Source organism: Halorubrum sp. SD690R, from assembly GCF_005435035.1.
GTDB lineage: Archaea > Halobacteriota > Halobacteria > Halobacteriales > Haloferacaceae > Halorubrum > Halorubrum ezzemoulense.
On record NZ_SGTV01000008.1, the window covers coordinates 57,048 to 112,949 of the forward strand.

Sequence of the window (55,902 nt, forward strand, 5' to 3'; positions counted from 1 at the left end):
TGGTCGAACAGCCGCTCCGAGATGTTCTTCAACTCGTCGTCCCAGACTGCCTCCAGGACCGAGTCGAACGTGTTGTTCACGCGAACGCGGGAGGTGTCGCTCTCCGCGACGACGCCGCCGAGGCAGTCGACCTCGCCGTCGACCTCGGCGTTGCGGTCCGCGACGAGGTCTTCGAGCAGGTCGACGTCCTCGGCGCGGGTGTAGACGGCGACGGCCTCGTCGTCGTCGAACTCCGCGAGGCTCGCGTCGAGTAAGGCCTCGGTGAGCTCGCGGCGATCGTCGCCGTCGAGGGCGGCGATGGCCGCTTCGACGTCGTCGTGGACGTCCTCCAAGACGTCACGTCGAGCGCCGAGCCGCTCCTGTTTGGCCTCGAGCTTCGCCGAGGAGAGCGTCTGTTCGCGCTCCTGGTCGATCTGGTCTTCGACCTCGGCGAGCCGCTCCTCGCGGATGCGCTCCGCGTCGGCCTCCGCCTCGGCGACGATCTCGTCGGCCTCCGCCTCGGCCTGTTCGCGGATCTCCTCCGCACGCGCGCGGGCCTCATCTTCGACGTCCTCAACGACGGTTTCCAAACTCATTGGTGTGGAAGGAAGTACCGCTTAGACGATGAAGACGACGACGAGTGCGAGGATGACGATCGTCTCGGGAAGGACGGTCAGGATGAGCCCGTTGACGAAGAGGTCGTCGTCCTCGGCCATCGCCCCGACGGCGGCCGACCCGATACCGCGCTCCGCGTAGCCCGCGCCCAGCGCCGCGAGCCCGACGGCCAGCGCCGCCGCGGCGTTGGGGTCAGTCAGCGTTCCACCAGTCGACAGTACGAGGTTCCCGAGTTCGTTGGTAGCTTCAAGCATTGGTAGTAGTTGCGGTTGCTCGTCTCCGAACGGTTGCTATTTGCCCCCAGAGGAGTCATAAAGCTTCCCAAAACGACCGGACAGAAGACGGAAGAACGGAGGCGAGAGCGGACGCTATCGCGTCGAAACCCGACGGAACCGTCGCGTTTCAACCGGCTGCGAAGCGGCGAGACCGGCGGACGACGGACGGTCGGGTCGACCGTCAGTCGTCGCGGGTGTACTTCCGGTCGCGGCCGAACGGGAGGTACGCCCGCCCGCCGCCCTCGTAGAAGTTCCCGAAGAACTCCACGTACTCGAGGCGGACCGCCTGGATGCCGGCGGACGTGACGCCGAGCAGCAGGACGACGAGGTGGCCGACGAGCGCCACGACGATGCCGCCCACGAGGGCGACGATGCCCACGAGACCGATCGAGGCGGGGTCAAACGCGGTGGTGATCCCCGCGAAGACCAGCTCCTCGCTCGGCGTCTCCTGGACGTGATGGAGGTGCTCCGCGGAGAAGATGAAGTGGAAGCTCCCCTCGCCCCCCTTGTCGATGTACGCACCGAACGCGAGCAGGTTGACCGCGAGCGCCATCCCGCCCTTCGCGAGCAGGACGGCCATGATCCGGGCGTACGAGATGACGTTGACGATGGGCGAGAGGAACTCCGCGAGCTCCGGCGGCTCGCCGATCCCGAGCAGGACGAGCCCAAGACCCGCGGCGACGGCGCCGGCGATACCGACGACGACCGGGAAGCCGCTGAACGAGACCGTGCCGAACGTGAGGAGCGACACCGACTCGAACAGGAAGTCGGGCTTCGGGCCGGGGACGTGCTGGCTGAAGATCCAGATCCACGCGCCGTTGAGGATCAGGAGCCACGAGCCGGCCTCGTAGAGCGCGTGCTTCACGTCGTGCTGCTGGAGCGTGCTCACGAACGAGAGCACGTGGCCGATGTTGAGGTGAACGATACCGAACACCACGCTGACGACAAGGAACGAGAGCCCCCAGTCGAGGTCGGCCGGCGAGAGCCCCTTCCCGGCGACGGGCCAGTGGACATCGCCCGGCAGCAGCTGGTAGGCGTGGTAGCCGAACAGGTCGATGCCGAAGTAGATCCCGAACAGTATCGTGAAGCCGCCCGCCCACATCGCGACGGAGCCGAGTTCGCGGAACGCGCCGTCGAACCGGGAGTACATGAAGAACCCGATGGCGGCGTACAGGACGCCGTACCCCACGTCGCCGATCATGAACCCGAACATCGCCGGGAACGTGAGGAACACGAGCAGCGTCGGGTCGAACTCGGAGTACTTCGGCCGCCCGAACGCCTGGACGAGCAGTTCGAAGGGGCCGGCCGCGCTCCCGTTGTCCTGGACGACCGGCGGGTCGTCGGTGCCGTGCGCCGCGTGGCCGCCGTCGGTAGCGACCGCCGCTTCTGTTTCGGCGGACGCACTGCCGTCGTCGGCCGACGGCGACTCGGTGCCGCCACTCCTGTCGACCGGCTCGGAGTGGTGGTCGCCGTCGGGGGTGAACGAGGCGCGTTCGAGCTCCTCGACCTCGACGTGGTCGCCGACCGCGTCGACGACCGCCGCCTCGAAGTCGGGGTACGACTCGGTCGGCACCCACCCCTCCGCGACGAACGCGTTCTCGGTGGTCGCGAACGAGAGCGGCGCCTCCTTCTTTTCGGCCTCGATCGTGAGCTTCTCCTCGGCGCGCAGCAGGAAGCCCGCGGCCTCCTCCTTCACCGAGTCGAGCTCGGCTTTGACGCCGTCGAGCTCGTCGCGGAGGTCGGCCTGCTCGGCCTCCAGCTCCGCGACGTACTCCTCCGGGCTCGCGTCGGCGTCCGGCACGTCGAGCAGCGCGATGTCGACGCCGACGAGCGCGTCCTGAACGACGCCCTCCGCGTCGCCGTCGGTCGGCCTCGCGACGATGGCGAGCACGTCGCCGCCGACGAACACGTCGAAGGCGTCGACCGTCTCGGCGTCCCCGAGCGCCGCCTCGACGGCGGCGGGTTTCGCCTCGCCGACGACGACCTCGACCGAGTCGTAGCCGCGCAGGTAGTCCAGGTCGATCCCGAGCTCCGCGAACGGCTCCATCCGGTCGATCTCCTCCTGTCGGTCGCGGATCGCGCCCTGTAGCTCGTCGCGCCGGTCGTTGAGCTCGTTGACGCGGTCGCGGACGCGGTCGAGCTCGGCTTCGAGCTCGTCGTCGTCAAGCGACCGCGCGACCTCGGCGTCGTCCTCGTCGACGTCGAGGATGCTCTCCAGCGACCGAACCGTCACGAGCCGCTCGTTGACGGTCTCGGCCCCGTCGAGCGACGTTCCGGGGTCGAACCCCTCGTACCGGTCGTCGTAGTCGGTGACGTGCAGGGAGTGGTGGGCGTACGCCGCCTCGATGACGTCGTCGATGACGCGCTTCGAGCCCGTCACCGACACCCGGCTCATCTGCTCAGGCCTGAGCATCCACCGCCTCCTCGGCCTGCTCGTGAACCGCCGCCTCGAACCGCTCGACGGCGTAGTCGACGGCCGATTCCACGCGGTCGCGGGCCTCGCGTTCGAGCTCGTCGCGGTCGGCACGCCCCGACTCGAGGATCTCCTCGCGCCGCTCCTCGATCTCCGCTCGGGCCGTGTCGAGCCGCTCTTGGGCCTCGGACTCCGCCTCCTCCTCGGCCTCGGCGCGGATCTCGTCCGCGCGCTCTCGAGCCTCGGCGAGGCGCTCTTCGGCGTCGGACTCCGCTTCCGCGACGATCTCGTCCGCCTCCCGTTCGGCCTGCTTGATGGATTCGAGCACCTCTGGTCTCGCCATGCTACTAATCGCCTGAAACTCTAGAAGCGACGTATAAGGTGTTTGCGAAAGCCCGCGGGGGTGCGACCGGATTCTGAGGCGATTCGGCGGTACTTCGAGCCGAACGCGTCGGCCGCAGTCGCGCGCCGCCGCCTACATTTAAGTAGCAGTCGCCGGACCGTCACCGTATGGCAACGGTGTATGCGGTCGCGTCGGCGAAGGGTGGCGTCGGGAAGACCACCACGACCGCCGCGCTGGCGACGGTGCTGGCGGACTCGGGCGCCGACGTCGTCGCGATCGACGCCGACCTCGGCATGGCGAACCTCGCGGACGCTGTCGAGGTGACGCCCGGCGAGATCACGATTCACGATGTACTCGCCGGCGACGCGGACCCGGCGGCGGCGGTCCGGGAGGGACCGTCCGGGCTGCGGGTCGTGCCGGGGGCGGCCGACCTCGACGCGTACGCGGCCGCGGACCCCTCCAGGCTCCGCGGGGTCGTCGAGGCGTTCGACGGCGCCGACTACGTGTTCGTCGATGCGGGCGCGGGACTGTCGCACGACTCCACGCTCCCGCTCGCGATCGCCGACGAGACGCTGCTCGTCTCGACGCCGGAGCGGAGCGCCCTCGGCGACACCGAGAAGACGCGGCAGTTGACGGAGCGACTCGGCGGGACGGTCGCGGGCGCCGCGATCACCCGCGTGACGGCCGACGCCGACGAGGTCGTCACGGCGCTGCTCGACGCTTCCGTCCTCGGACGGATCCCCGAAGACGAGGCCGTGGCCCGGGCCGCGGCGGCGGGCCGGTCCCTGCCGGAGGCCGCGCCCGACGCGCCGGCGACGCGGGCCTACCGCGACCTGACCCGAGCGCTGACCGGCGCCGAGGTGGAGGGGGCGGGACTCGACGGGTCCGCGGCCGACGCCGCGAGCGGAGCCGGGGCGGACGACCCGGAGGGCGACGGCGAGCCGACCGCGACGGACGACGACGCCGTGATCGTCGACGACGGACCGGCGGCGGACGACGCGGACGACGGCGGCCCGAGCGAGGTGAGCGAGCGGGACGCTGCCGGGGAAACGGATGAGGACGCGGCCGCCGAGGCCGAGGCGGACCAAGACGAGGGCACGGAGCCCGAGTCGGACGAAGACATCATCGTCGCGGACCCCGACGCGAGCGGCGTGGCCGAGCCGGGCGACGGCGACGACATCATCGTCGCGAGCGAGAGCGAACCGCCGGACGGCGACGCGGACGAAAAGGTGAGCGACGACGCGGAGGGAGACGTGGGCGACGATACGGAGGAAGGCGGTGACGACGGCGCGGACGGAGACGTGAGCGACGATACCGACGGGGAAACACGCGACGCCCGCGGCGACCCGAAAGAGCGCGTCGAGAACGACGAGCCGACTCGCGAGGCCGTCGGCGATGCGGCGAGCGACGACGAGGCCGGCGGAACCGACGCCGGTGACGAGTCCATGGCTGGAGGGAGGGCGGCCGCCGAGCTCGAGGCCACCGGCCCCGAGGCCGAGACGGAGGAGGAGCCGGACGCGATCCCCGACGCGGACGAGACGGCACGCGAGGCGGCCACCGAGCGCGGAGAGGCGGACGGCGAGGGGACCACGAGCGCCGACCCAGCGGCGGACGACATCGACGATGAACTCGCGGGGAGCATCCCGTTCCGCGACGACGACACCGGGACGATGAACACCGTGCTATCGGACGAGGACGAGCCGGACGGCGACGCCGGCAGAGAGGCGACAGACGACGCCGACGCGTCGTCCGCTGACGAGGAGGAGGAAGAGGGCGACGGCGGATTTTTCAGTCGGCTACTCGGTCGCTGAGCGGAGCGCGGCGGCTCGTCAGGCCTCCGAGGGAGCGCGGGCCCGGTCGCGGATCAGCTCGCGGATCTGCTCGGGGTCGGTGACGTCGGCGAGTTCCTCGCAGGAGACCAAGGCGGTGCCGTCGACCGATTCGCGCTTCTCCTTCTCCTCGGTGAAGTACACCGATCGGGTCCGGGCGACCTCGCCGATGGAGGACATGATCCGGGCGCGCTTCTCGGCCGCGGCCGTGAACGCGGAGTGGCCGGTGAGCACGCGCGTCTCGGGGCTGTCCTCGTCCTCGGAGACGGCCTTGAACGGGGCGCGGGCGGTCGGGTGGACCGTGAACCCGGCGCTCGTCAGCACGTGGAGGACGTGCTCGTCGTCCGGGTCGGCCTCGGGGGCCGACGGCGTCGGCTCCGAGTCGCGGACCTCGTCCGCGCCGTCGAGCACGTCGACCGGGCTGGAGAACGGCTGGTCGAACAGCTCCTCCAGCTGGATCGCCACCTCGATGGAGGCGTTCATCCCGTCCTCGTACTTCGAGACGGTGCGCCGGGAGACGCCCAGCTCGTTCGCGAGCCGGCCGAGCGACCAGCCGCGCTCCTCGCGCTCGTCGGCGAGGAGGTCGCCGTCGAGGCTGACGTACAGCCCGCCCGGGGCGGCGTAGATGAGCGGCGGCATCCCCTCGACGAAGAGGTCGTAGGCGGTGTCCGGGTTGATCACCGGGACGCCGTGTCGGAAGTAGACGACGCCGGGCTTCAGTTCCTCGTCGCGGGTCCGGATCCCGATCACCATCGGCGTCCCCCTGAGGTACTCGCCGAGCCGGCGCATCTCCGCGCCGGTCTCCGCGTCGAGCGCGTCGACGTTGCCGAGGATCTTCAGGAGGAGGAGGTCCTCGTTACGGCGGGCCGCCACGTCGAAGCTCTTGGGCCGGACCGCACACCGGTCGCTGACGAGGAACCCTGCGTCCTCCAGCATCGCGGTGACGTTCCCGATGAGCGCAGTCCGGGACATAGCCGGAACAAGCGTCTCGCCGTATATATGCGTTGTGTCGCCCGTTCGCCGGCGAACCCACCGCCCGCGGGCGATTTCTTCCTCCCGCGGCGGGAAACGGTTATATACCCGAGCGGTCGCTGGATCGCCTCAGCCGGCCCGGAGCAGCCTCGACCGGCCTCGAAAGGGGCTTGCCTCGGCGACGCGAACGTCGCGACATGCCGATCGTCGCCGTCGACGACACCGACTCCCGCGAGCGCGGGATGTGTACGACCTACGTGGCGACGCGGATCGCGGAGCGCCTCGCTGACGCCGGGGCTCGGGTCCGGCGCCGGCTGCTCGTCCGCCTCAATCCGGCCGTGAAACACAAGACACGCGGGAACGCCGCGGTCGCGCTCCACGTCACCGGGACGGACGCGGAGTCGGCCGCGTCGGTCGCGGCGGAGGCGGTCGAAGCGTTCGCCGCGGCCGCGGACCCGCGTACCTCGCCCGGCGTAGTGGTCGCGGACCTCGACGTCGCCGGCGACCCCTTCGATCCGACCGGAACGCCGATCCCCGGCGCGGTGGCCGCGTTCGCGCGGCGCGCGCTCCGCGAGCGGCTCTCGGTCGCCGAGGCCGTCGGGCTGGCCGACGAACACGGGTTCCGACACGTCGCGGTCGGGTCGGCGGGCGGCGCGGGCGAATCGGACGCGGTCGCTGGCCGGGGGCGGATCGGCGCGCTCGCCGCGGTCGGCGCGCCGGCCGCGTTCGACGACTGGACGTTCGAGCGCATCACCTACCGCGAACTCGACCGCTGCGGGACGCCCCGCGAGGTCGACGCCGAGAGCGTCTTCGCCGCCGCCGACGAGGGGTATCCGGCGGTGTGGGACACGGTCGACCGCGGCACGGGGAAGACCGTCTGCGTGCCGAACGCGCCCGGCCCGATCCTCTACGGGATCCGGGGGGACGACGCGGCCGCGTGTCGAGCGGTGGCGGCCGCCGTCGACGGCGAGCCGACCGAGCGGGCCGCGACGTTCCTGACGAACCAGGGCACCGACGCCCACCTCGCACCCAGCCGGATCGGCGACCTCCGCGACGGCGCGGGCTATCGGGTCGCCGGCGCGGTGGCGAGCGCGCCGGAGACGAAGCGGGGTGGCCACGTCCACGTCGACGTCGCGAGCGACGCCGCCGGAGTGGGGTCGGACGGTGAGACCGACGCCGACCGCCTCCGCGCCGTCGCGTTCGCCCCGACGGGCCGGTTCCGCGACCGCGTCCGGGCGCTCCGCCCCGGCGACCGGGTCACGCTCTGCGGCGAGCACGAGGTCCGGGACAACGCGGACGAGCCGGCGAGCACCCTGAAGCTGGAGAAGTTCGCCGTCCGCGACCTCGTCCGGACCGCGCCCGCGGTGCCGACCTGCCCGGACTGCGGTCGCTCGATGTCGTCGGCCGGGAGCGATCAGGGGTACCGGTGCCGCGACTGCGGGACTGAGGCGCCGGGGAAGGTCGCGGAGCCGATCGAGCGCGACCTCGAGGCCGGCTGGTACGAGGTCCCGCCGAGCGCGCGCCGACACGTCGCGAAGCCACTCGTCCGGGGCGGGTTCGACGCGCCGACCCACCCGGAGCGATAAAGTGCTCGCCGCGCGAGCGGGCCGACGTGACCGGAATCGTCTTCCACGCGACGGAGCGGCGCGAGGCGGTCGTCGAGTTCTACCGCGAGCGACTGGGCGCGACGGTGCGGGTCGAACAGCCCGACTGTACGATCCTGGCGTTCGGCGGCTTCCTGTTCGGGTTCTGCGAGCGCGACGAGGTCGACGACTGCGGCATCCTCACGTTCGTCTACCCGGACCGTGACGCGGTCGACGCCGCGAGCGAGCGGCTCGGCGACGCGGTCGTGACGCCGCCGCGTGAGAACGAGACGTACGACATCTACCAGTGTTTCGCCGAGGACCCCGAAGGCCGGACCGTCGAGTGTCAGGTGTTTCTCGACGAGGAAGTCGACATCGAGTAAGTTGGAGAGCAGGCGAACCGCGCTCGGTTGTCGGAGCGGCCAGCGTCAGTCGTCGAGGTCGCGGGCGTCGCGCCACGCCACCGCGCGCTCCTCGGCGGCATCGCGGTCGTCGAACCGCTCCCGCTCGTAGGCGGAGTCGTCGGCCGCCTGCTCCATCACGTCGAGGCGGACGACGAACTCCCCGTCGGTTCGTTCCCGGAGCCTGACGGTCGCGTACCCGTCCGATCGCTCCCACTCGGTGACCGTGCCGTCGTCGCGCTCCAGCGACCAGCCCATATCGGACCCGACGCGCCCCGCGGCTAAAGCGGTGCGGTTCCGAGGCGGTCGCGCGGGTGCCTCCCGACTTCGAGGCCTGTGTCCCCGCGAGTCAGTCGCCCGCGCTCGGCGAGCGGTCCGCGCTCGACGACCGCTCCGGCGTGGCCGCGTAGCCGCACACCGGGCAGACGACGTAGCCGAGCGAGTCGTACGGGACCGACGTCGAGGGCGCGCTCACGTCGCACTCGGGGCAGTCGAACGTCGCCGCGTTCTCGGTCGACATGGTATTACGTAACAACCACTCACCAGTAGTTATGCGCCGCTTGCTGCCCCGTCAACGCCACCCTACTTATATACCGAGTCCGAACGTCGGCGCGTGACCGACGACGCACACGCGGGCGGGGCGGGAGCGGAGGGGTCGACCCGCCCGCACGAGCGACGACGCGGGCGGACCGCGCGCCGGTTGGACGCGGTCGACGCGGCCGGACTGGTCGCGTTCCCGAGCCGCAACCTCGAATACCTCACCGGCTTCGCCGAGGAGCCGGGCGAGCGACACTTCTTCCTCGTCGTGCCGGCGGCGGGCGCCGCCGACCCGGAGCCGGCGCTGCTCGTGCCGGCGCTGTACGAGACGCAGGTCCGCGAGGCGACGACCGTCAGTGAGGTCCGGACGTGGGCCGACGGCGAGGACCCGGTCGCGGCGACGCGCGAACTGCTCGCGGACCGGGGGATCGACGGCGGGCGGCTCCTCGTCGACGACACCATGTGGGCGCAGTTCTCGCAGGACCTCCGGGCGGCGGCCCCCGACGCGACGTGGGGGCTCGCGAGCGAGGCGCTCGCCGACCTCCGGGTCCGGAAGGGCGAGGCCGAGGTGGCGGCGCTGCGGAAGGCCGCGGGGGTCGCGGACGCGGTCGTCGGCGACCTCCGGGAACTGGGCCCGGACGCGGTGGGCATGACGGAGGCCGCGCTCGCCGAGTGGATCGCGGACCGACTCGGCGAGCGCGGGGGCCGCGGCGTCAGCTTCGAGACGGTCGTCGCGGCGGGCGAGAACGGCGCGAAACCCCACCACGGCCACGGCGACCGGGAGATAGGCGCTGGCGAGCCGGTCGTCCTCGACTTCGGGACGCGCGTCGACGGCTACCCGTCCGACCAAACGCGGACCCTCGTCTTCGGCGAGGAGCCAGACGAGGCGTACGCCGAGGTCCACGAGGTCGTGCGCGAGGCGCAGGCGGCCGCGGTCGAGGCGGTCGTGCCCGGCGTCCCTGCGTCCGCCGTCGACCGCGCGGCGCGGGAGGTCATCGAGGCGGCCGGGTACGGCGACGCGTTCGTCCACCGGACGGGCCACGGTGTGGGCTTGGACGTCCACGAGGAGCCGTATCTCGTCGCCGGAAACGACCGCCAGTTGGAGCCGGGAATGGTGTGTTCCGTCGAGCCCGGGATCTATCTCGACGGACGGTTCGGCTGCCGGATCGAGGACCTCGTGGTCGTCACCGAGGACGGCTGCGAGCGGCTGAACCGGACCGACCGCGGGTGGGCGTGACCGGCGGCGAGGCGAGCCGCGGGACCGGTGACTCGTGGCCGTGGCCGTCGCCGGGGGCGACGCGCCGCTCGGCGTCGGTGTCGCAAAACGGAAGAGGCGGAGACCGGCGTGCCGACGTCCGACACGCGAGTACGGGAGTCGTGTGCCGTGCCCCCAACCGGTAAGTGCCGCCGGATGATATAACAGTATTACCGAATTATTCCGGGTGTATTCCCCCAGTCGGACCGAGCGGGCGGGGATCGCCCCGCGGGCGACCGGACGGCATCGAAACCATTAGTGTCGCCCGAGCGGAACCGCGGGGCATGAGCGACACCGATGCGGACGAGGACGAGGAGGCGGAAGCGGCGCCGGCCGTCGAACTCGGCGACGGGCCGGACGTGGCCGGCGAGCCGGTCGCCCGCGTCGCGTCGCGGCTCACGTGGCCCGCGACGCGCAGCGACGTCCGCGAACAGGAGGGCGACGCCGAGATCCGGACGCCCGACGGCCCGCAGACGCTCGACGACGTACTCGCGGACTCGGAGGTGCCCCTCTTCGAGAGCCGGAGCGACTTCCTCCAAGCGGTCGAGGACGTCGTCGGCCGCGGCCCGGTCGCGACCGAGTAGGCGACGAGCGCGGCGACGCTGTTTATAAATGACCGGCGGGACGGCGAGAGACATTTATAAATCGGCGGTCGGCGCGCCCCGGTGAGCGGCCCGAAGGGCCGCGAACCGCCGGTGCGAGGGAGTCAGTCGCCGGAGCGAAGCGACGGCGACTGACGAGGCTGGGGAGGCGTGAGGTGCGGTGCTGTGCGGGGCGGGACTCAAAGGGGCAGCCGGGAGGACGGCGCAGGGGACGTAAGCACCGTAGGAGCGAGTAAAACGAGCGACGAGGAGCGCAGCGAGCGTGCGCCGTCCTCCCGGCTGGGGCTTTGGCGGCGTTCGCCGTCGATCCGTTGATGACTATTTATAAACGAGCGCCTGGGGCGTTGGCGGTGTTCACCGTCGATCCGCGGTCGATCATTTATACGTACACTGCGGCGACGCCGAAACGCTACCCGTTTACACCGCCGCCGTCCGCTCCGCCGCGATCCAACCACGAGGTCGCGATCGACTCGAACGGCGCGGAGTAGCTCATCAGCGTCGTGCCCAGCACCGCCATCACGAGGACGTAGCCGACCGCGAACGCGTTGATCGTCCCCGCGAGTGCCGGGTCAAACGTCCCCGCGTTCGCGCCGGTGACCGCGACCGTCGCGATGATCAGCGAGAACTCGCCGCGGGTGGTCATCCCGAGTCCCACCCGCGTCGACCGGCGGACGTCGAGGTCGAACGCGCGCCCCGCGAGGTAGCCGGTGACGAGCTTCGACGGCGCGGTCACGACGACGGCGAGCGCGACGAGCGCCGCGACATCGGCGAACAGGGCGGGGTCCGTGACGAGCCCGATCCAGAAGAAGAACACCGCGGCGAACACGTCCCGGACCGGTTCGAGGACCGTCTCGACCGTGTGGACCCGCTCCGTCGCGGAGAACGCCATCCCGACGAAGAACGCCGCGACCGCTTCGCTGACGCCGAGCGCGAGCGCCGCGCCGGCGACGAACACGACCGCGGCCACGGCGCGCAGCGCCACGAACTCCCGGTTGTCGGTCGCGACCAGCCGCTCGAACAGCGGACCGCCGAACCGGACAACCCCGAGCAGCCCGGCGATGAACGCGAGCGCGATCCCCACGTCGACCGCGGCGGTCGCGACATCGCCGCCGCCGAGAACCAAGGCGGACGCGACCGAGAGGTACACCGCGATGAACAGGTCCTCGTACACCAGGGTGCCGAGCAGCGGCTCCGCCTCGTCGTTGGCGATCCAGCCGAGGTCGATGAGCGACTTCGTGATCACCGCCGACGAGGAGATGTAGACGATGCCCGCGACCAGGAACGCCGGGAGGAACGCGCCGAAGACGAGCCAGCCGAGGACGAGCCCGACCCCGAAGTTCGCTAGGTCGATCGTGCCCGCGGTCCCGATCTGACGCCCCCGAGCGAACAGCCGGTCGAGGTTGAACTCCAGCCCGAGAAAGAACAGCAGGAAGACGATCCCCAGCTCCGCGCCGAGTGAGATGAACTCCGTCTCGGGGACGTGGACGGTTCCGACGGCGGGGAGCGAGAGCCGGCCGAGGACGAACTCGCCGAGCAGCATCCCGACGAGGATATAGGCGGGGATCACGGACTGTCCGAGGCGGTTCGCGAGCGCGCCGGCGACCGCGACCGCGACGAACATGACGCCGACGTCGAGCAGCGCCACTACCGACCACCGCCGGCGACAACGACCGCGGTGCCGGACGCGACCGCGGCCGACACGGCATCCGGGGCGTCGAGATCCGACGCGCCGAATCGACCGCTCATCCCGTGAGGATCTCTTCGAACGCCGCGCAGTTCTCGGGCGTGCCGACCCCGATCAGGGTGTCGCCCTCGCCGAGGGTGGTCCCGGCGTCCGGGCTGTCGATCACCTCGTCGTCGCGCTGGATCGCGACGACCGCGAGCCCGGTCCGGTTACCGATGTCGGCGCTCTCCAGCGTCTCGCCGACGAGCGGCGATCCGGGGGGAAGCTCGTACCACTCCAAGAGGATGCCGCCCGGCAGGGTCGTCTCCTGCGTCTCCGGTTCGACCGGCTGGAAGTACGCCCCCTCGATGATCGAGCCGATCGTCCGCGCGAGGTCGTCGGAGAACTCAAACGCCTTCTCGGAGTCGGCGTCGGGGTCGCTCCGCCGGAACACCTCGCGTTTCCCGGTGTTGTGGATGACGACGATCATCTCCTCGCCGCCGCCTAACTCGATCTCGAACTTCTTCCCGACCCCCGGGAGGTCGGACTCGGTGATCGTCATACAAGGGCCAGCGCGCCCACGGTAATATGTGTACACCTCTCGTCGCCGCGGCCGGGCGTGGACACCGCTCGTTGCGGTCGGGTCCGTCGGACCGACCCGAAACCCCGCCCGACGACTGGCCCGAAATCACGTCGAACGCGCGTCGGCCGCGCACCAAACGCTAAGTGGGGCGGGAACGAGATGCGCGGTATGTGGGGCTCCCGGGGAAGTCGGGACCGGCGAACGGTCGTCTGTATCGCGTGCGGGGACTCGGTGCTGCGGGAGGACGCCCGCGAGTACGACAAGGAGGGCGACCGCTGGAGCCGGCGCGACAAGGAGTTCGAGTACCTCTGTGCCGACTGCGACGACGAAATCTGTCACCAGCCTCGCGACGGGCTCGAATCGCTACTACGCTCCATCGAGGCGGACGGACTCACCGACGAGGAGTTCCTCGACCGCTACGTCGAGGCGGTGGCGGGCGGCGACGTTGACCGCACCGACGAGGACAGATCGGGTGCGCGCTCGGACCGCGGCCAGTCGGATAGGCGGCGCTCCGACCGCGACCGCGACCGAGACCGGTAGCCCCGTCGCCGGATCGAGTCCCCGTCAGCCCGCCCGACAGGCCTTTCTAACGGACCCGCGTTGGTGGAGGTATGTCAGACGACGAGCCGAAGCCCGGGTCCGCCGAGGACCAGGGCCCCGTGACGATCACGCCGGAGCTCGCGGACCGACTCGCGGAGAAGCGCGAGGAGCTGTTCGAGGAGTTCGAGATCCGCGACGAGTTCCCGAGCGAGGTCCTCCGCGAGGCGGAGGCGCGGACCGAGGGCGTCTACGAGGAAATCGAGGCCGAGATCGACGAGCGCGAGGACCTCCGCGACCTCACCACGTGGACCACGGACCCGGTCGACGCGCAGGACTTCGACGACGCGATTTCGATTAAACGCGAGGAGGGCGCCTACCGGTTGTGGGTCCACATCGCCGACGTCACCCACTACGTCACCCCGGACACCGCGATGTGGGAGGAGGCGGTCGAGCGCGCCAACACCGTCTACATGCCCGACTACACGATCCACATGCTTCCGCCGGTGCTGGCCGAGACGGTCTGCTCGCTCGTCCCGAACGAGGACCGACTCGCGCACACCGTCGAGATGGAGATCGACGACGAGACGCTATCCTTCGAGGACATCGACATCTACAAGTCCGTCATTAACTCCGACGAGCGACTCACCTACAAGGAGTGCGAGAACCGGCTGGAGGACCCCTCGCTCCCCCTCGGCGAGGAGAACGCGCTCGCCTTCGAGCTCGCCGACCGCATGCACGAGCAGCGCAAGGCGGACGGCTCGCTCGTCTTAAATCCCCGGCGCGACCGCGCGCACACCATCATCGAGGAGTCGATGCTGAAGGCGAACAAGGCGGTGACGCACACGCTGATGTGGGACCGCGGCGTCGAGGCGATGTACCGCGTCCACCCGCAGCCGACCCCCGACCAGTGGAACGAGGCGCTCAAAGAGATCCAGGAGCTCGACGGCGTCTCCATCCCGGGCGAGGCGTGGGGCGACGACCCCCGGAAGGCGGTCAACGCCGCCTTGGAGGAGTCGCCCGAGCGCCAGCTCAACAAGATCCAGCGCGCCGTGCTGAAGGTGATGCCGCGCGCGAAGTACATGAACGACCCGTTCGGTGGCCACCACGCGCTCAACTTCGACATCTACGGCCACTTCACCTCGCCGATCCGCCGCCTGTCGGACACGATCAACCACTGGATCGTCCACGAGAACGACGTGCCCGAGACCCTCGTCGAACTCTGCGACCACGCCAGCGACAAGCAAAAGGACGGCGAGACCGCAGAGCGGCTGTACAAGCAGTTCCTCCAAGAACAGGGGCTCGACCCCTACGCGGTCAACAACCGCGGCGTCGAGATCGTCGAGGATTCAGAGGAAGCGAAACACACCGCCTGAGCGGCGAGAGATATAGACCTGTGCGGCCGCAAAGCGTGGTATGGGCGCACACGACCACGACAGCGCGGACCGGCACGAAGGGGACCCGCTCGAACCGACCGGCGATCCCGAGCGCGACGCGGAGCGCGCGGCGACGGTCGGCGGCTTCACCGGGGCGGTCCTCGGCGCTCGGGGTGGCCCCGTCGGCGCCGGCATCGGCGCGCTGCTGGGCGGGTCGACGGGCTACGCCGTCGGCTACGCACTGAGCGAGATGGAGTCGGCGGAGGACGAGCCGTTCGAGCACGACGAAGCCGGACGCGAGACGACGGAGGCCGATCCGGACGCGACCGAGACCGACAGCGGGCCCGTCACGATCGACGTCCAGTCGGAGGGAGAGCGCGACGGAGATGCGGACGACGGAGGGGAAAGAGGCGATCACGAGGAGTACGAGGCGGACGACGAAGCGGCAGAAGCGGGCGACCACGGGGAGGGCGAGGCGGACGACGGGGGAGGAGAAGCGAACGGCCACGGGGCGGACGATCACGACGATTCCGGCGAACGAGCGGGCGACGACGACTCAGCCGAGGACGAAGGCGACCGCGACGGGGGCGCGGACTGACCAGCGGCGCCCCGGATCAGTCCCGTCGCGTCGCAAAGCGTGACACCGCCGTCGCTGACACCGCGCCGAGCGCCGCGATGATCGCCAGCACGACGAACAGCTCCGACGGGCCGGCCCGGGTGAGTATCGTTCCGGCCAGCGTCGACCCGAGCGCGCCGATCCCGAAGATCCCGACGTACGTGTAGCCGAACGAGAGGCCGCGCGCCTCGCTGGGCGAGTATGCCGCCACCGTCGCCTGCGAGAGCGGCTGGACGGTGAACAGCGCGACGCCGAGCGCGAGCGACACCGCGACGAACGTGGCGACCGCCCCCGTCGCGGGGATGAAGAGCAGCGCGAGCGCGGACAGAACACCCATCAGCGCCATCAGCCCGCGCTCCGGCGGCACGCGGTCAGCGATCCGACCGCCGAGGAACTGGCCGAACACGCCGACCGTGAGGACCGCCACGTAGAGGTACCGTCCCGCGTCGAACTGATCGGCGTACGGGCTCTCCGGGTCGACCAACTGGAGGTCGACGAGCCCGCCGAGCACGTCGCCGAGGAGGTCCGGCAGGAACGTGAGGAACGTCCGGTAGTAGAGCCCGCTGAACGTGACGAACGCGAACACGAGCAGGAACCCCCCGGCGATCAGGATCCGAGTGTCCGTCGCGACCGACGACAGCGAGACATCGCCGCTCGCGCCGCCGGTCGAGTCCCCGTTCGGACCCCCGTCGGCGGCCGACGCTCCCGGCTCGGGGTCCGCGGACGAGAGCGCCGCGTCCACGTCGACGGTGACGCCGTACGCGGCGACGGCGACCGCGGGGAGCGCGAGCGCGGCCGTGACGAGCCGCCAGTCGAACGCCAAGAGCAGCAGCGCGGTCGCCAGCGGACCGAGCGCGATCCCGAGGTTCCCGCCGATCCCGTGGTAGCCGAGCGCGGTCCCGCGCTGGTCGACCGAGGTCGAGAGCAGCGACAGCCCCGCGGGGTGATAGACGCTCGCGGTGAGTCCCCATATCGCGACGGCCACGGCGAGGACGGGGAGCGTCGGCGCGAGGCTCACGGCGAGGAACGAGCCCGCCATCCCGGCGAGGCAGGCGAGGATGAGCGGCTTCGACCCGAAACAGTCGACCAGGATACCGCCCGGCAGCGCACCGACCCCGAACAGCCCGTAGCCGAGCGTGACGACGACGCCGAGCGCGGCCGCCGTCGTCGAGAACTCACCCACCCACACCGTCAACAGGATGGGGATCGACAGCTCGTATGTGTGGACGAGCCCGTGCGATCCCGCGGTGAATCCGACTATCCGTCGCTCGGCGGCGTCCATGTGAGTCGCGGGTTCGGCGGGTCCGTTCATAACCTCGGGGGTACCCGCCGCGGTTGCCGAGAGTGCGGGGCGTCGGCGGCGTCCCGAGGCGGACGACGACGACGAACGCTGTTCCGAGAGGTCTGACGGGACGCAGAAAGCGCCTCGCACTCGGGCCGCGCCCGCCGGACCGGTCGGGAAGCCGGTTATAGCGTCGACGTGTACAGGAGCAGACCGACGGCGATCACCGAGACCAACAGGATCCACCCGACCATGATTACCCCCATCTGACGGTGCGTGAGGTTGGTTCCCTCGAGTATCTCAGAGACGCTCATACGCCGACGGATTCGCCGAGGGTATTTAATCGCTTCCAACGGGAGAGATCCGGCGTGCGAACCGGGTCGGAACGACCGAAACGGGAGTCGAGTGGGCTCACAGGGGTCTCGTGAGGATCAACGAACGGGACCGCGCGAGCTGCGCGGGTTGCGCCGCTCACGACCTTGCTCGCGGCGGAAAACATGGACTCGCGGGGATTTGAACCCCGGGCCTCTTCCTTGCGAAGGAAGCGATCTGCCACTGATCTACGAGCCCTCACGACGAACCAATCGCCGTTCGTATTTGTACCTTACCTTTCGACGACCCGTGCGGGAGTCGCTCGCATCCGGCGGCCGAATCGGTTCGGTCGAGGAACCGAAACATCGCGAAGCCGGCCGGCACCGACGGGGTTACATGTCCAGCGGGCGAACTGTTTGATCCTGCGGTTCTTGGTCGGCTCTACGACCACATAACGTTTTTGAGATGCGTACCACATTCGTTACTCTTTTGCCCGCGGACGACCGACTGTAAGGTATGTCAGACGCGACGGCGACCGACGCGGACACCGACGTGGACTCGGCCGCGCTCGCGGCCCTCAAGCACGTCGGGCTGGTCGGCGGGCTCTCCGAGACGAAGGTGTCGTGTGCGGCGCTCGGTGACCGGCTCGACGCCTCAACGCAGACCGCCTCTCGGCGCCTCCAGACCCTCGAATCCGCGGGTTACGTCGAGCGCGACGTGGTCAGTGACGGGCAGTGGGTCCGCGTGACGGACGCGGGCGAAGCCGCGCTCCGCGCGGAGTACGCCGACTACCGCCGGCTGTTCGAGTCGGACGTCGGACTCTCGCTCCGTGGGTCGGTCACCGGCGGGATGGGCGAGGGGCGCCACTACATCACGCTCTCGGGCTACGCCGAGCAGTTCCGCGAGCGCCTCGGCTACGACCCGTTCCCGGGCACGCTCAACGTCGACCTCACCGAGGAGAGCGTCCGCCGACGCGGCGAGATGGCCGGTATCGACGCCGTGCCCATCGACGCGTGGGAGAGCGAGGAGCGCACCTACGGCGCGGCCACCTGCTACGGGGTCACCCTCGTCGCGGGCGACGAGCGCTACGAGGAGGTCCACGCCATCGTCCCCGATCGGACCCACCACGACGACGACCAGCTCGAACTGATCGCGCCGGACCGGCTGCGCGACGCGCTCGACCTCGCCGACGGCGACGCGGTGGAGGTCCGCGTCGAGCCGACGAGCCGGGCCGACGAGCCCGGATCGGTCGCGGCCGAGACGGAGGTCGCCTGATGCGCGCCGACGTCGACGCCGACCCGGAGGCGAGCGCGGGCGGAGCGGAATCGGCCGACGCCACCGAGGGGACCGAGCCCGCGGACGACGCCGACGCGGTCGAGCGCGCGCTTGACGCCTTCCGCGCCGGCGACCCCGTCTGCGTCCACGACTTCGCGGACCGCGAGGGGGAGACAGACATCGTCTACCCCGCGGGCGCGGTCGACGAGGCCGCGGTCGCGCACATGCGCAACGACGCGGGCGGCCTGATCTGCGTGGCCGTGAGCGACGCGGTGGGCGACGCGTTCGACCTGCCGTTCCTCGCTGACGCGCTCGACCACCCCGCGGTCGACGACGACCCGGACTACGACGACCGCTCCTCGTTCTCGCTGCCCGTGAACCACCGCGAGACGTTCACCGGGATCACCGACGCGGACCGCGCGAAGACCATCGCCGAGGTGGCGAACGCGGCCGGCCGCGTCCGCGGCGACCCGGGCGGGTACGGCCCGGAGGACTTCGCCGCGGAGTTCCGCGCGCCGGGTCACGTTCACCTCCTGCGCGGCGACCGCGACGGGCTCTCGGGGCGCACCGGTCACACCGAACTCGGCCTCGCGATGGCCGAGGCGGTGGGCGCCGCGCCCGCCGCCGTGGTCTGCGAGATGCTCGACGACGAGACGGGCGACGCGCTCTCGCCCGCGGACGCCGCCGCCTACGCGGCCCGCCGCGACATCCCGTACGTCGAGGGCGCGGCCCTCGTCGAGGCGCTGAAATAATCGACCGCCGCTACTGTCGGCGCGCGCCTGCGAGCGGTCGCCCTCGGCGACCGCGAGTCAGCGCGTGCGAGGGAGTCAGTCGCCGGAGCGAAGCGGGGGCGACTGACGAGGCTGGGGAGGTGAGAGGTGCTGTACGGAGCGGTGCGGGGTGGGACTCAAAGGGGCAGCCGTGAGGGCGACGTAGGCGACGCAAGCACTGGAACGAAGGAGTGAACGCAGTGAGCGACCGAGTGAAGCGCGCAGCGAGCGTACGTCGCCCTCACGGCTGGGGCTCTGGCGGTGTTCGTGTCGGGATCGTCTCTGTTTCGCCGAGCGGCTGGGGCTTTGTAAGTGGTTGTCGTTGTCCCGTCAGAGGAATCGAAACTCGGTCCGTCCCGACAACCCCGACCGGTTGTCACAGTTTTAAGCCCGCCGGCCGCAACTACCGAGTATGGGATTCGACGAGATGGACGTCGACACGATCTGGAAGAACGGGGAGTTCCTCGACTGGGAGGACGCGACGACCCACGTTCTGACCCACGCGCTCCACTACGGGAGCGGCGTGTTCGAGGGCGTCCGCTGTTACGACACCGAGCAGGGGCCGGCGATCTTCCGGTGGGAGGAACACCTCGACCGGCTGTTCGACTCGGCGAAGATGTACGACATGGACATCGAGCACTCGCGCGAGGAGATCACCGAGGCGACCCTCGAACTCCTCGATCGGCAGGACCTCGACTCCGCGTACGTCCGACCGATCGCCTACTACGGGTACGATTCGCTCGGCGTCTCGCCGAAGGGCTGTCCGACCGACCTCGTCCTCGCCGCGTGGCCGTGGGGGGCGTACCTCGGCGAGGAGGCCCTCGAGGAGGGGGTCGACGTGATGGTCTCCTCGTGGCGGAAGCACGCCTCCTCGCAGGTGCCGACGAACGTGAAGACGACCGGGCTCTACGTCAACTCCATGCTGGCGGGCGAGGAGGCGCGCCGGAACGGCTACGTCGAGGCCATCGTCCTGAATAAGGAGGGGAACGTCGCGGAGGGACCGGGCGAGAACATCTTCATGGTCAACGACGGCGAGATATACACCACCGGCCCCGCGCAGTCGATCCTCGAGGGGATCACCCGCGACACCGTGATCGCCCTCGCCGAGGAGCGCGGCTACGAGGTCCACGACGAGGCGGTCATCTCCCGCGGACAGCTGTACACCGCCGACGAGCTGTTCTTCACCGGCTCCGCGGCCGAGGTCACCCCGATCCGCTCGGTCGACGACACGGAGATCGGCTCGGGAAGCCGCGGCCCGGTGACCGAGGAGCTTCAGGACGCGTTCTTCGACCTGGTCGAGCGGCGGACCGACGACCACGACGAGTGGTTCACCTACCTGTAGCTCGCCTCGCCTGCTTTCTCTAGATCTTTTTAAATCGCCGCGCGCGAAGAGCCGCTAGTCACTCGAACTGCCGGCCGCTCGAGCCGCTACTCGCTCGAACCGCTCCCGTCGGTCGCCGACCCCTCGCCGTCGCTCGGGGTCCCGTCCGTCCGGACGCGTCCGAAGCCGCCCGGGGTCCCGTCGCCGTCGCCCTCCGTGGGCGCCTCCTCGTGGACGGGGACCTGATGAGCGGACTCGGCGAATCCGGCGGAGAGGACCCGCGTCATCCCCTCCTCGACCGTCTCGCCGGTCTCCTCGACCCGGTCCGGTTCGACCTCGATAACGAAGCCGGTGGTGATGTTCGGGGCGGTCGGCATGAACAGGACGATCTTTCCGTCTCGGGTCTTCTTCCCCGTCCGGAACGCGGTCATCCGGATCCCGGGCCACGTCTCGATGTACACCGGGCTCTGTAGCTCGTCGGTGCCGGAGATCGCCGTCTCGATCGCGAGCTTCGAGGCGTTGTACACGACTCGGAGTGCTGGGATCCGGTTGATCGCGTCGTCCACCGCCGACTCCGCCAGCCGACCCAGCGTCGTCCGCATGAAGTACCCCACCGCGAGCACCACGGTCGCGAACACTGCGAACGCGATGACGACGCGGGAGACGGGCTCTAGCGGCGCCGGGATGACCTCGGGCTGGAGCCCCTCGATGAGCGGGATCGAGGCGATGTACTGGTAGATCCAGCGGAGGACTAACAGGAGGACGAGGAGCGGCGCCAGCACGATGAGCCCGCTGGCGAAGTCGCGTTTCCACGTGGACATCTATCGGATCGGTATGTGTCGGCAATCCTTAAGAGGGCTTCCACGCGCCGGCGGCGCGGGCGAGGTCGCGAGGCGTCGCGTCGACTACTGCCCCAGCACCGCCCGCGCCGCGAACGTCAGGTTCTCCTTGCGCTCGCGGACGCGGCGGTAGAAGTACGAGAGCCACTTGTCGCCGTAGGGCGCGTACCGGTGGACGTCGACCCCCTGCGCGGCGAGGTCGCGCTGGGCGTCCTCGCGGACCCCCATGAGCATCTGGACCTCGTAGTCGGCGCCGCGGTCGCGGGCGAGCCGGTCGGCGAGCGAGATCATCTCGGGGTCGTGACTGCCGACCGCGATCCCCCGGTCGCGCCGCTCGAACAGCGTCGTCAGGTCGTCGCGGTACGCCTCGTCGACGCGAGCCTTGTCGGTGTACGCGATCGAGGACGGCTCGTCGTAGGCCCCCTTCACGAGCCGGAGCTTCCCCGGAACGTCGATCAGGCGGTCGAGGTCGTCCGCGGTGCGCCTGAGGTTCGACTGGACGCACTGCCCGACGCTCCACGGGTAGTCGGCGGCGATCGACTCGAAGGCGTCGAGGGTGGCGTCGGTGGTGTCTGCGTCCTCCATGTCGCACCAGACGAACGCGTCGACCTCGTGGGCACGAGCGACGATCTCTCGGTAGTGCTCCTCAAACAGGTCGGTCGAGACGTCCATCCCGATCTGCGAGGGCTTCACCGAGACGCAGGCGTCGAGGCCGCTATCGGCGATGTCGTCGAGCAGCCCGAGGTAGGCGTCGGTGTCCGCGCGGGCGTCCGCGGGGTCGTCGTAGTGTTCGCCGAGCAGGTTCAGAATGACCGCGACGCCGTCCTCGTTCGCGGCGCGGACGTGGTCGAGGGCCGCCGGGACGCTCTCGCCGGCGACGAACCGGCTAGCGACTGGGGGGATCATACTGAGCGTTCCGGCCGGCGCGAACTTTACCTTTGTCGAGTCGGCGGCGACGACCGCAATCGCGTGTGCGGTGCGGCGACCGGCGGCGACGGATCCGGGGTTTATAACACGCTGCGCGCCGCCCGTGGGGACATGATCGGTACGCTCGTCGCGACCGCGTTCTGGGCGATGCTCCCGGCGTACGTCCCGAACAACGCCGCGGTGTTGGCCGGCGGCGGACGCCCCATCGACGGCGGCCGCGAGTGGCGCGGGGCGCGGCTGCTCGGCGACGGGAAGACATGGCGCGGCACCGCGGTCGGCACTCTCGTCGGCGTCCTGCTCGCGCTCGCGCTCAACGCGCTCGCCGCCCCAGCGAGCGCGGCGCTCGGGAGCGACCTGCCGACGTTCGCGCTCCCGGCGGCGTTCGCGCTCGCCTTCGGCGCGATGTGCGGCGACATCGGCGCCTCGTTCCTCAAGCGTCGCTCGGGCCGCGAGCGCGGCGCCGCGTTCCCCGGTCTGGACCAGTTGGACTTCGTCGTCGGCGCGCTGGGGCTCGTCTTCCTCGTCGACACCGACTGGGCGCTCGCTGCGTTCACACCGGGCGTCCTCGCCGTCATCCTCGTGATGACTCCGGTCCTCCACGTCGTCACGAACGTCGGCGCGTACGCGCTCGGAGTCAAAAACGAGCCGTGGTGAGCGACGCTACGCTTCCGCCCGCGGCGTTCGGTCTGCCCTGATGTTTGGTTTCGACTCTTTTTGTATCTCTTGTTGATCGATTGTCCGCGTAATTCGCAGCGACGAGAACGGCAGAAAGACATATATATTGGTGTGGCATACGATGACACGCATGTCTAGTAGTGCACCCAGCTCGGACGACGACGTGTTCGACGAGTTCCTCTCCGACCGCGGCCACGAGACGGAGATCGTAGGCTGGGAGCGATCCTATAACAAGCTCCAGTGTCCCGAGTGCGGTGCGCTCCACGAGGAAGGAACCGCGACGTGTTCGGTCTGCGACTGGCGGCCGAACTGACGCGCGCCGCGTTCCGCGAATTTTCTTTCCGTCATACCCCCCGGTAGTATTATGTGGAATTACTCGATAGTGACTATCATGCCGACCTGTCAGAACTGCGGTTCCTTCGTCACGACAGATTACGTTCGGGTGTTCACCCCGAACGAGGTCGATCGGCCCCGCGTCTGTCCGGCCTGCGAGGACCTGGTCCGCGACGGCGCCGACGTGCGGGAAGCGCGCGCGACGCGGAGCGGCTGACGGACCGACCGGACGATGACGCGACGCTCTGCCGCCGCGGTCCGGCGCGCGCATCGAGGGCAACCGAGCCACGGCGTTTAAGGAGAACCGGAATCTGGAGGTAATAATGACTGATACCACGGTGACGCGGCTGTTCGGGGGGCCCGGGAGCGGGAAGACGACCGCGCTCCTCGACCGCGTCGAGGAGATCCTCGACGAGGAGGGCGCCGACGTGCGCGACGTGCTCGTCGTCTCGTACACGCGCGCGGCCGCCGCCGAGATCCGCGAACGGCTCGCCGAGCGGCTCGACATCTCCCCGCGCAGCCTCCAAGGGAACGTGAGCACGATGCACGCGAAGGCGTACGAGCTGCTCGACCTCTCGCGAGGCGACGTGGTGGGCGAGGACGACAAGGAGGCGTTCTGCGAGGAGTACGGCATCGAGTTCGAGGACCAGCACGGCGGCGCCGGTCGCCGGACCGCGCGGTCGACGACCATCGGCAACAAGATCATCGCCACCTCGCAGTGGCTCCAGCGCACCGAGCGCGACGTGGCCGACTGGTACGACGTGCCCTTCCAGTGGAATGTCGAGGAGGTCCGGCTCCCGCCCGAGGAGGACCCCAACGCCCAGCAGGGGAACAAGTACACGCCGACGTGGCCCTCCGACGACGACCGGATCGACATCCCCGAGACGATCCGGGCGTGGCGGACGTACAAGGGGGAAAACGACCTCGTCGGCTTCGCGGACATGCTCGAACGGGTCGCGCAGCGCTCGCTCGTCCCCAGCGTCGACTACCTGATCATCGACGAGTTCCAAGACATCACGACGCTCCAGTACAACGTCTTCGAGGAGTGGCGCCCGCACATGGAGAAGGTGCTCATTGCCGGCGACGACGACCAGGTCGTCTACGCGTGGCAGGGGGCCGACCCCGACCTCCTCCTCGACACCGACGTCGACGAGGACGTGGTCCTCCCGAACTCCTACCGGCTCCCCTCGGAGATCCTCAACGTCGTCAACGCCGAGATCCGCCACATCGACAAGCGGCAGGAGAAGGACCTCCACCCGCGCACGGAGGGCGGTTCCGTCGAGGCGATCGAGTCGCCGTCGATGATCGAGCTCGTCCGGAACGTCCGGTACACCGTCGAGGACGACGAGGGCGACGTGATGTGCCTGTTCCGCGCCCGGTACCAGATGTTCGACTTCATCGACGAGTTCATCGACCACGGCATCCCGTTCACGATGCTCACCGACGGGCGGATGTGGACCGACCGCGTCCAGGACTACGTCAGCGCGATCGAGAAGGCCGAGGCCGGCGACCCGGTCACCGGGCTGGAGGCACGGCGGCTGGCGGACATGCTCCAGGAGTCGGCGTTCGGGACCCACGACCGCGAGGAGTTCTACGACTTCCTCGACGACCGCGAGGAGGCGGCCGACTCCGACGATGTCGCCGACATCGACATCGCGGCCGACACGCTCGACGAGTACATCCCGTTCATGCCCGACACCGCCAGCGCCGACGACATGGTCCGGAAGGTAACGAGCTTCCAGCGCAAGTCGATGGGCGCGTACTTCGAGGGCGAGTACCAAGGCACTGACCCGACCCGCGTCCGCGTCGGCACGATCCACTCGGCGAAGGGCCGCGAGGCCGACCACGTGTTCGTCGCTACCGACCTCACGGAGAAGGTCGTCGAGCAGATGGCGGCCTCCATCGACGACCCGACCGACGTCGACGGCGTCGAGGAGTTCACGAAGTCGACGAGTCCCGTACCCGTCCTCACCGACAACGAGCGCCGCGTCTTCTACGTCGGGATGTCCCGCGCCCGCGAGCGGCTCGTGATCATGGAGAGCCTCATCAGCGGTGCGCCGACGCTGCCGATCAGCGTCCTGTTGTTCAACGAGCTCCGGGAGGAGCCGGCCCAGGAACTCGTCGAGGAGGTCCAGGCGGAGCTGGCGGTGCCAGAGCCCGAGCCGTGAGCGAGGACGACGCGACCGCCACCGACCACGCAAAAAATCCCCGCCCGCTCCGGACCGACCTCCGACCGATCGTCGAGGCGGTCCGCGACGCCGACGCGGCCGCGTTCGTCGCCGTCGGCGACCGCTTCGACGACGACCTGCGCTACCTCTCCCGCTTCGCCGGCCCGGACAGGCCCTCCGCGCTGGTCGTCGTCCCGACGGGCGAAGCGACCGGCGACACCGTCGGCCGCGCCGTCCTCTGTGCGCCCGCCCTGTTCGGCGAGCAGGCCGAACGCGAGTTCGTCGCGAGCGCGCGGGCGTCCCACGAATCGGGGAACGGTGGGCCGACCGACGACGAGGTCGGCTTCCACGACGGGGTCGCCCGCGAGGTCCGGACGGAGCGCGTCGGCGACCACGCCGGCGAGCGCGCGGCCGCGGCCGCCGCGGATCTCGCGGGGGGAGCGAGCGGCGACGGGGAAGGAGTCCTGACGCCCGCGTCGATTCCGCACGACGCCGCGGTGTACCTCGAACGGGCGGGGTTCGAGCCGGCGTCGACGGAGGCGGTCGCGACCGCCAGGGCGCGAAAGACGCCGGCGGAGCGGGACCGCATCCGGCGCGTCCAGCGCGCGACGGTGGCCGGGATCGCCCGCGCCGAGGCCGTCCTCGCCGACTGCGAGGCCGTCGACGAGGGGAGCGAGGAGACGGCGGCCGGGCGGGCCGACGACGACCGCCGACCCCCGCTCCGGTGGGACGGGGAGCCGCTGACGACGGAGCGACTCCGCCGCGAGGTGAACGCGGCCCTCGCCGCGCGCGGCGTCCGCGACGCGGGCAACACCGTGATCGGCGCCGGTCCCTCGGCGGCCGACCTCCACTACGTCGGCGACGACCCGGTCCGGCCGGGCGAGACCGTACTGCTCGACGTCTCGCCCCGCGGTCCCGACGGGTACTACGGCGACGCGACCCGGACGTTCGTCGTCGACGGCGACGGCGGCTGGGCGCGGCGGGCGTACGTCGCGGTCGAGGCCGCGCGCGAGGCCGCGCTCGACGAGGTCGAGCCGGGCGTCCCGGCGAAGACCGTTCACGGCGAGGCGGCGGCGGAGCTCGCCGCCTACGGCTTCGACCCGAACGCCGGAGAGGGCGAGGCCGGCTTCACCCACGGCACCGGCCACGGCGTGGGCGTGAGCCTCCACGAGAGGCCGTCGCTGTCGGGCGCGGGCGAACTGCGTCCGGGACACGTCGTCACCGTCGAGCCCGGCGTCTACGATCCGGATATCGGCGGCGTCAGGCTGGAAGACCTAGTCCTCGTCACTGAAGACGGATACGAGATACTGGCGGAGCATCCGTTCGGCATCGCGCCGCGCGAGCGGGAGTGAGCGGCGGGTAGCTACGACCGGTCTTTGCGCTATCGGCGCGCCTTTTGAGACTCCCGCCGAAGCCCGATACGCATGCGATCCGAGCCCTCCGTCGGATCCGGCGCCACCGCCGGGTCCGAATCGGTCTGGCGTATCGCGAGGCGTAGATGTTCAACGGCGGTGGCGGTTCTCGTGGCCGCGACGGCGCTCGTCGGGGTCGTCGTCGCCGGGAGCGGCGTCGCGGCCGCCGACGGAACCGCCGAACTCGGCGCGGGCGTCGTCACCGTAAGCGAGGACGGGAGCGCCGAGTTCACCGTCGAGACCGACGGCGTCGACGCGTTCGAGGTCGTCGTCGGCAACGAGGAGGAGGTCGGATACGAACTCCGCGCCACGGTGACGCCGGACGGCGACGGCGTCACGACGCTCGTCTTCACCCACGCCGAAACCGGCGGGAGCGGCGCCCCGCTGACCGCCGCCGACGGCGGCGCGGTGGAGATCGACTACGAGACGACCCTGAGCGAGGCGATCGCTCCCGGAAGCTACGACGCGGAACTGTTCGTCGGCGGCGACCCCGCGGACGTCGCCACGCTCGTCGTCGAAGACCGAACGGGCGACGAAAGCGGGGGCGACGGAAGCGGCGGGGACGGCGCGACCGACGGCGAGTCGGCCGAGGCCGTCACGGTCACCGAGGCGGACGTCGAGGCGGCCGATCTCGTCGTCGCCCCGGCGGAGACCGAGCTGAGCGTTCCGGTGACCGCCGAGGACGGCGAGACCGTGACCCTCCGGATCCGCTCTGACGGCGACGCGAGCCCGAGCTTCCTCATGACCGAAGCGGCGACGGTCGAGAACGGGACGGCTAGCGCGGCCTTCGATCTGCGTCGGACGACCCACGGAGACCGCGCGACGCTGACCGTCCGCGGGAACGAGGCGGTCAACGAGTCGAGCGCGCGCGAGGTGCTCGTCGTCGACGAGGAGATCGGCGTCGAGGAACGCGACGGCGTCCTCGGCCTCGAAGCGCCCGGGTTCGGGGTCGTCGCCGGCGGGCTCGCTGTGCTCGTCGTCGCGATCGTTGCCCGGCGGCGGGAGTGAGAGCCGGGCCGAGTCACTTTTCGACCGAATCGCCCTCGGAGCCGGCGGCGTCGTCGTCTCCACGAAGCTGTCGCAGTAACAGTCCCGAGAGCAGCCGTCGGAGTATGGTGGCGGGGTCGAGGAAGTACTGCGGGAGGACGACCATCGCGGCGGCGACGACGAGCAGGCCGGCGCCGAGCGCGACCTCGCCGGCGAACAGGCGGACGACGGCGTAGTTCGCGAGCGGGAGCGCGAAGACGAGCGACGCCGCCAGCCCGATCATGTCCAGCACTCCGAGTCGCATCGACCCTCCGTTGATCCCCGGGGGGCAAAAGGGGCCCGGCCGCGACGACGGGCGGTCGAGCTCCCTGAGCCCGGCCGGACCCAGAACCGATATCCGTCGCCCGCCCCCAGTTCCGGTATGTTCACCGGCATCGTCGAGGGCACCGGTACGGTCCGCGAGCGGACCGAGACCGACGACGGCCTCCGGCTTCGGATCGGCGTCGACGGATTCGACGACCTCCACCACGGCCAGTCGATAAGCGTGAGCGGCGTCTGTCTGACCGTCGAGGAGCACGGGAGCGACGACGGCGGCACGACCGACGGCGGCGACTGGTTCTCGGTGTTCCTCGCGAGCGAGACGGTCGCGAAGACGTACCTCGGCGGGATCGAGGCGGGGGACGCCGTCAACGTCGAGCGCGCGATGCCCGCCGACGGGCGGTTCGACGGCCACGTGGTCCAAGGACACGTCGACACCGTCGCCGAGGTGACGGGAATCGAGCGCGTCGGAGAAGACTGGCGGTTCACGTTCGCGACTCCGGAGGGACACGGCGACTACCTCGTCGACAAGGGGTCCGTGACGCTCGACGGCATCTCGCTGACGGTCGCCGAGAAGCGCGCGGGCGAGTTCGACGTGGCGGTCATCCCGACGACCTACGACCTGACGACGCTCTCGGAGAAGTCGGTCGGCGACCCGGTGCACCTGGAGGTAGACGTGATCGCGAAGTACGTCGAGAACATGCTGGACGGGTACGCGGCCGACTAACTGGCGACGGACCGACCCGTCCCCCTCAGTCCCCTGCGTCCTTCGCGCCCTTCACCGTCTCGCGGACGGCGTCGACGCCCTCGTCGTGGAGCAGGTCGCCGACGACGATCACGTCGCTGTGAGCGGCCATCTCGTTGGCCGACTCGTAGTCGTGGATGCCGCCGCCGTAAAAGAGCGTGGCGTCGTCTAAGGCGTCGTGAGCGGCCGCGACCTTCTCCGTGTCGCCGAACGTGCCCGAGTACTCGACGTAGACGATCTCCTGGCCGAACATACGCTCCGCGACCTTCGCGTAGGCCGCCACGTCGTCGGCGCTGAGGTCGCAGTCGGCTTCCGTCAGCCGGGCGACCGACGCCTCCGGGTTCAACACGATGTACGCCTCGGTGTGGGTCCGGGTCCAGTCGAGGTCGTCGATCCGGACCCACTCCTTGTGGGCGCCGGTTATCCAGAAGGGGCCGCCAGCGTTGAAGACGGTCGGGATCAGGTAGCCGTCGAGCGCCGGCGAGTCGATCACGACTCCCGGATTCGACGGCTCCTGGTACAGCGGCACGTCGTACTCCGCGGCGGCGTCGACCACGCGGGTCATCTTCTCCGCGGTGACGTCGAGGGTCCCACCGATCTCGATCGCGTCCGTCCCGGTCCGGCAGACGTCCTCGAAGGTCTCGCCCGCCCGGAGGTCCTTGTCGGGGTCGACCTTCAGCACGTGGTCCCAGTCGTCCCACGGGTTAGTCATCGGCCGAGACTCCACCGGGCGAGAACAAAAAGGTGCGGAAGCTATCCCGCCCCGGAGCCCCGAGCCGCGCCGCGCGGGAGGGCGGGGGCCTCACAGCAGGTCGTCGATCTCGTCGTTCTCGAACGCGGCCGCCGGGTCGGGCTTCTCCTCGCGCTCGTCGCGGACCGCCTGCCGAGCGCGCTCCAAGAACGCCTCGACGCGCTGCGAGCGCTCGACCCCCGCGAGGAGGACCAAGGCGGCGATCCGGTCGGAGTCGAGCGGGAAGTCGCCGCCGCGGACCTGCATCGACCCCGTCTCCTCCTGAAGCCACTTCCGCGCCTTCTCCGCGCCCTTCCGGGAGATCCGGTCCGGGCCGCCGGCGACCGCAACGAGGGCGGCGTCGGCGTCGGTGGCGCTCGGCAGCGACAGCCCGGTCATCACCGAACTCCGGACCGCGCTCGTCACGGTGTTGACGTTCTCTTGCGGGTCCTCGGCGGCGGGCGCCGACGCGAACCCGACCGCGGCCATCCCGCCCGCCCGGAGCGTGTTGATCACCTCGCTCGTGTCGACGACGGACTCGGCGACGCCCTCGACCGCCTCGCCGGCGGCGAGGACGAGCCCGATCCGCTTCGCCATCGAGGCGTTGATCGCCTCGTAGCCGCCCTCGACGGACTCGCCCGCCGAGCGCCACGCGTCGTTATCGAGCAGGATCGTCGCGTCTGACTCGCGGACCAGCGTCTTGAGCGACCGGCCGGCGTTCACCTGATACATCGTCCCCTCGTCGCGACCGGGGAGGACGCCGATGGCGTACACAGGTACGTCGTACACCCGGTTCAGCTCGCGGACGAGGACCGGCGCGCCGCCGGAGCCCGTCCCGCCGCCGAGGCCGGCCACGACGAAGACCGCCTCGGCCTCCGCGGTGACCTTCGGGGCGAGCGCGTCCAACACCTCGACCGCGTCTTCGTCCATCACTTCGGCGCCGAGTTCGTTGTCGCCGCCGACGCCGTGACCGTTGACGCGCGACTGCCCGACGAGGACCGTTTCGAGCGGGAGGGGGTCGAGGTCGGCCGCGGCGGTGTTGACAGCGATCGCGTCGAGGACCGCGCCGTAGCCGGCGTCGGCGTCGAACTCCGCGAGGGCGGTCGTGAGCTTACCGCCCGCCTGTCCGACGCCGAGGAGGACTGCTTTCATGCCCAGACGTACCGGTTCCCCCGATAATATCCTTTCCCCGACGTTTAAGAGTGAGACCGTGGGCAACAGGCCGCATGACCGATCACGCGCGGGGCGCGGAGCCGACGGACGCGGAAACGGACGCGACGCCGACGGGAGCGGACGGACCGGACGACCGGATCGAGTCTCGGCTCCGCGCCGTCGAGCGCGCGGTGACCGGGAGCGAGGCGCGGCCGGTCGACGCCGCCGCGGACGCAGAGGCGACGGCCGAGCGCGAGCGACTCGAGTCGCGGCTCGACGACCTCGAGGAGCGCGTCGCGGAGTTGGAGGCGGCGACGCAGGCGGTCCGCGGCTACGCCGGAGCGATCCGGGCCGTCAACCGCGAGGTCGAGCGCCGGGCCGACCTCGCGCTCGCGAGAGCGACCGAGGCCGGGCGAGAGAACGAACGGAGCGGCGGCAGTGTCGGCCGCGAGAGCAGCGCGAGCGACGGGCAGCGGGCCGACGACACCGTTCCGTCGGAGGGCGCCCTCGACGCCGCCCTGCCGGACGATCGCTCGCGGTCCGGACCGCGTACCGGCGGCAGCGGAACCGACGAGGCCGCCGGGGACGGCGACGGCGGGGCGTGGGCGACGGACGCGCTCGACCGCCTCCGGGAGTCGCTGTGAGCGAGCCGTGATCCGCGTGGCCCTCACCGTCCTCGTGGCAGTCGCGCTGCTGACGGCGTCGATGCCCGCGATCGAGACGGCCCGGACCGCGACGACGGCGGACCGGATCGGCGCCGAGGCAGACCGTCTGGAGCGGGCGATCGGCGGCGTAGTCGCCGGATCGTCGCCCGTAGACGACCCCGCCCTGGCGGCGCAGGCGACGGTGCGTTTCCGGGTCCCGACTGGGTTCGCCGCGGCGGAGGTCGACCGCGTCGCGCTCGTCGAGCCGCCGGACAGGCCGGGCGGCGTCGTGCTCGCGTACCGCGTCGAGGACCGGCCGAAGCGCACGGTCCGCGTCGGAACGGGACCGGTGGAGGTGACTGTCGATCTCGGCGGCGGACCGATCGAACTTCGCCCGGGCGGGACGAACCGCATTCGGCTCCGGTACGTCGACGACGAGGGGCCGACGGTCCGGATCAACCGAGCGGGGTAGACCGGGGCGGAGGGACGCGACGGCGCGGGACAGAATAGATTACGACAGGGCAGACCGGGACGACGCGGATCGTTTCGAGACGCGGCGGAACGGAACGGCGGGACGGCCGACGACTTATATAACAAACCGCGGGCACGCCCGTCATGAACCTCGGTATCACCGATCAACTCGCCGACGGGGCCGGCGAGACGCCGCTCCGAGCGCTCCCGTGGGTCGACGAGGACCGCGACGAGTGTCGGTGCGAGCCGGCGTTTCGCGAGCCCGTGGGAACTGGCGTCGAGGACAGGGTTATACTCGACGTCGACGCCGGCGCGTGTCCCGGACGCGGCGACCTCGCCGCGAGCGCCGACTGTCTCGCGACCGTCGTGGAGGCGCTCGGCGACCGCGACGCCGACGTGATCAGGACACGACACCGCGGCCGCGAGCGGTCGTACGCCGACCGCGCGGCCGACCTCCTGACCGCCGCCGGACGGTTCCGCGAGCGGGTCGGGTTCCGTGAGGAGCGGCTCGCCGAACGAGTCCTCCGCGACCCGCTCGGCGCCGCGGTAGAGGCCGCCGGGCGGGCGGGCCCTACGAAGCGCATCGCGGCCGAAACGGGGCTGCTGTCGGCCGCGGAGGATCTCGGCGGCGGCGAGAACTGGCCCGAGAGCGACAGCGTTCTGAGCGATCGCCTGCGGGCCCACGTCGGTCCGACGGCCGCGACCGCACGGGTCGCGGCCTCGCCGCCGCCGGGTGCGACGCTGGTCGATCGCTGGACGGTGCCGACCGGGGCGACGGTCCGGCTCTACGACGGCGACGACTCCCTCAGGACGTACCACCTCACGCCGCCGACGGTCGATCTGGACGCCGACGCCGTAGCGACGCTGGCCGCGGCGCGAGACCGGCTGCTCGACGACCCCCGCGGCGGCGACAGGGCCCCCGGACGAGCGGTGCGGGCGGCGGCGGAAGACGGCGACCCGGTCGCCGATCTGACGGAGATCCTGCGCCGACACACGCACGGCTACGGCGTGTTCGAACACGTCTTCGCCGACGAGAGGGTGAGCGACGCGACGGTGACGGCGCCGGTCGCGGAGAACCCGCTCCGCGTCGTGCTCGACGGGGAGCGGTGTCGGACGAACGTGCGGCTCCCCCCGGAAGGGGCCGCCACGCTCGCGTCGCGGCTCCGCCGGTCGAGCGGTCGGGCGTTCTCGCGGGCCACGCCGACGCTCGACGCGACGATCGAGTCCGAAACCGGTCGGGTCAGGGTCGCCGCGGTCACGGCCCCAGCCAGCGACGGGCTCTCGTTCACGTTCCGACGCGGGGATCCGGAGGCGTGGACGCTCGCGCGACTGGTGTCCGTCGACACCCTCACGCCCGCGGCGGCCGGGCTGTTGTCGGTGGCCGTCGAACGCGGGGTAGCGGGGCTTATCGCGGGCGGCCGGGCAGCCGGGAAGACGACCGCGCTCGGCTCACTGCTGTGGGAATTGCCCGCGGAAACGAGGGCGATCGCAATCGAGGACACGCCGGAACTCCCGGTAGACGCCCTCGCGGACGCCGGGCGAGACGCGCAGCGACTCTGCGTCGGTGACGGGGCCGAACTCGCCCCGGCGGACGCCGTTCGGACGGCGCTCCGGATGGGCGGCGGCGCGATAAGCGTCGGCGAGGTGCGCGGCGAGGAGGCGCAGGCGCTGTACGAGGCAATGCGTGTCGGTGCCGCCGGCGAGACGGTGCTGGGGACGATTCACGGCGAAGACCCGGCCGGGGTGGAGGAACGCGTCGTCACCGACCTCGGCGTCCCCCGCTCGTCGTTCGCCGCGACCGATCTGATCGCCGTGCTCGACGACCACCGCGTGGAGTCGATCGTCGAGGTCGGCGACCGCGACGGCGGCGTGAGCTTCGATCCGCTGTTCGAGCGGACCGAACGGGGACTCGTCGGCACGGGTCGGATCGACCGCGGTGAGAGTCGACTCATCGAGGCGCTCGGGGGGACGAACGAATCGTACGCGGCGGTTCGGGAGGTCATCGATCGGCGGAGCGACCGGATCCGCGAGGCGGTTCGGGCGGGACGCGTTTCGCCGGCGCGGTACGTCAGGGGAGACGTATCCGGCGATCCGAGCGGAGACGTGGGAGCCCCGGCCGATCGACCACGCGAGGGAGGAGTGAAGCACGGAGGCGGCGCATGAACGAGGACCGGTCGAAACCGACCGAGTGGTCGGCTCGTGTCGACGGAGAAGACGACGCGACCGCCTCGAAAGAACTGCGGCGGGCCGTCGCGTTTCTCGGCTGGGGCGTTTCCGCGGAGCGCGTCGTGGCGATCGGGTACCGGGCCGGCGTCGTCGTCGGGGCGGTTGTCGCCGCGGCCGCGGCGCTCGCTGCCGGCGCGGTCGTCGCCGCGCCGGCCGGACTGGCCGCCGCCGTCAGCGGCGTACACGCGGTCCACCGGGCGCCGGTGTGGCTCGCGTCGCTCCGGCGGACGCGGGCGCTGGGCGCGGCGCCGGGGCTCGTCGGGCGGCTCGTGTTGCGGATGCGGCTCGATCCCTCGACAGAGCGTGCGGTGCGGTTCGCCGGCCGGACGGGAGAGGGACCGTTGGCCGCGGCTCTCTCCCGCCACGAACGGGGCTGTGCGGACGGGCCGACGAGCGGCCTTCGAGCGTTCGCTCGCGAGTGGACTCCGTGGTTCCCGGCGATAGACCGCGCCGCCGCGCTGGTCCGGACCGCGGCGACCGCGCCGCCGGAGCGCCGCGGGCGGTGCCTCGACCGCGCCCTCGACGCGACGCTTTCGGGGACGACCGATCGGCTCGCGTCGTTCGTCGGCTCCGTCCGCGGGCCGGTCTCGGCGCTGTACGCGTTCGGCGTGCTGCTCCCGCTGGCACTCATCGCGCTCCTTCCCGCGGGCGCCGCCGCCGGCGTCGCGGTGGGTTCCGGACTCGTCGCCGGCCTGTACCTGATCGCGCTTCCGGGCGGGCTGGTGGCCGCCTCGGCGTGGCTGCTCTCCCGTCGCCCGGTGGCGTTTCCGCCGCCGCAGATCGGCGGAGACCATCCCGACGTGCCGAACCGACGCGGCCACGCGTTGGTCGTCGGCTGCGCCCTCGGTGCGGCCGCGGCCGCCGTCGCCGCGCGAGTCGTCGCGCCGTGGGCGTGGCCGGTCGCGGGGGTCGGCGTCGGAGTCGGGAGCGCGCTGTTCGTCCTCGCGCGACCCCGCCGCGCGGTGCTGTCCGAGGTCCGAGGCGTCGAGCGGGGGCTGCCGGACGCGATGACCGTGATCGGCGGAGACGTGGCGGAGGGGGTCGCGGTCGAGACCGCGGTCGCGAACGCCGGCGAGCGGCTCGACGGCGCGACCGGCGAGGTGTTCGAGCGCGCCGGTCGGCGGAGCGACACGCTGCGCGTCGGCGTCCGCGAGGCGTTTCTCGGACAGGGCGGGCCGGCCGCGGACGTGCCGTCGTCCCGGGTTCGCGGGGCGATCGCGCTGCTCTCCGTCGCCGCGCGGGAGGGGCGTCCCGCCGGCGACGTCCTGTTGGAGCTCGCCGACCAGCTGGAGTCACTACGGGAACTCGAACGCGACGCGCGCCGCCAGCTCGCGACCGTGACGGGGACGCTCTCGAACACCGCGGCGGTGTTCGCGCCGCTCGTGGGTGGAGCGACCGTCGCGCTCGCGACCGGGATCGACGCCGCCGATGTCGGGAGCCTGGGAGCCGGAGCGGCAGCGGGCGCCGACGCGCTCGGCGGAGGCGGACTGGGCGCGGAGAGCGGAGTGGCCGCTGGCGGGAGCGGGGCGGCGAGCGACGGCGCGAGGACCGGCGGAACGGCTGCCCTGTCGGTGCCGGTGCTCGGACGGATCGTGGGGACGTACGTGCTGTTGCTCGCCGCCCTCCTCACCGGGCTGGCGACCGGACTGGAGCGCGGATTCGACCGGACGTTGGTGGCCTATCGGGTCGGGATCGCGCTGCCGACGGCGACGGCCACGTTCCTCGTCGCGTTCGCCGGCGCCGGACTCCTGTTCTGAGCCCGATCGGTGGGGCAGTCGGCCCTCGATCGACCGCGACGCTCGGGGCCGATCGTTTATGTATGAAAGCGCGGCCAGCCGCGCCATGTTCGAGACGCACCTCGACGCCACGTACGCGTGGCTCGGTCTGGCCGTCGTGAGCGTCGCGGCCGTCGGCGTGGCCGCCGCGTTCCCGGCGTCGCCGCCGCCGGACGCGGACGGCGTCGCGCGCACCGTCGATTCGGTCGCGGACGGGTCGTACCCGGCGACGGCGGAACACGGTATCGCGGCGGACAGACTCCGGCTCGCGGAGGGATCCGTCTCGCTTAGAGACGAGGGAGGGACGGCGCGGGCGACGCTCGATGCCCCGCGGATCACCCCGGTCGTCCGACCGGCAGCGGGGGTGACGCCGGGCGCGGCGACGGACGCCCGGCTTCGGCGCGTCCTCGACGGCGCCCCTCCGGACGCAGCGTTCGACGATCCGGCGTCGTTCGCGGCGGCCGCCGAGCGTGCGCGAGCGGCGGACGCGAGGTGGACGACCGCACCGAGGCGGATAACAGTCCGGCGCGTACACTACGGTGACGTCCGGGTCACGCTGGTCGGGTGATCCCGCGTGTCGCGTGACTCCACGGAATCCGGCGCGTCGGCGACTCGGAACGGGCCGAGCGCGGCGTTCCCGACCGCCGACCGTGCCGCCGTCGAGCCGATCGCCGCGCTCGTCGCGGTGGTGGTCGTCGGACTCGCGTTGGGGCTATACGCCGGCGCCTTCGCGGACGCGGCGCCGGACGACCGTCGGTCGGCCGCGAAGTCGGCACTGGACCGGGTCGAGGGGAGGGTCACCGTCGGCGGCGTCCTCGACCCGGACCGGATGCGGCGGGTCGAAGCGCCGGGGACCGCGATCGCGATCGAACTGGAGGCGGACGGCGAGCGGTGGTTGGCCGCGTCGGGGCCGGACGCGCCGGGACCGCCGGGAGTCCGGACCCCGGAAGCGGTCGCGGTCGCCGAGCGACGGGTGACGGTCCGCGTGGCGCCGGGCCGTAACGTCCGCGGAACGCTCCGGGCGGTGGTGTGGCGGTGACCAGCACCGTCCTCGACGTGACCGTGCTGCTGCTTTGCGTCTCCGCGAGCGTCGTCGCGCTCGGCGCGAGCGACGCCGGCGGCCCCGACGGCCCGACCGCGACCGACGCCGCCGACCGGCTCGTCACCGAGACCGAGACCGTGGCGTATCCCGACGAGGGCGCGCCGAACGACACCCGACGAGTCCACGCGACGCGCGCGGAGTTGCTCGCGCTGGTCGCCGAACGAGTCGGTGACGGGGGCACGAAAACGGCGTTCGACCGCCGCGCGATCGACGCGGTTCACACCGGGATCGGTCCGCGGACGCGCGTCGACGTTGCCCTCGACGGGCCGACGCGGACGGCGGAGAGAGTGGGTGGGGTGCCGGAGCGATACCGGGCGCCTGGCGCGTCTCGAACGACGGAACCGGCGGCCGACTCGTCCGGATCGACCGCGGACGAGACCCGACGGGTGGTCGCCGTCGGATCGGAACCGCCGCGAGACGCCACCGTCGGGGTCGCGGTCGTCAGACAGCCGCTTCCGGCAGGAGTCGACGGCGGTGGGGAATCGGACCGACGCGGAGCGGGTGCTACGGTCCGGATCGTCGTTCGGAGGTGGTGAGCGTGAAGGGCAGCGACTCCGGTCGGGCGGGTTCCGGCCGACGGAGCCGGACGTTCGCGGTCGACGAGCGGGCGCGAGTCCCGTTCGCGCTGGTCGGCGTGCTACTGCTCGTGACGAGTTCGGCGTACGCCGCCGGACTCGCCGAGCAGGGGCTCGTCGGCGAGGACCGCCGCGTCGAACGCGCCGTCGAGCGAGTCGACGCCGACGCCACCGCCGCGCTCAGGAGCGCGGCCCGGGAGGCCGCCCACGAGGCGGCGGCGGAGCCGGTGACGCGGCCACCGAGTGGACCGGGAGCGGCGGCCGAGGCCGTCCGGGAGGGATCGGCCTTCGAGGACGCGTTCCGGATCCGACTCGCGGTCGCCGGATCGGAGGCGCTGGGTGCCGTCGAGAGCGACATCGGCACCGTGACGGCGACCGCGTCGCTACCGGCCGTCGAGTCGCCGAGCGACCTCGTCGCCGCGCGCGAGCGGGTCCGCGTCGAGCGGGTCGCCAACGGGACCGCGACGCGAGTGACGTTCGAGGGCGTCGCGACGACCGCAACCCGGAACGGGCGAACCGTCGTGAACCGGACGCGGTCCCGAACGGTCACGGTCGCGGTGCCGACGTTGGCCGCTCACGAGCGGACCGAGCGGTTCGAGCGCCGACTCAACCGCGGTCCGGTCGAGGGGCCGGGACTCGGGCGACAGGTCACGGCCAGCCTCTACGCGATGGCGTGGGCCCGGGGGTACGGCCAGTACGCCGGCGCACCGGTCGAGAACGTGGTCGCGAACCGCCACGTGGAGCTGTCGACGAACGCCGGGATCGTCCGCGTCCAGCGGGATGTGTTCGGAACGAGCGATCCCGACGCCCGCGGCGGCGTCGCGCGAGCGACCGCCCGGACCGGTGTGACCGACCTGCTGTCGCCGACCGGCGTCGACGAAGCCTCCTGGACGGACGCCGTCCTCGGAGCGCCGACGCCGACGGCGGAGACCGAGAGAGAGCGGACGGCCTCGGACGGGAACGCGGCGACGAGCGAGGACGCGGCGTTCGACTCGGCCACGGATCCGACGAGCGAGACGGCGTCGGTCGAGGTCGGGCACGCGGCCGACCGCGCCGCGACCCGCGTCCACGACGACCTCGAATCGATCGTGCGGGCGAGCCACCGAGTCGAGGCGACCCTAGAGGCGGAGGCGACGCGGGTCGTCGAGGGCGGTCCCGTGAGCCCGGGTCGTCCCCGGTCGCAGCTCGGAGAGCCCTGGCGGCGGGTCGACACGTCGCGGACGGAGCGCGTCCGCGTCGCCGACGGGAGCGACCTCCGAACGGGAACCGACGGCGAGACGGTGTCGGCCGGCGAGTCGGTGTCGTTCGGCGGCGCGACTCGGGAGGTCGTCGTCGAGCGCGCAGCGACAGCGACGTGGGAGCGACGGGTCGTCGAACGGGGACCGAACGGAACGGTACAGGACGTGAGCGTCGACCGCGCCGTGACGAGCGACGAGGCGACGGACCGGTACCGCGTCCGCGTGTCGGTGACCGGGACGTACGCGCCGCGCGACGACGCCCCCGACGGGCCGACGGCGACGTTCGGCGCCGCCGACCGGGACGTTGCCGGGCCCGACCTCGCCGACACGCCGGCGGCCGCGAGGGCAGAGCTGAACGTCGAGACGGCGGGCGACGTCGATCGGCTGGCTCGCGACGCCGTCGAACGGGGCGACGAGAGGCGGTCGACGGTCGTGTACGGCGACCGATCGGGCGCCGACCTAGACCGGATCGCGGCGGACATCTCGACGCTGTCGGAGCGCGTCCGCGACCTGGAGACCGAGGCGTCGATGGCCGACGCCGCGGTCGGCGAGTCGACGCCGTACGGCGATCTCGCCGCGGCCGTGCGCGATCGGCGCGACGCGCTACGCGACGCCCCGAGGCGGTACGACGGCGCGGTCGACCGGGGGCGCGTCGCCGCCCGCGTCGCGTATCTCGACGCCGTGATCGGGGAGCTCGAATCGGCGTCGGACGACAGGAAGGCGGCGTCTAACGGAGTTCTCGACCGCGTGAACGACGCGTTCGGTGGACCGCCCGTGGGCGAGGTGATCGCCAGCCGCGAGGCCGCACGCGACCCGGGGACCTACGCGGTCGGCGACGAGGGGCCCGCCGGCGCCGTCACATTCGCTCCGGAGGGGTCGCCGGGGTATCTCCCGCGGACCGCGGTCGACGGCGAGCGCGTGGAAGGCGTCGCCGGCACGACCACGAGGCCGCTCGCGGCTCGAAACGTGAACTACGCCACGCTCCCGTACAGCGACGTCTCCGGCGGGATCGCCGACCGGATTCTCGGCACCGACGACACGGTCCGTCTCGGCGTCGCCGGGCGATCGCTCCTCGCGGCCGACGAGGCCCTCGCGGCGGCCGACGACGACGACCTACGGGCCGACCGAAACGCGCTCGCCGGACGGGTTGACGCCTCGCTGGGACGCGTCGACGACGCGTTACAAGACCGGCTCGCGAAACGGACCGACCTCTCGCGCGAGCAGCGGAACGCGGTCGTGGAGAGCGTCGCGTCCGAGTACGATTCGCTCGGCGACAGGGCCGTCGCGGTCGGCGACGGCGAGTACCCGAACCGCGTCGCGAGCGAGGCGGCCCGGGTCGGGTCGCTGTCGAGGGCCGAACGGCTCGGCCTCGCGGCGCACCTCCGGATGGAGACGCGGAAGGCGGCGGGACGGGACGCGGTCCGCGTCCCGGCTCGCTTCGTCGACGCGACGACGACGGCGTCCCGGACGATTCGTCGAGACAGAGTCGAGTCGAGGATCGAGTCCCGCGCCCGGAAGGCGGTCGCGTCGGTGCCGGACGAGCGGGTGCCGAAGCCCGTTCGGAGCGTCGGCGCGGGACTCCCCGTCGCGCCGGTCCCCGGGTACTGGGTGGCGACGGTCAACGCGTGGAACGTTCAGGTGCGCGGAGAGTACCCGCGCTTCGCGCTTCGTGCGAACGTCGGGACGCCCGACCGCCCGTTCGAGTACGTCCGGGAAGCCGACGAGGTCAGCGTCGATGTGAACGGCGAGTCGGTCGCGCTCGGCGCGACGGAGCCGGTCGCGTTCGAGACGCGGACGGTCGTCGTCGTCGCGGTCCCCGCCGGGCCGCCGGGCGTCGGCGACGTCGACGGGACGCGCGAGGAGACGTCCGGCGGCTGGCCGTGTCCGGGATCGCTGAGCGCGTCGCCCGGAGAGGGGGACGAGTGTACGGAGCCTTGAGGGATGGAGGGAGAACGCGGGCGGCGAAGCGCCGGGACGCGGCCGACCGCAGGCGTTTTGCGACGGCGCGACCCAGAGGGAGTATGTTCCACGAGGTCGTTGACGACCGCGGAAGCGGGCCCGACGTCGACGCGGACGAACCGGCGGCGGCGGAGTTACTCGCGGCCTTCGAGACGCTGGTCACGGAGGCCGCGTCGGGCGTCGACGGCGACCGGCTCGTCGGCGAGGTCGGCCTGACGGAAGCGGACGCGAGCGCCGTCCGCGACGGGGACGTCGCGGCGCTCTCGCTCGCGGACGCGGCGGCCGTCCTCGCGGCGGCGGAGCCGGGGCGCGACGCCGACGCGATGGTCGCGGAGGTGCGCGATCACCTCCTGATGGGGATGGCGACCGCCGTCCTCGACGTCGACGCGATCGCCGCGCGGATCGACGCCGACCTCACCGGGCAGGAGGTCCAACAGGCGCTGGAGGGGCGGACCAGATTAACTCTTGGCCAGCTCGCGGAGATACTCGCGGTCATCGAGCGTCGGAAGCCATGAGAGTCGTCGTCGTCGGCTGCGGCTACGTCGGGCTGGCGCTGGCGGAACAGCTCGACGCCCGCAGCCACGAGGTCGTCGGTGTCCGCCGGTCAAACGCCGGCCTCGACGCGGTCGACGCGGTCGGCTCCGGGGTCGAGGCCGTCCGGGCGGACGCGACCGATCCCGAGTCGCTCTCGGCGCTACCGGACGCGGACGCGGTCGTCTTCGCGGCCAGCTCCGGCGGCCGCGGTGCCGACGCGGCCCGGGAAGTGTACGTCGACGGCTTGGCGAACGTCGTCGACGAGTACGGCTCGCGGGCCGCGCCGCCGGACCGGCTCGTGTACACCTCCTCGACGGGCGTGTACGGTGACCACGACGGCGGGTGGGTCGACGAGGAGACGCCGGTCGACCCGACCACGGAGAAGACCCGCGTCCTCGCCGAGGCCGAGCGGATCGCGACGGAGCGCGCGGCCGACGCCGGGATCGACGGGACCGTCGTCCGGTTCGCGGGGCTGTACGGGCCGGAACGCTACCGGCTGGATCGGTACGTGGATGGCCCGGTGACGGCCGGTTACCTGAACATGGTCCACCGCGACGACGCCGCGGGATCGATTCGACATCTGCTGGAGACGGACCGCGCACGCGACCGCGTCGTCCTCGTCGTTGACGACGAGCCGGTCGGCAAGCACGTGTTCGCCGACTGGCTCGCGGACGCCTGCGGCGTCCGGCGCCCGGAGAAGCTGTCGAAGGACGAGCGGATCGCGGTGGGGAACCTCTCGGCGGCCGCGGAGCGCCGGATCCGAACCAGCAAGCGCTGTTCGAACGCGCTGCTCCGCGAGCTCGGCTACGAGTTCGCTCATCCCACGTTCCGGTCCGGCTACCGCGACGCGGTGCGAGCGTACCGGACGCGGACCGAGTAGCGCGTCTCGGACGGACGGCGGCCGGTTCGGCCCGTCGTCGTCCGACCGCGGTCGGTTCCGTCGGTTTCACTCCGTCAGAACGGTAACGAACCTTCATGTGTCGGGAGCGACTCAACACAGCGCATGCGAGCGATGAGCGCGGTCGGCGACCGACTCTCGCAGGCGGAGGCAATGGTCCGGGAGAACCCGGAGATCGCCGTCGCCGGGGCGCTCATCGTCCTGATCGTCGTCGCCGTGGGGCTCGTCGTGCTCCGTGCCCGCCGGACGCCTGGAGTCAGGTTCCGCCGGCTGCTGGCCGACGAGGACGAGATAACGGTGTTGATGCACCCGAACCCGGACCCCGACGCGATGTCGGCCGCGGTCGGCGTGGCCTCGCTCGCCGATCAGGTGGACGTCGACGCAACCGTCCAGTACCCCGGTCAGATCCGTCATCAGGAGAACCGGGCGTTCCGGACGGTCCTCGACTTGGAACTGGAGCCGATCGAACACGTGAGCGACCTCGCGTCGGAATCGGTCGTCTTGGTCGACCACAACGAGCCGCGGGGGTTTGCCGGCGCCGACGGCGTGTTGCCGATGGCCGTCGTCGATCACCACCCCGGCGACGGCGCCGGTGGATCGTTCACCGACGTACGGACCGACTACGGCGCGAGCGCGTCGGTCGTCGCCGAGTACTTTCAGGACAACGACGCGGTCCCCGTCCCGCCGGACAAACACGCGAGCGAGACCGGGAGCGACCTGACGCTGTCGACGGACACGGCGACCGGGCTGTTGTACGGGATCTTGGCCGACACGAAACACCTCACCGTCGGCGCCAGCGAGCCCGACTTCGCGGCGGCCGCGTACCTCTATCCGGGCGTCGATCAGGACCGGCTCGACCGGATCGCGAACCCGGCGGTCGACGCGGAGGTGCTGGAGGTGAAGGCCCGGGCGATCGCCGGCCGTCGCATCGAGGGGTCGTTCGCGGTCGCGGACGTCGGCGGCGTGAACAACGTGGACGCGATCCCGCAGGCCGCGGACGAACTCATCCAGCTGGAAGGAGTCAGCGCGGTCGTGGTGATCGGCGAGCGAGACAAGACCGTCCACCTCTCGGGACGCTCGCGGGACGATCGGGTCCACATGGGTAACGCGATAGCGGCCGTGCTGGACGACGTCGACAACGGGAACGGTGGGGGGCACTCCCGGATGGGCGGCGGTACGATCGAACCGGAGCTCGACCCCACCGGGGAGGAGCCGAAGACCGTCGACCGCGACGCCCTCGCCGACGGGCTGTTCCGGGCGATGGCCGGGGACGTGTGACCGCGATCGACGCGGCGGGCCGGCGGGGCGAGGCGTCCACGCCGGACGTGAGCGTACAGATTTAACTTCCGGGCGGCGATCCCTCCGCTATGTACATCGCTGACGCGCTCGACGACGGGTGGCTCGCGCTCGCCGGCGTCGGCGCCGGCTACGGTATCGCGGTTGGACTGGTGTTCCTGCTGGTCTTCGTCGTCCCGTATCTAGCCGTCACGGCGCTGTAGCGGGGCGCTTTCGTCAACGACCGAGAGGTGAAAACAGCGATCGGCGGGTCTCGATCTGTGGTCGTCCGGGTCTCAGGCGAACGCCAGCGAGTCGTCGGCGTTCGTCTCCTCGTCCTGCCGGAGCTTCTCGTGGGCCTCGAGGAAGTCGTCGAGCGTGACCTCCGTGCGGTCGTCGCGGATAGCGAACATCCCGGCCTCAGTACAGATCGCCTTGATGTCGGCGCCGGAGGCGTCCGGTGTCAGCTCGGCGAGTTCCGCGAAGTCGACCCCGTCGGCGAGGTTCATGTTGCGGGTGTGGATCTGGAAGATGATCTCGCGGCCCTCGGTCTCCGGCTTGGGAACCTCGATGAGCCGGTCGAAGCGGCCGGGACGGAGGATCGCGGGGTCGAGCATGTCGAAGCGGTTGGTGGCGGCGATGATGCGGACCTCGCCGCGCTCGTCGAAGCCGTCCATCTCGCTGAGTAGCTGCATCATCGTGCGCTGGACCTCGGCGTCGCCCGAAGTCTTCGAGTCCGTCCGCTTCGAGGCGATGGCGTCGATCTCGTCGATGAAGAGGACGGCGGGCTGGTTCTCGCGGGCGACCTCGAACAGGTCCCGGACCAGCTTCGCGCCCTCGCCGATGAACTTGTGTACCAGCTCGGAGCCGGCCATCTTGATGAACGTCGCGTCCGTCTCGTTGGCGACCGCCTTCGCGAGCATCGTCTTTCCGGTGCCAGGCGGGCCGTACAGCAGCACGCCGCTCGGGGGCGTGATGCCCACGTCCTCGAACATGTCGGGGTGTTCGAGGGGCATCTCGACCGTCTCGCGGACCTCCGTCATCTGGTCTTCGAGCCCGCCGATGTCGGCGTAGGTGACATCCGGGGAGTGTTCGACCTGCATCACGCGGGCGCGGACGTCGGTCTCCTTCTCCAGCTTCTTGACCACCGAAAGCGAGTTGTTGACCGCGACGCGGTCGTCGGGGTCGAGCTGCTCGCGCAGCTCGTCGGTGATCTCGGTGAGCGCCTCCTGGTTGTTCCCGTGCTGTTTGATCACGGCGCCGTCGGGCGTTATCTCTTGGACCGTCGCCACGAACAGCGGGGACTGCTTCAGCTTCTTGTTCTCGTGAGTGAGCCGCTCGAGCTTCTGCTGGTACTTGTTGTTCTCCGCGTTGGCGTCGAGGAGCTTGTCGCGCATCTCCTCGTTTTGCGACTCGAGGACGTCGAGCCGCTCCTGTAAGGAGTCGATCTTCTCTTGTTTCGACGCCGAGCCCTCGTAAGGCATGTCGACGTCGTCGACCGTATCGCTCATTGTGTTTATTAAAGGGTCTCGCGGATAAGAGGCTTCGGGTGGGGGCACGATGGCGGCCGTACCGCCGGCGAACCACCGAACGACGGCGGTCCGGGTCTACGCTGATTCGCGGGTTTGACGGGAGATAATTTCCAGTAGTAATCAAAATGGATAGTAAATATTATTATCCGGCATGGCAAGGATCGGTATACGAATGAGCACGACCGACGCCGTCACCGCCGACGACGGGACCGCGGACCGCTGGGCGGCCGTTCGCGACCTGCCGCCGAGCGCCAAGCTGGTCGCGAAGGTGTTAGACTACAACGACACGCTGACGCAGAGCGAACTGGCCGAGGAGACGCTGCTCCCGCCCCGGACGGTCCGGTACGCGCTGTCGCGGCTCGAGGAGGAGGATGTCGTCGACTCGCGGTTCTCCTTCACTGACGCCCGCAAGCGGCTGTACTCGCTGGGTATCTGAGCGCGGACCGCCCGATCCGCCGCCGTCGCTGACGCCCGGACCGCCCGCGTGCGACGATTTATCGGCGATACCGCGGCAGTCGTCCCGTGGTCTCGACTACCGCCGTCAAGCGCGCGCTGGCCGCGCTCGCGACTCGAACCGACACCGCGAGACGTCCGTACGTCGCCGTGATCGACGAGGCGGACGCCGCGCGATCCGACCTCCGGCGCGCGGCCGGATTCGTCGACGCGATCGGGCTCGACGGGCTGGCGGAAGCGATTGACGCCGCGGACCGCGCGGACGACGACGCCGCCGTCGAGCGGGGGCGCGGCGCGCTCGCCGCGTACCGGTCGTTCCGGCGGGCGGCGGCGGGCGACGCCCCCGGAAACGACCGCGAGGCGAACGCCGGGAGCGACGCCGACCGAGACAGCATCGGCGACCGAGCCGGCGGCGCCGAGCGCGATCACTTCCGCTCCGGCCCCGGAATCCCTAAGCCGGACACCGGCCAAGACGCGGACAGATGACACGGGTGATCCACACCGGCGACACCCACATCGGGTACTCGCAGTACCACTCGCCGGTCAGACGCCAGGACTTCCTCGACGCCTTCGAGGCCGTGGTCGACGACGCGGTCGACGGCGGCGTCGACGCGGTCGTCCACGCGGGCGACCTCTTCCACGACCGCCGGCCCGACCTCCAAGACCTGATGGGGACGATTTCCGTCCTCCGTCGGCTCGACGACGCCGGAATCCCCTTCCTCGCGGTCGTCGGTAACCACGAGTCGACGCGGGGCGGCCAGTGGCTCGACCTCTTCGAGCGGCTGGGGCTCGCCACGCGGCTCGGCGACGAGCCGGTCGTCGTGGGCGACACCGCCTTCTACGGCCTCGACCACGTCCCCGTCTCGCGGCGCGACGACCTCGACTACGCCTTCGCCGACCACGACGCCGACTACGCCGCCTTGGTCGCGCACGGTCTCTTCGAGCCGTTCGGCTACGCCGACTGGGACACCGAGACCGTGCTGACGGAGAGCGACGTCGCCTTCGACGCGATGCTCCTCGGCGACAACCACACCCCGGACACCGCCGAGGTCGCAGACACGTGGGTCACGTACCCCGGGTCGACGGAGCGCGCGAGCGCGAGCGAACGCGAGGGCCGCGGCTACAACCTCGTCGCCTTCGACGCCGACACGGGGGGCGGCGACGACCGCGTGGAGATCCGGCGCCGCGCGCTCGACACGCGCCCGTTCGTCTTCGTCTCCGTCGAACTGCGCGAGGGCGAGGGCGAGTCGCGGGTCCGCGAGCGCGTGCGCGAGTTCGACCTCGCGGAGGCGGTCGTCCACGTGGAGATCACCGGGGAGGGAGACCCGGTGACGCCGGCTGCCGTCGAGGAGTTCGCGACCGACGAGGGCGCGCTCATCGCGCGCGTCGTCGACCGACGCGAGGTCGACGCCGACGGCGAGGTGGACGTGAGCTTCGCCGACCCGGAGGACGCGGTCCGCGACCGACTCGACGAGATGGCGCTCTCGACCGCCGCGCGCGACGTGGAGCGCGCGGTCCGCGAGGACACCGTCTCCGACGCGAACGTCCGCGAGACGGTGAAACGCAGGGTCGAGGAGCGGGTGGACGGAGACGGTGATCTCGACGCGTTCGACGCCGTCGAGGCCGGCGGCGACGGAGCCGAATCGGACGCCGACGGAGACGAATGGGACGGCGGCGGAGCCGAACCGAACGGCGACGCGTCGGAGCCGGCGGAGCCGAACACCGAGCCGGAGGCCGCGGAGCCCGAGGACTCCGACCCGGCGTCGACGGATGGCCAAGTCTCCATGGAGGACTACCTGTGAAGTTCGACCGCGTCCGCCTCGCGAACTTCAAGCCGTACGGCGACACCGACCTGCGGCTGACCGAGGGCGTCACCGTGATCCACGGGCTCAACGGCAGCGGGAAGTCGTCGCTGCTTGAGGCCTGCTTCTTCGCGCTGTACGGGTCGAAGGCGCTCGACGGGACCCTCGGAGACGTCATCACGAACGGCGAGGAGGAGACGGAGGTCGAACTGTGGTTCACCCACGACGGCGTCTCCTACCGGGTCGAGCGGCGACTCAAATCGTACGACGGTCGGATCGACCACAAGTGTACGCTCGAGTCGACCGACGAGAGCGACGTGGCCCGCGACGGCGCGCGCGCCGTCCGCGAGTTCGTCACCGAACTGCTGCGCATGGACGCCGAGGCGTTCGTCAACTGCGCGTACGTCCGGCAGGGCGAGGTGAACAAGCTGATCAACGCGACGCCCCGGGAGCGGCAGGACACGATCGACGACCTCCTCCAGCTCGGGAAGCTGGAGGAGTACCGCGAGCGCGCCGGTGACGCCCGGCTCGGCGTCGAGGACGTGCTGGAGAACCGCCGCGGGCGGCTCGACCAGCTCGACGAGCAGATCGCCGCGAAGGAGGACCGCGACCTCCACGCGCGGCTCAACGAGCTTGAGGGCGAGCTCGGCGACGTCACCGACGACATTGACCGGTACGAGGCCCAGCGCGAGCAGGCGAAGGAGACGCGCGACGCGGCCGCGGAGACGCTGGAGACCCACGCGGAAAAGCGGGAGAAGCTGGAGTCGGTCGAGGCCGAGATCGACGAGATCGAGGCCGCGATCCGGGAGGCCGAGCGCGATCGCGACGACCACCGCGACGCGAGCGGCGAGGCCCGCGAGCGGATCGCCGAGGTCGAGGCCGCGATCGACGACCGACTCGACGACGCCGGCCTCGACGCGCCGACCGAGGCGGCCGTCGCGAACCGGCGCGCGGAACTCGACGACCGTGAGGAATCGGTCCGCACGGACCTCGACGACGCGCGGGTGAACGCCGAGGGGCTGCGGAACCAAGCGACGAACCTCGCCGGGAAGGCCGACGACCGCACCGAGCGCGCGGAGGAGATCGAGTCCGAGGCCGACGACCTCGACGACGAGGCCGAGACGGCGGCGGAGGAGGCGGCGGAGCGCGAGTCGTCGATCGGGACGCTCCGCGAGGAGGCGGCGGAGCTCCGCGAACGGTTCGCGGCCGCCGACGTCGACCGCGACGGCGTCGCCGACGAGCGCGAGACGCTGCGCGACGAGCGGGGAGAGATCCGCGAGCGAATCGCCGAGCTGTCGGCGGAGCTGAAGAACGCCCGCGAGCGCGTCGAGGAGGCGGAGGCGCTGCTCGCGGCCGGGAAGTGCCCGGAGTGCGGCCAGCCGGTCGAGGACTCGCCGCACGCGAGCGGGATCGACGAGGATCGCGAGCGAGTGGCGGAGCTCGAATCCGAGCTGGAGGCCGCCCGCGAGCGCGAGGGCGACCTCGACGAGCAGGTCGCGGAGTTGGACGAGCTCGCGAGCGCGGCGGACAGACTCGACGAGATCGACGAGCGGATCGCGACCCTCGAAGAGCGCGCCGAGGAGAAGCGCGCGGCGGCGGAGCGGAAGCGCGAGCAGGCCGCGGAGAAACGCGAGCGCGCCGCCGAGCTCCGCGCTGAGGCCGAGGACACGCGTGAGGTCGCCGCGGAGAAGCGCGAGGAGGCGGAGGCCGCCGCGGCGCGCGTCGAGGAACTCGAAGCCGATCTGGAGGCGGTCGCGGACGCCCGTGAGGCGGTGACGGCGGTCGAGGAGCGCCTGTCGGCGATCGCGGACGCCGAAGACGAGATCGAGCGGCGCCGCGAGAAGCGCGAGAACCTGGCGGAGGTGAACGACGAGCGGCGCGACCGACTGGCGGACAAGCGCGAGCGGCGCGACGAGCTCGCCGACGCCGTCGACGAGTCCGCCGTCGAGACGGCGAAAGAGCGGAAGGAAGAGGCGGTGGAGTACCTCGAGAGGGTCGCCGGCGAGCTCGAGCGACTCGACGAGCGGAGAGAAGAGCTTCAGAACGCGATCGGCGGAGTGAAAGGCGACATCCGCGAGCTAGAGGGGCTCCGGGAGGAGCGCGAAGCGCTCGGCGATCGGGTGGACGCGCTCGAGACGCTCCACGAAGAGACGAGCGAGCTGGAGACGATGTACGGCGACCTGCGGGCGGAGCTCCGCCAGCGCAACGTCACCGAGCTGGAGCGCACGCTCAACGAGACGTTCGAGCTCGTCTACGGGAACGACGCCTACTCGCACATCGAGCTCGACGGCGAGTACGTCCTCACCGTCTACCAGAAGGACGGCGAGCCGCTCGACCCCGAGCAGCTCTCCGGCGGGGAGCGCGCCCTCTTCAACCTCTCGCTGCGCTGCGCGATCTACCGGCTGCTCTCGGAGGGGATCGAGGGCGCGGCGCCGACGCCGCCGCTCATCCTCGACGAGCCGACGGTGTTCCTCGACTCCGGGCACGTCTCGCGGCTCGTCCGGCTGGTCGAGGAGATGCGCGGGTTCGGCGTGCGCCAGATCGTCATCGTGAGCCACGACGACGAGCTGGTGGGCGCAGCCGACGAGCTGGTCACCGTCGAGAAGGACCCGCGCTCGAACCGCTCGACCGTCCGCCGGGAGGACGCGGCGGAGCTCGACGTCACGTCGCTCGCGGACGACTGAGCGTCACCGCCGCTTCACCGGGTCCTTTTATATATATCAGACGGCGGCAGGAACGGTAGAAGCCCGCGGCGACGCCGCCGCTGAGAGGGACGGCGGCGACGGCTCGCACCTCCACGTCGGCGCGTGCCTGCGAGCGGCCGCCACCGGCGGCCGCGAGGAGCACGCGCGAGGGAGCCGGGCGCTCCGAGGGCGACCGAAGGGAGCCCGAAGGACGCGCCCGACGAGGCTGGGGAGGCGTGAGGTGCCGTGCGGTCGCGGTCGGGTGGGGCTCAAAGGGGCAGCCTCGCGGCCGGGGCTTTGAGCTGTTCGCCGTCGATCTAGATCAACAATTTATAAACGAACAGCCGCAGCTGGCCGCAGATCGCGGTTATATGTGAGATATCAGTCGCCGTCGCCCTCACCAACCTCGTCGCCCTCGTCCGCCGACCCGTCCCGCAACAGCCCCAGCGCCTCGGCCGCGACCGGGGTCGCCTCGTAGCCGCGTCGCCCCGCGACCTCGGCCTCGTCGACCAGTCCCGCCGCACGGAACTCCGTGAGCGTCCCGTGAAGGTCGGACTCGCACATGTCGGCCGCGTCGAGGAGGTCGATCGCGGCGATCGGTCCCTCGTCGACGACCACCGCGAGCAGGCCGAGCGAGCGGTCGTCGCGGACCGCCCCGAGCGTCCGGCGGACCGGCTCCGGCACGCCCGAAGCGGCGGTCGCGAGCGGCGACTCGCCGTCGACGACGCTGAGCTCCTCGTTGTCGACGTACCGCTCCGCGCCGGTCGCGGGGTCGCGCACGCGACTCGACTCAGCGGATCGCTTCACGAGGAGGTACGTCTCGCCGTCGCCGTCGCGGACCGTCTGCATGGTCGAACCAGCGCCCCGTCGGACATTACGCTTCCGGGGGATCAGCGGTGGAGTCGGCATCAGTGTCGTCGGCCTCTTCGGGGGGATCCGACTCCGACTCGTCGGCCTCGCCCTGCGAGCGCCGCCACGACCGGTACGTCTGGTACGTTCGGACCCCGGCGAGGAGACCGGCGACGAGCAGCGCCGGGCCGGCCCGCGACCACCCCTCGAAGAACCACACCATGGGGCCGAGCGCGACGAGGAGGACGGCGGCGTTGGCGTAGACGACGGCGACGACGAACGCGCGGAGGGTCCCCTGGTCGACGTCGCTCGCCCCCTCGAAGTCGCCGCCGTCGTCGAACGTCTTCACCGACGGGGCTTTGGGGATGTCGGGCGTCATCTCCCGCTCGGCGTCGGAGCTCTCGCCGACGGAGATCTCGCCCTCGTCGTCCTCGTCGAGGCTGAACACGCCCGGACCTACGCCGGGCCGGGGCAAAGGGGTTCCGTCCGGGCGACGCCGCGGCTACGGGAGGATACGGACGGAGCGCGCAGGGTCGGCGGGTCGGTCAGAGCGCGTCGGCGAGCCGCACCGTTCGGCTCGCTTCGACCCAGGCGAGGGGGTTCGTCGCGTCGAAAAGCACCACGTTCCCGTCGTCCTCGTACACCTCCACCTCGGCATCGACCGCGTCGGAGTCGGCCGGGCGAGCCGCCTGGGGTCCGGAACGTGGGTCCGAAGACATGGGCCGTGGTAAGAAGTCACACAATATATGCCTTTCCGTGGCGGGATACCTCGCCGCACCCGAAAGCCGTGTTTTTTAGCCGGGTGACGCCGAAGGACGGATATGACTCAGTCGGGGCTGTCGGACTTCTCGTCGGCCGGGGACGCGGACGGCGAGGCCGACGGCGACACGGACACCGAACGGGAGGAGCTGGCCGCGCAGGAGGCGGCCGTCGTCGCCGGGGGCGGACGGGGCCACGTGAACGACGTGGTCGACGTGGACGAGGCGAAGTTCCCGGAGTCGACGGGGACCGTCGAACTGATGATCACCCAGATCGACTACGCCGTCGAGGGGTACGGCAGCGACGAGTACCCGGTCGTCCACGTGTTCGGCCGGCGACCGGCGGAACACGTCGAGGACGCCGACCACGACGTGGTCGAACACCTCCGCGTGCTGGGCGTCGAGCCGTACTTCTACGTCCCGACGGCCGACCTCGACCGCGACCCCGTCGATGAGTACGACGTGGTGATCGGGACGCGCGAGGCGGGCCCCGACGGCGAGCCCTACGAGAGCATCCGCGGCGAGCCGCTCACCCGGATCGTCACCCGGACCCCGCGCGACGTGGGGAACATCCGCGACGACTTCGCGACCAGCTTCGAGGCGGACATCCTCTTCCCGAACCGCTTCCTGATCGACAACGGGATCAACGGCGGCATCCGCGTCGAGGAGCGGCGCCTCGACGACGGGGAAGAGACGATTCAGGTCCACGAGGGGCACCTCGAACCGGCCGAGGTCGACGCCGACCTGCGCGTGAACACCTTCGATATCGAGGTGGACGACCGCCGCGGCTTCCCCGAGGACGGCGAGGAGCCGATCATCTGTCTCACCAGCCACGACTCCTACGAGGACGAGTACGTCGTCTGGCTGTACGACGCGCCGGAGGCCGAGATTCCCCCGCCGGAAGACCTCCCGGAGTACGAGGGGATCGTCGGCGACGGCGCAGAGGTCGACTTCAGGGTCCGCACGTTCGACGAGGAGGCCGCGATGCTCGACGCGTTCGTCGAGTACATCGACGACACCGACCCGGACCTCCTGACCGGGTGGAACTTCGAGGACTTCGACGCGCCGTACGTCCTCGACCGGCTGGAGGTGCTCGACGACGGGAGCGAGTACGACCTCGACGTCGACCGGCTCTCCCGGATCGGCGAGGTGTGGCGCTCCGGCTGGGGCGGCCCGGACGTGAAGGGCCGGGTCGTCTTCGACCTGCTGTACGCCTACAAACGCACGATGTTCACCGAGCTGGAGTCGTACCGCCTCGACGCGGTCGGCGAGCGCGAGCTCGGCGTCGGCAAGGAGCGCTACACGGGCGACATCGGCGACCTCTGGGAGCAGGACCCCGAGCGCTTACTGGAGTACAGCATCCGCGACGTGGAGCTGTGCGTGGAGATCGACCGCAAGCAGGACGTGATCGCGTTCTGGGACGAGGTGCGCACCTTCGTCGGCTGTAAGATCGAGGACGCGCCGACGCCAGGCGACACCGTCGACATGTACGTCCTCCACAAGGCGTTCGGGAAGTTCGCTCTCCCGACGAAGGGCCAACAGGAGTCGGAGGAGTTCGAGGGCGGGGCCGTCTTCGACCCGATCACGGGCGTCAAGGAGATGGTGACGGTCCAGGACCTGAAGAGCCTCTACCCGATGTGTATGGTGACGATCAACGCCGGCCCGGAGACGAAGGTCGACCCCGACGAGTACGGCGGCGAGACGTACGTCGCGCCCAACGGGACCCACTTCCGGAAGGAGCCGGACGGGATCATGCGCGAGATGGTCGACGAGCTGCTCTCCGAGCGCGAGGAGAAGAAGGCGCTCCGGAACGACCACGACCCGGGCACCGAGCCGTACGAGCAGTACGACCGGCAGCAGGGAGCTGTCAAGGTTATTATGAACTCGTTATATGGGGTTACGGGATGGGATCGGTTCCGCCTCTACGACAAAGAGGGCGCGGCAGCCGTTACTGCGACCGGCCGCGAGGTCATCGACTTCACGGAGGAGGCGGCAGAAGAGCTTAATTATCAGGTAGCTTATGGTGACACCGACTCGGTTATGTTATCCCTTTCTGACATGTCGGAACGGGAGGCGATCGAGACCTCCTTCGAGATAGAGGACCACATCAACGAGCGCTACGACGACTTCGCGCGCGACGAGCTCAACGCCGACGAGCACCGCTTCGAGATCGAGTTCGAGAAGCTCTACCGGCGCTTCTTCCAGGCGGGCAAGAAGAAGCGGTACGCGGGCCACATCGTCTGGAAGGAGGGGAAAGACGTCGACGACATCGACATCACCGGCTTCGAGTACAAGCGCTCGGATATCGCCGGGATCACGAAAGAGGTCCAACAGAACGTCATCGAGACGATCGTCACCGGCGACGACATCGACGAGGACATGGAGGAGGTGAAGTCGTACCTCGAAGGCGTCATCGCGCGGGTGCTCGACGGCGACGTGGACCTCGACGAGATCGGGATCCCCGGCGGGATCGGCAAGCAGCTCGACGCCTACGACACGCCGACCGCGCAGGTCCGCGGCGCGAAGTACGCCAACCGCATGCTCGGGACGAACTTCGGGAGCGGGTCGAAGCCGAAGCGGCTGTACATCGAGAAGGTCCACCCGGACTTCTGGACGCGAATGGAGGAGGAGGAAGGGCTCGACCCCCAGCGCGACCCCCTGTACGGGGAGTTCAAGCGCGACCCGGACGTGATCTGCTTCGAGTACGCCGATCAGGTGCCCGAGGAGTTCGAGGTCGACTGGGAGAAGATGCTGGACAAGACGCTCAAGGGGCCGATAGAGCGCGTGATCGAGGCGCTCGGGATGTCGTGGGAGGAGGTGAAGACGGGGCAAGAACAGACCGGACTCGGCTCGTTCATGTGACTGCCGACGAGCGCGAACGCGCTCTCTGGAAAGCACTTTTCGATTGCTAGAAAATTTCTTGGTCGATATGCGATTTTTGACGGGGAGATGCGTAACCATTAACCCCCTCAACCCCCACCATCGATGTACGAGGCACGAGAATACATATGGCTACTCTCGAAATCAACGATCTTCACGCACGAGTGGCGGAAGAGGGCGGCGAACGCATCCTTCTCGGCGTCGATCTGACCGTCGAGTCGGGCGACATCCACGCGCTGATGGGACCGAACGGCTCGGGGAAGTCGACGCTCGCGAAAGTGATCGCCGGCCACCCCGCCTACGAGGTCACCGGCGGTGAGATTCTGCTCCACCTCGACGAGGCCGACGTCGCCGACGTGGACGTCGACCTCGACGACGAGGACTATCACTGGGAGCTCCTAGAGCTGGAGCCGAACGAGCGCGCCGCGCTCGGCATCTTCCTCGGCTTCCAGTACCCCGCGGAGATCGAGGGCGTCACGATGACGAACTTCCTCCGACAGGCGCTCAACGCGAAGGCGGACGAGCGCGAGGAGCTGTTCGAAGACGAGGAGGAGGAGGCCGCCGAGGCCGAGGCCGAGGACGACGACGAGGGGTACGAGACCTCCCCAATGGAGGGCCCCGCCGACGACGGCGAGATCGGCGTCGCCGAGTTCCAGGAGATTCTCTCCGAGAAGATGGAGCTCCTCGACATGGACGAGAAGTTCATGCAGCGCTACCTCAACGCCGGGTTCTCCGGCGGCGAGAAGAAGCAGAACGAGGTCCTCCAGGCCGCGATGCTGGAGCCGAGCGTCGCCGTGCTCGACGAGATCGACTCGGGGCTCGACATCGACCGCCTGAAAGACGTCTCGAAAGGGATCAACGCGCTCCGCGACGAGCAGGGCACGGGCGTCCTCCAGATCACGCACTACCAGCGCATCCTCGACTACGTCGAGCCCGACCACGTCCACGTCATGCTCGACGGGGAAGTCGTCAAGAGCGGCGGCGCGGAGCTCGCCGAGAAGCTCGAGGACGAGGGGTACGACTGGGTCCGCGAAGACGCCTACGAGGCGGCGTAACCGAATGTGGGCACGCGACACACGTAAACACGGGAATCAGTAACAATACACTATGAGTTCACAACAGGACGACCTCAAGGAGACAGACACCGAGGCTCGCTTCGAGTTCAAGAAGGAGGAGAAGTCCGCCTTCCAGACCGAGAAGGGTCTCACCGAGGAGACGGTCCGCGTCATCTCGGAGGACAAGGACGAACCGGAGTGGATGCTGGAGCGACGCCTGCGCGCGCTCGAGCAGTTCCAGGAGATGCCGATGCCGACCGACTGGCCCGGCCAGCCGGACCTCTCCGAGATCGACATCGACGAGATCGTACCGTACATCCGCCCGGACATCGAGGCCCGCGGCGGCGCCGAGAGCTGGGAAGACCTC

At 70.7% G+C, this 55,902-nt stretch carries 57 protein-coding genes and 1 tRNA gene (2 of these 58 running past the window's edge); 37 read left to right on the forward strand and 21 right to left on the reverse strand.

Annotated features, from left to right (window positions below; genetic code table 11):
• The 4 genes from EXE41_RS06810 to ahaH form a co-directional block, all read right to left on the reverse strand.
• A protein-coding gene (locus EXE41_RS06810; protein ID WP_049931787.1) for a V-type ATP synthase subunit E crosses the window boundary here: on the reverse strand, positions 1-575 show its 5' portion. 4 nt of this gene lie to the left of the window's left edge; 575 of the gene's 579 nt are visible here — the first part of the coding sequence; the start codon lies at positions 573-575; its stop codon lies beyond the left edge, outside the window.
• 21 nt (positions 576-596) lie between these two features.
• Positions 597-848 (reverse strand): ATP synthase subunit K, encoded by a 252-nt coding sequence (locus tag EXE41_RS06815; protein ID WP_049931785.1) that lies wholly within the window; start codon positions 846-848, stop codon positions 597-599.
• Positions 849-1,050: 202 nt separating this feature from the next.
• Positions 1,051-3,264, reverse strand: a complete 2,214-nt coding sequence (locus EXE41_RS06820; RefSeq protein ID WP_086216836.1) for a V-type ATP synthase subunit I — start codon at positions 3,262-3,264, stop codon at positions 1,051-1,053.
• Between the two features lie 4 nt (positions 3,265-3,268).
• Complete coding sequence (gene ahaH / locus EXE41_RS06825; protein WP_049931783.1) at positions 3,269-3,625, reverse strand: ATP synthase archaeal subunit H; 357 nt, start codon at positions 3,623-3,625, stop codon at positions 3,269-3,271.
• 167 nt (positions 3,626-3,792) lie between these two features.
• Between ahaH and EXE41_RS06830 the strand changes: the two genes are divergently transcribed.
• Complete coding sequence (locus EXE41_RS06830) at positions 3,793-5,436, forward strand: P-loop NTPase (protein ID WP_137690620.1); 1,644 nt, start codon at positions 3,793-3,795, stop codon at positions 5,434-5,436.
• A gap of 18 nt (positions 5,437-5,454) precedes the next feature.
• Here the strand turns inward: EXE41_RS06830 and EXE41_RS06835 are convergent, their stop codons facing one another.
• Positions 5,455-6,426, reverse strand: a complete 972-nt coding sequence (locus EXE41_RS06835; RefSeq protein ID WP_049931780.1) for a transcriptional regulator — start codon at positions 6,424-6,426, stop codon at positions 5,455-5,457.
• A gap of 197 nt (positions 6,427-6,623) precedes the next feature.
• Here EXE41_RS06835 and EXE41_RS06840 point away from each other — a divergent pair, with 197 nt between their 5' ends.
• Together EXE41_RS06840 and EXE41_RS06845 are read left to right on the forward strand one after the other, a co-directional pair.
• Entirely contained in the window at positions 6,624-8,012 is a 1,389-nt protein-coding gene (locus tag EXE41_RS06840) for a tRNA(Ile)(2)-agmatinylcytidine synthase (RefSeq protein ID WP_086216952.1), read from the forward strand.
• Between the two features lie 26 nt (positions 8,013-8,038).
• Positions 8,039-8,392, forward strand: a complete 354-nt coding sequence (locus EXE41_RS06845) for a VOC family protein (protein WP_049931776.1) — start codon at positions 8,039-8,041, stop codon at positions 8,390-8,392.
• Positions 8,393-8,437: 45 nt separating this feature from the next.
• Here EXE41_RS06845 and EXE41_RS06850 read toward each other — a convergent pair whose 3' ends face one another.
• Positions 8,438-8,668 (reverse strand): hypothetical protein, encoded by a 231-nt coding sequence (locus tag EXE41_RS06850; RefSeq protein ID WP_049931774.1) that lies wholly within the window; start codon positions 8,666-8,668, stop codon positions 8,438-8,440.
• 91 nt (positions 8,669-8,759) lie between these two features.
• Positions 8,760-8,930 (reverse strand): hypothetical protein, encoded by a 171-nt coding sequence (locus tag EXE41_RS19225; protein WP_167373102.1) that lies wholly within the window; start codon positions 8,928-8,930, stop codon positions 8,760-8,762.
• Positions 8,931-9,023: 93 nt separating this feature from the next.
• Here EXE41_RS19225 and EXE41_RS06855 point away from each other — a divergent pair, with 93 nt between their 5' ends.
• Together EXE41_RS06855 and EXE41_RS06860 are read left to right on the forward strand one after the other, a co-directional pair.
• A complete protein-coding gene (locus tag EXE41_RS06855) occupies positions 9,024-10,184 on the forward strand; it encodes an aminopeptidase P family protein (protein ID WP_137690621.1) in 1,161 nt (386 codons plus the stop codon).
• Between the two features lie 302 nt (positions 10,185-10,486).
• Positions 10,487-10,786: a DUF5789 family protein gene (locus tag EXE41_RS06860; RefSeq protein WP_053772440.1), complete on the forward strand. Its 300-nt coding sequence runs from the start codon at positions 10,487-10,489 to the stop codon at positions 10,784-10,786.
• 427 nt (positions 10,787-11,213) lie between these two features.
• On the opposite strand, the gene EXE41_RS06865 is transcribed toward EXE41_RS06860, so the two are convergent.
• Positions 11,214-12,449, reverse strand: coding sequence for a cation:proton antiporter (locus EXE41_RS06865; RefSeq protein ID WP_137690622.1), 1,236 nt, complete (start codon positions 12,447-12,449; stop codon positions 11,214-11,216).
• 97 nt (positions 12,450-12,546) lie between these two features.
• Complete coding sequence (locus tag EXE41_RS06870; RefSeq protein WP_086216567.1) at positions 12,547-13,029, reverse strand: cation:proton antiporter regulatory subunit; 483 nt, start codon at positions 13,027-13,029, stop codon at positions 12,547-12,549.
• Between the two features lie 189 nt (positions 13,030-13,218).
• Here EXE41_RS06870 and EXE41_RS06875 point away from each other — a divergent pair, with 189 nt between their 5' ends.
• The 3 genes from EXE41_RS06875 (at position 13,219) to EXE41_RS06885 (ending at position 15,561) form a co-directional block, all read left to right on the forward strand.
• Positions 13,219-13,590, forward strand: a complete 372-nt coding sequence (locus EXE41_RS06875) for a hypothetical protein (RefSeq protein ID WP_086216568.1) — start codon at positions 13,219-13,221, stop codon at positions 13,588-13,590.
• A gap of 71 nt (positions 13,591-13,661) precedes the next feature.
• The gene (locus EXE41_RS06880; RefSeq protein WP_086216569.1) at positions 13,662-14,963 is read left to right on the forward strand and encodes a ribonuclease R family protein; all 1,302 of its coding nucleotides are present in this window, start codon (positions 13,662-13,664) and stop codon (positions 14,961-14,963) included.
• Positions 14,964-15,003: 40 nt separating this feature from the next.
• Positions 15,004-15,561, forward strand: coding sequence for a hypothetical protein (locus EXE41_RS06885; RefSeq protein WP_137690623.1), 558 nt, complete (start codon positions 15,004-15,006; stop codon positions 15,559-15,561).
• Between the two features lie 16 nt (positions 15,562-15,577).
• On the opposite strand, the gene EXE41_RS06890 is transcribed toward EXE41_RS06885, so the two are convergent.
• The 3 genes from EXE41_RS06890 to EXE41_RS06895 all read right to left on the reverse strand — a co-directional run bounded on the left by EXE41_RS06890 (position 15,578) and on the right by EXE41_RS06895 (position 17,431).
• Positions 15,578-16,861 carry an MFS transporter gene (locus EXE41_RS06890; protein WP_137690654.1) on the reverse strand — a complete coding sequence of 428 codons (1,284 nt, stop codon included), beginning with the start codon at positions 16,859-16,861 and terminating at the stop codon, positions 15,578-15,580.
• A 185-nt stretch (positions 16,862-17,046) separates the two neighbouring features.
• A complete protein-coding gene (locus EXE41_RS19885; RefSeq protein ID WP_255375966.1) occupies positions 17,047-17,175 on the reverse strand; it encodes a hypothetical protein in 129 nt (42 codons plus the stop codon).
• A 184-nt stretch (positions 17,176-17,359) separates the two neighbouring features.
• A tRNA-Ala gene (locus EXE41_RS06895) sits at positions 17,360-17,431 on the reverse strand.
• A gap of 258 nt (positions 17,432-17,689) precedes the next feature.
• Between EXE41_RS06895 and EXE41_RS06900 the strand changes: the two genes are divergently transcribed.
• The 3 genes from EXE41_RS06900 to EXE41_RS06910 all read left to right on the forward strand — a co-directional run bounded on the left by EXE41_RS06900 (position 17,690) and on the right by EXE41_RS06910 (position 20,560).
• Complete coding sequence (locus EXE41_RS06900) at positions 17,690-18,448, forward strand: DUF120 domain-containing protein (RefSeq protein ID WP_049931759.1); 759 nt, start codon at positions 17,690-17,692, stop codon at positions 18,446-18,448.
• On the forward strand, positions 18,448-19,200 hold the full coding sequence (gene ribB / locus EXE41_RS06905; RefSeq protein WP_137690624.1) for a 3,4-dihydroxy-2-butanone-4-phosphate synthase: 753 nt from the start codon (positions 18,448-18,450) through the stop codon (positions 19,198-19,200). The genes EXE41_RS06900 and ribB overlap by 1 nt, the downstream gene beginning before the upstream one ends.
• A gap of 430 nt (positions 19,201-19,630) precedes the next feature.
• Positions 19,631-20,560 carry a branched-chain amino acid transaminase gene (locus tag EXE41_RS06910; RefSeq protein WP_049931757.1) on the forward strand — a complete coding sequence of 310 codons (930 nt, stop codon included), beginning with the start codon at positions 19,631-19,633 and terminating at the stop codon, positions 20,558-20,560.
• Between the two features lie 86 nt (positions 20,561-20,646).
• On the opposite strand, the gene EXE41_RS06915 is transcribed toward EXE41_RS06910, so the two are convergent.
• Both EXE41_RS06915 and EXE41_RS06920 read right to left on the reverse strand, forming a co-directional pair.
• On the reverse strand, positions 20,647-21,360 hold the full coding sequence (locus EXE41_RS06915) for a DUF502 domain-containing protein (RefSeq protein ID WP_049931755.1): 714 nt from the start codon (positions 21,358-21,360) through the stop codon (positions 20,647-20,649).
• Positions 21,361-21,444: 84 nt separating this feature from the next.
• Positions 21,445-22,284, reverse strand: a complete 840-nt coding sequence (locus EXE41_RS06920; protein ID WP_049931754.1) for a proline dehydrogenase family protein — start codon at positions 22,282-22,284, stop codon at positions 21,445-21,447.
• Between the two features lie 132 nt (positions 22,285-22,416).
• On the opposite strand from EXE41_RS06920, the gene EXE41_RS06925 reads away from it, so the two are divergent.
• The 6 genes from EXE41_RS06925 (at position 22,417) to EXE41_RS06945 (ending at position 27,901) form a co-directional block, all read left to right on the forward strand.
• On the forward strand, positions 22,417-22,959 hold the full coding sequence (locus EXE41_RS06925; RefSeq protein ID WP_137690625.1) for a CDP-2,3-bis-(O-geranylgeranyl)-sn-glycerol synthase: 543 nt from the start codon (positions 22,417-22,419) through the stop codon (positions 22,957-22,959).
• A 151-nt stretch (positions 22,960-23,110) separates the two neighbouring features.
• Entirely contained in the window at positions 23,111-23,293 is a 183-nt protein-coding gene (locus EXE41_RS06930) for an HVO_0416 family zinc finger protein (RefSeq protein ID WP_049931749.1), read from the forward strand.
• Positions 23,294-23,371: 78 nt separating this feature from the next.
• Entirely contained in the window at positions 23,372-23,530 is a 159-nt protein-coding gene (locus EXE41_RS19230) for a hypothetical protein (protein ID WP_006111597.1), read from the forward strand.
• 106 nt (positions 23,531-23,636) lie between these two features.
• The gene (locus tag EXE41_RS06935; protein ID WP_049931748.1) at positions 23,637-25,481 is read left to right on the forward strand and encodes a UvrD-helicase domain-containing protein; all 1,845 of its coding nucleotides are present in this window, start codon (positions 23,637-23,639) and stop codon (positions 25,479-25,481) included.
• The gene (locus EXE41_RS06940) at positions 25,478-26,833 is read left to right on the forward strand and encodes a Xaa-Pro peptidase family protein (RefSeq protein ID WP_137690626.1); all 1,356 of its coding nucleotides are present in this window, start codon (positions 25,478-25,480) and stop codon (positions 26,831-26,833) included. The genes EXE41_RS06935 and EXE41_RS06940 overlap by 4 nt, the downstream gene beginning before the upstream one ends.
• A 159-nt stretch (positions 26,834-26,992) precedes the next feature.
• On the forward strand, positions 26,993-27,901 hold the full coding sequence (locus EXE41_RS06945; protein ID WP_241987205.1) for a BGTF surface domain-containing protein: 909 nt from the start codon (positions 26,993-26,995) through the stop codon (positions 27,899-27,901).
• Positions 27,902-27,914: 13 nt separating this feature from the next.
• On the opposite strand, the gene EXE41_RS06950 is transcribed toward EXE41_RS06945, so the two are convergent.
• Positions 27,915-28,184: a hypothetical protein gene (locus EXE41_RS06950; RefSeq protein WP_137690628.1), complete on the reverse strand. Its 270-nt coding sequence runs from the start codon at positions 28,182-28,184 to the stop codon at positions 27,915-27,917.
• Between the two features lie 117 nt (positions 28,185-28,301).
• On the opposite strand from EXE41_RS06950, the gene EXE41_RS06955 reads away from it, so the two are divergent.
• A complete protein-coding gene (locus EXE41_RS06955; protein WP_094495468.1) occupies positions 28,302-28,925 on the forward strand; it encodes a riboflavin synthase in 624 nt (207 codons plus the stop codon).
• Between the two features lie 25 nt (positions 28,926-28,950).
• Here EXE41_RS06955 and EXE41_RS06960 read toward each other — a convergent pair whose 3' ends face one another.
• Together EXE41_RS06960 and EXE41_RS06965 are read right to left on the reverse strand one after the other, a co-directional pair.
• A complete protein-coding gene (locus EXE41_RS06960; protein WP_137690629.1) occupies positions 28,951-29,655 on the reverse strand; it encodes a phosphoglycerol geranylgeranyltransferase in 705 nt (234 codons plus the stop codon).
• Between the two features lie 90 nt (positions 29,656-29,745).
• Positions 29,746-30,825, reverse strand: a complete 1,080-nt coding sequence (locus EXE41_RS06965; protein WP_137690630.1) for a tubulin/FtsZ family protein — start codon at positions 30,823-30,825, stop codon at positions 29,746-29,748.
• A gap of 74 nt (positions 30,826-30,899) precedes the next feature.
• On the opposite strand from EXE41_RS06965, the gene EXE41_RS06970 reads away from it, so the two are divergent.
• The 12 genes from EXE41_RS06970 to EXE41_RS19890 all read left to right on the forward strand — a co-directional run bounded on the left by EXE41_RS06970 (position 30,900) and on the right by EXE41_RS19890 (position 43,746).
• Positions 30,900-31,469 (forward strand): hypothetical protein, encoded by a 570-nt coding sequence (locus tag EXE41_RS06970; protein WP_086216920.1) that lies wholly within the window; start codon positions 30,900-30,902, stop codon positions 31,467-31,469.
• 7 nt (positions 31,470-31,476) lie between these two features.
• Positions 31,477-31,941 carry a hypothetical protein gene (locus tag EXE41_RS06975; protein ID WP_086216921.1) on the forward strand — a complete coding sequence of 155 codons (465 nt, stop codon included), beginning with the start codon at positions 31,477-31,479 and terminating at the stop codon, positions 31,939-31,941.
• Positions 31,942-32,084: 143 nt separating this feature from the next.
• On the forward strand, positions 32,085-34,103 hold the full coding sequence (locus tag EXE41_RS06980; RefSeq protein WP_137690631.1) for an ATPase, T2SS/T4P/T4SS family: 2,019 nt from the start codon (positions 32,085-32,087) through the stop codon (positions 34,101-34,103).
• A complete protein-coding gene (locus tag EXE41_RS06985) occupies positions 34,100-35,923 on the forward strand; it encodes a type II secretion system protein (RefSeq protein ID WP_137690632.1) in 1,824 nt (607 codons plus the stop codon). The genes EXE41_RS06980 and EXE41_RS06985 overlap by 4 nt, the downstream gene beginning before the upstream one ends.
• An 85-nt stretch (positions 35,924-36,008) precedes the next feature.
• Entirely contained in the window at positions 36,009-36,509 is a 501-nt protein-coding gene (locus tag EXE41_RS06990) for a hypothetical protein (RefSeq protein ID WP_137690633.1), read from the forward strand.
• 6 nt (positions 36,510-36,515) lie between these two features.
• Complete coding sequence (locus tag EXE41_RS06995) at positions 36,516-36,980, forward strand: hypothetical protein (RefSeq protein ID WP_049931732.1); 465 nt, start codon at positions 36,516-36,518, stop codon at positions 36,978-36,980.
• Entirely contained in the window at positions 36,971-37,579 is a 609-nt protein-coding gene (locus tag EXE41_RS07000; RefSeq protein ID WP_137690634.1) for a hypothetical protein, read from the forward strand. The genes EXE41_RS06995 and EXE41_RS07000 overlap by 10 nt, the downstream gene beginning before the upstream one ends.
• Positions 37,573-40,794 (forward strand): hypothetical protein, encoded by a 3,222-nt coding sequence (locus tag EXE41_RS07005; protein WP_137690635.1) that lies wholly within the window; start codon positions 37,573-37,575, stop codon positions 40,792-40,794. The genes EXE41_RS07000 and EXE41_RS07005 overlap by 7 nt, the downstream gene beginning before the upstream one ends.
• Before the next feature lie 83 nt (positions 40,795-40,877).
• A complete protein-coding gene (locus EXE41_RS07010; RefSeq protein ID WP_086216871.1) occupies positions 40,878-41,330 on the forward strand; it encodes a DUF5791 family protein in 453 nt (150 codons plus the stop codon).
• Positions 41,327-42,229, forward strand: coding sequence for an NAD-dependent epimerase/dehydratase family protein (locus EXE41_RS07015; RefSeq protein ID WP_086216870.1), 903 nt, complete (start codon positions 41,327-41,329; stop codon positions 42,227-42,229). The genes EXE41_RS07010 and EXE41_RS07015 overlap by 4 nt, the downstream gene beginning before the upstream one ends.
• Before the next feature lie 123 nt (positions 42,230-42,352).
• Positions 42,353-43,525: a bifunctional oligoribonuclease/PAP phosphatase NrnA gene (locus tag EXE41_RS07020; protein WP_049931724.1), complete on the forward strand. Its 1,173-nt coding sequence runs from the start codon at positions 42,353-42,355 to the stop codon at positions 43,523-43,525.
• A gap of 89 nt (positions 43,526-43,614) precedes the next feature.
• Positions 43,615-43,746: a hypothetical protein gene (locus EXE41_RS19890; protein ID WP_254921855.1), complete on the forward strand. Its 132-nt coding sequence runs from the start codon at positions 43,615-43,617 to the stop codon at positions 43,744-43,746.
• Positions 43,747-43,818: 72 nt separating this feature from the next.
• On the opposite strand, the gene EXE41_RS07025 is transcribed toward EXE41_RS19890, so the two are convergent.
• A complete protein-coding gene (locus tag EXE41_RS07025; protein WP_049931723.1) occupies positions 43,819-45,033 on the reverse strand; it encodes a proteasome-activating nucleotidase in 1,215 nt (404 codons plus the stop codon).
• Between the two features lie 193 nt (positions 45,034-45,226).
• Here EXE41_RS07025 and EXE41_RS07030 point away from each other — a divergent pair, with 193 nt between their 5' ends.
• The 4 genes from EXE41_RS07030 to rad50 all read left to right on the forward strand — a co-directional run bounded on the left by EXE41_RS07030 (position 45,227) and on the right by rad50 (position 49,993).
• On the forward strand, positions 45,227-45,490 hold the full coding sequence (locus EXE41_RS07030) for a helix-turn-helix domain-containing protein (protein ID WP_049931722.1): 264 nt from the start codon (positions 45,227-45,229) through the stop codon (positions 45,488-45,490).
• A gap of 86 nt (positions 45,491-45,576) precedes the next feature.
• Positions 45,577-45,993, forward strand: a complete 417-nt coding sequence (locus tag EXE41_RS07035; RefSeq protein WP_094592910.1) for a hypothetical protein — start codon at positions 45,577-45,579, stop codon at positions 45,991-45,993.
• Complete coding sequence (mre11, locus tag EXE41_RS07040) at positions 45,990-47,309, forward strand: DNA double-strand break repair protein Mre11 (RefSeq protein ID WP_137690636.1); 1,320 nt, start codon at positions 45,990-45,992, stop codon at positions 47,307-47,309. Before EXE41_RS07035 ends, mre11 begins: the two co-directional genes overlap by 4 nt.
• Positions 47,306-49,993, forward strand: a complete 2,688-nt coding sequence (gene rad50, locus EXE41_RS07045) for a DNA double-strand break repair ATPase Rad50 (RefSeq protein ID WP_137690637.1) — start codon at positions 47,306-47,308, stop codon at positions 49,991-49,993. The genes mre11 and rad50 overlap by 4 nt, the downstream gene beginning before the upstream one ends.
• A 381-nt stretch (positions 49,994-50,374) precedes the next feature.
• Here the strand turns inward: rad50 and EXE41_RS07050 are convergent, their stop codons facing one another.
• From EXE41_RS07050 to EXE41_RS19235, 3 genes are all read right to left on the reverse strand, one after another.
• Positions 50,375-50,842: a hypothetical protein gene (locus EXE41_RS07050; RefSeq protein ID WP_137690638.1), complete on the reverse strand. Its 468-nt coding sequence runs from the start codon at positions 50,840-50,842 to the stop codon at positions 50,375-50,377.
• Positions 50,843-50,867: 25 nt separating this feature from the next.
• A complete protein-coding gene (locus tag EXE41_RS07055) occupies positions 50,868-51,290 on the reverse strand; it encodes a hypothetical protein (protein WP_086216173.1) in 423 nt (140 codons plus the stop codon).
• Between the two features lie 97 nt (positions 51,291-51,387).
• A complete protein-coding gene (locus EXE41_RS19235) occupies positions 51,388-51,561 on the reverse strand; it encodes a hypothetical protein (RefSeq protein ID WP_167373101.1) in 174 nt (57 codons plus the stop codon).
• Between the two features lie 102 nt (positions 51,562-51,663).
• Here EXE41_RS19235 and EXE41_RS07060 point away from each other — a divergent pair, with 102 nt between their 5' ends.
• The 3 genes from EXE41_RS07060 to sufB form a co-directional block, all read left to right on the forward strand.
• Entirely contained in the window at positions 51,664-54,462 is a 2,799-nt protein-coding gene (locus EXE41_RS07060; protein ID WP_086216172.1) for a DNA-directed DNA polymerase, read from the forward strand.
• Positions 54,463-54,608: 146 nt separating this feature from the next.
• Complete coding sequence (locus EXE41_RS07065) at positions 54,609-55,535, forward strand: ABC transporter ATP-binding protein (protein WP_049931712.1); 927 nt, start codon at positions 54,609-54,611, stop codon at positions 55,533-55,535.
• 52 nt (positions 55,536-55,587) lie between these two features.
• Positions 55,588-55,902 carry the 5' end (the start) of a Fe-S cluster assembly protein SufB gene (gene sufB, locus EXE41_RS07070; protein ID WP_129452286.1) on the forward strand. Its footprint extends 1,116 nt past the window's final position, so 315 of the gene's 1,431 nt are visible here — the first part of the coding sequence; its start codon is at positions 55,588-55,590; its stop codon lies off the right edge, out of view.

Bases quoted from the DNA above. Each gene is read 5' to 3' on its own strand.
- EXE41_RS06815 (WP_049931785.1), bottom strand. From the start codon at position 848: ATGCTTGAAGCTACCAACGAACTCGGGAACCTCGTACTGTCGACTGGT.
- EXE41_RS06820 (WP_086216836.1), bottom strand. From the start codon at position 3,264: ATGAGCCGGGTGTCGGTGACGGGCTCGAAGCGCGTCATCGACGACGTC.
- ahaH (WP_049931783.1), bottom strand. From the start codon at position 3,625: ATGGCGAGACCAGAGGTGCTCGAATCCATCAAGCAGGCCGAACGGGAG.
- EXE41_RS06830 (WP_137690620.1), top strand. From the start codon at position 3,793: ATGGCAACGGTGTATGCGGTCGCGTCGGCGAAGGGTGGCGTCGGGAAG.
- EXE41_RS06835 (WP_049931780.1), bottom strand. From the start codon at position 6,426: ATGTCCCGGACTGCGCTCATCGGGAACGTCACCGCGATGCTGGAGGAC.
- EXE41_RS06840 (WP_086216952.1), top strand. From the start codon at position 6,624: ATGCCGATCGTCGCCGTCGACGACACCGACTCCCGCGAGCGCGGGATG.
- EXE41_RS06850 (WP_049931774.1), bottom strand. From the start codon at position 8,668: ATGGGCTGGTCGCTGGAGCGCGACGACGGCACGGTCACCGAGTGGGAG.
- EXE41_RS19225 (WP_167373102.1), bottom strand. From the start codon at position 8,930: ATGTCGACCGAGAACGCGGCGACGTTCGACTGCCCCGAGTGCGACGTG.
- EXE41_RS06860 (WP_053772440.1), top strand. From the start codon at position 10,487: ATGAGCGACACCGATGCGGACGAGGACGAGGAGGCGGAAGCGGCGCCG.
- EXE41_RS06870 (WP_086216567.1), bottom strand. From the start codon at position 13,029: ATGACGATCACCGAGTCCGACCTCCCGGGGGTCGGGAAGAAGTTCGAG.
- EXE41_RS06875 (WP_086216568.1), top strand. From the start codon at position 13,219: ATGTGGGGCTCCCGGGGAAGTCGGGACCGGCGAACGGTCGTCTGTATC.
- EXE41_RS06880 (WP_086216569.1), top strand. From the start codon at position 13,662: ATGTCAGACGACGAGCCGAAGCCCGGGTCCGCCGAGGACCAGGGCCCC.
- EXE41_RS06885 (WP_137690623.1), top strand. From the start codon at position 15,004: ATGGGCGCACACGACCACGACAGCGCGGACCGGCACGAAGGGGACCCG.
- EXE41_RS06890 (WP_137690654.1), bottom strand. From the start codon at position 16,861: ATGGACGCCGCCGAGCGACGGATAGTCGGATTCACCGCGGGATCGCAC.
- EXE41_RS19885 (WP_255375966.1), bottom strand. From the start codon at position 17,175: ATGAGCGTCTCTGAGATACTCGAGGGAACCAACCTCACGCACCGTCAG.
- EXE41_RS06900 (WP_049931759.1), top strand. From the start codon at position 17,690: ATGTCAGACGCGACGGCGACCGACGCGGACACCGACGTGGACTCGGCC.
- ribB (WP_137690624.1), top strand. From the start codon at position 18,448: ATGCGCGCCGACGTCGACGCCGACCCGGAGGCGAGCGCGGGCGGAGCG.
- EXE41_RS06910 (WP_049931757.1), top strand. From the start codon at position 19,631: ATGGGATTCGACGAGATGGACGTCGACACGATCTGGAAGAACGGGGAG.
- EXE41_RS06915 (WP_049931755.1), bottom strand. From the start codon at position 21,360: ATGTCCACGTGGAAACGCGACTTCGCCAGCGGGCTCATCGTGCTGGCG.
- EXE41_RS06920 (WP_049931754.1), bottom strand. From the start codon at position 22,284: ATGATCCCCCCAGTCGCTAGCCGGTTCGTCGCCGGCGAGAGCGTCCCG.
- EXE41_RS06925 (WP_137690625.1), top strand. From the start codon at position 22,417: ATGATCGGTACGCTCGTCGCGACCGCGTTCTGGGCGATGCTCCCGGCG.
- EXE41_RS06930 (WP_049931749.1), top strand. From the start codon at position 23,111: ATGTCTAGTAGTGCACCCAGCTCGGACGACGACGTGTTCGACGAGTTC.
- EXE41_RS19230 (WP_006111597.1), top strand. From the start codon at position 23,372: ATGCCGACCTGTCAGAACTGCGGTTCCTTCGTCACGACAGATTACGTT.
- EXE41_RS06935 (WP_049931748.1), top strand. From the start codon at position 23,637: ATGACTGATACCACGGTGACGCGGCTGTTCGGGGGGCCCGGGAGCGGG.
- EXE41_RS06950 (WP_137690628.1), bottom strand. From the start codon at position 28,184: ATGCGACTCGGAGTGCTGGACATGATCGGGCTGGCGGCGTCGCTCGTC.
- EXE41_RS06955 (WP_094495468.1), top strand. From the start codon at position 28,302: ATGTTCACCGGCATCGTCGAGGGCACCGGTACGGTCCGCGAGCGGACC.
- EXE41_RS06960 (WP_137690629.1), bottom strand. From the start codon at position 29,655: ATGACTAACCCGTGGGACGACTGGGACCACGTGCTGAAGGTCGACCCC.
- EXE41_RS06965 (WP_137690630.1), bottom strand. From the start codon at position 30,825: ATGAAAGCAGTCCTCCTCGGCGTCGGACAGGCGGGCGGTAAGCTCACG.
- EXE41_RS06970 (WP_086216920.1), top strand. From the start codon at position 30,900: ATGACCGATCACGCGCGGGGCGCGGAGCCGACGGACGCGGAAACGGAC.
- EXE41_RS06980 (WP_137690631.1), top strand. From the start codon at position 32,085: ATGAACCTCGGTATCACCGATCAACTCGCCGACGGGGCCGGCGAGACG.
- EXE41_RS06985 (WP_137690632.1), top strand. From the start codon at position 34,100: ATGAACGAGGACCGGTCGAAACCGACCGAGTGGTCGGCTCGTGTCGAC.
- EXE41_RS06990 (WP_137690633.1), top strand. From the start codon at position 36,009: ATGTTCGAGACGCACCTCGACGCCACGTACGCGTGGCTCGGTCTGGCC.
- EXE41_RS07010 (WP_086216871.1), top strand. From the start codon at position 40,878: ATGTTCCACGAGGTCGTTGACGACCGCGGAAGCGGGCCCGACGTCGAC.
- EXE41_RS07015 (WP_086216870.1), top strand. From the start codon at position 41,327: ATGAGAGTCGTCGTCGTCGGCTGCGGCTACGTCGGGCTGGCGCTGGCG.
- EXE41_RS07020 (WP_049931724.1), top strand. From the start codon at position 42,353: ATGCGAGCGATGAGCGCGGTCGGCGACCGACTCTCGCAGGCGGAGGCA.
- EXE41_RS19890 (WP_254921855.1), top strand. From the start codon at position 43,615: ATGTACATCGCTGACGCGCTCGACGACGGGTGGCTCGCGCTCGCCGGC.
- EXE41_RS07025 (WP_049931723.1), bottom strand. From the start codon at position 45,033: ATGAGCGATACGGTCGACGACGTCGACATGCCTTACGAGGGCTCGGCG.
- EXE41_RS07030 (WP_049931722.1), top strand. From the start codon at position 45,227: ATGAGCACGACCGACGCCGTCACCGCCGACGACGGGACCGCGGACCGC.
- mre11 (WP_137690636.1), top strand. From the start codon at position 45,990: ATGACACGGGTGATCCACACCGGCGACACCCACATCGGGTACTCGCAG.
- EXE41_RS07050 (WP_137690638.1), bottom strand. From the start codon at position 50,842: ATGCAGACGGTCCGCGACGGCGACGGCGAGACGTACCTCCTCGTGAAG.
- EXE41_RS19235 (WP_167373101.1), bottom strand. From the start codon at position 51,561: ATGTCTTCGGACCCACGTTCCGGACCCCAGGCGGCTCGCCCGGCCGAC.
- EXE41_RS07060 (WP_086216172.1), top strand. From the start codon at position 51,664: ATGACTCAGTCGGGGCTGTCGGACTTCTCGTCGGCCGGGGACGCGGAC.
- EXE41_RS07065 (WP_049931712.1), top strand. From the start codon at position 54,609: ATGGCTACTCTCGAAATCAACGATCTTCACGCACGAGTGGCGGAAGAG.